This is a genomic window from Shewanella putrefaciens, from assembly GCF_016406305.1.
Lineage (GTDB): Bacteria > Pseudomonadota > Gammaproteobacteria > Enterobacterales > Shewanellaceae > Shewanella > Shewanella putrefaciens_C.
Genome location: NZ_CP066369.1, coordinates 3,509,085 through 3,566,755, shown reverse-complemented (window position 1 = coordinate 3,566,755; position 57,671 = coordinate 3,509,085). Strand labels below are relative to the sequence as shown.

Annotated in this window: 48 protein-coding genes (1 of these 48 only partly in view); 27 read left to right on the top strand and 21 right to left on the bottom strand. The window is 47.1% G+C overall.

What is annotated here, in order from left to right:
* Positions 1 to 52: 52 nt before the first annotated feature.
* The 4 genes from JFT56_RS15565 (at position 53) to JFT56_RS15545 (ending at position 4,984) form a co-directional block, all read left to right on the top strand.
* The gene (locus tag JFT56_RS15565) at positions 53 to 1,024 is read left to right on the top strand and encodes a sensor domain-containing diguanylate cyclase (protein ID WP_198780924.1); all 972 of its coding nucleotides are present in this window, start codon (positions 53 to 55) and stop codon (positions 1,022 to 1,024) included.
* Positions 1,025 to 1,281: 257 nt separating this feature from the next.
* Positions 1,282 to 2,877 (top strand): EAL domain-containing protein, encoded by a 1,596-nt coding sequence (locus JFT56_RS15560; protein WP_198780923.1) that lies wholly within the window; start codon positions 1,282 to 1,284, stop codon positions 2,875 to 2,877.
* A gap of 370 nt (positions 2,878 to 3,247) precedes the next feature.
* Entirely contained in the window at positions 3,248 to 3,553 is a 306-nt protein-coding gene (locus tag JFT56_RS15555; RefSeq protein ID WP_198780922.1) for a hypothetical protein, read from the top strand.
* Between the two features lie 396 nt (positions 3,554 to 3,949).
* Entirely contained in the window at positions 3,950 to 4,984 is a 1,035-nt protein-coding gene (locus tag JFT56_RS15545; protein ID WP_198780921.1) for a transposase, read from the top strand.
* A 187-nt stretch (positions 4,985 to 5,171) separates the two neighbouring features.
* On the opposite strand, the gene zapE is transcribed toward JFT56_RS15545, so the two are convergent.
* From zapE to JFT56_RS15530, 3 genes are read right to left on the bottom strand one after another with little or no spacing between them, the layout of a single operon-like run.
* On the bottom strand, positions 5,172 to 6,386 hold the full coding sequence (zapE, locus tag JFT56_RS15540; RefSeq protein WP_198780920.1) for a cell division protein ZapE: 1,215 nt from the start codon (positions 6,384 to 6,386) through the stop codon (positions 5,172 to 5,174).
* A 10-nt stretch (positions 6,387 to 6,396) separates the two neighbouring features.
* Complete coding sequence (locus JFT56_RS15535; RefSeq protein WP_420136003.1) at positions 6,397 to 7,920, bottom strand: M16 family metallopeptidase; 1,524 nt, start codon at positions 7,918 to 7,920, stop codon at positions 6,397 to 6,399.
* A gap of 41 nt (positions 7,921 to 7,961) precedes the next feature.
* Entirely contained in the window at positions 7,962 to 9,377 is a 1,416-nt protein-coding gene (locus tag JFT56_RS15530; RefSeq protein ID WP_198780919.1) for a M16 family metallopeptidase, read from the bottom strand.
* 166 nt (positions 9,378 to 9,543) lie between these two features.
* On the opposite strand from JFT56_RS15530, the gene JFT56_RS15525 reads away from it, so the two are divergent.
* Entirely contained in the window at positions 9,544 to 10,371 is an 828-nt protein-coding gene (locus JFT56_RS15525) for a M14 family metallopeptidase (protein WP_198780918.1), read from the top strand.
* A gap of 63 nt (positions 10,372 to 10,434) precedes the next feature.
* On the opposite strand, the gene JFT56_RS15520 is transcribed toward JFT56_RS15525, so the two are convergent.
* The 3 genes from JFT56_RS15520 to JFT56_RS15510 form a co-directional block, all read right to left on the bottom strand.
* Entirely contained in the window at positions 10,435 to 11,349 is a 915-nt protein-coding gene (locus JFT56_RS15520) for a L,D-transpeptidase family protein (protein WP_198780917.1), read from the bottom strand.
* A 171-nt stretch (positions 11,350 to 11,520) separates the two neighbouring features.
* The gene (gene norR, locus JFT56_RS15515) at positions 11,521 to 13,077 is read right to left on the bottom strand and encodes a nitric oxide reductase transcriptional regulator NorR (RefSeq protein ID WP_198780916.1); all 1,557 of its coding nucleotides are present in this window, start codon (positions 13,075 to 13,077) and stop codon (positions 11,521 to 11,523) included.
* A 207-nt stretch (positions 13,078 to 13,284) separates the two neighbouring features.
* Positions 13,285 to 15,570 carry a nitric-oxide reductase large subunit gene (locus JFT56_RS15510; RefSeq protein ID WP_198780915.1) on the bottom strand — a complete coding sequence of 762 codons (2,286 nt, stop codon included), beginning with the start codon at positions 15,568 to 15,570 and terminating at the stop codon, positions 13,285 to 13,287.
* 620 nt (positions 15,571 to 16,190) lie between these two features.
* Here JFT56_RS15510 and JFT56_RS15505 point away from each other — a divergent pair.
* Positions 16,191 to 17,921, top strand: a complete 1,731-nt coding sequence (locus tag JFT56_RS15505; RefSeq protein WP_198780914.1) for a potassium/proton antiporter — start codon at positions 16,191 to 16,193, stop codon at positions 17,919 to 17,921.
* An 88-nt stretch (positions 17,922 to 18,009) separates the two neighbouring features.
* Here the strand turns inward: JFT56_RS15505 and JFT56_RS15500 are convergent, their stop codons facing one another.
* Positions 18,010 to 18,936, bottom strand: coding sequence for an LpxL/LpxP family Kdo(2)-lipid IV(A) lauroyl/palmitoleoyl acyltransferase (locus JFT56_RS15500; protein ID WP_198780913.1), 927 nt, complete (start codon positions 18,934 to 18,936; stop codon positions 18,010 to 18,012).
* A 102-nt stretch (positions 18,937 to 19,038) separates the two neighbouring features.
* Between JFT56_RS15500 and hldE the strand changes: the two genes are divergently transcribed.
* From hldE to JFT56_RS15485, 3 genes are all read left to right on the top strand, one after another.
* Positions 19,039 to 20,469, top strand: coding sequence for a bifunctional D-glycero-beta-D-manno-heptose-7-phosphate kinase/D-glycero-beta-D-manno-heptose 1-phosphate adenylyltransferase HldE (hldE, locus tag JFT56_RS15495; RefSeq protein ID WP_198780912.1), 1,431 nt, complete (start codon positions 19,039 to 19,041; stop codon positions 20,467 to 20,469).
* Positions 20,466 to 21,293 carry a hypothetical protein gene (locus JFT56_RS15490; RefSeq protein ID WP_198780911.1) on the top strand — a complete coding sequence of 276 codons (828 nt, stop codon included), beginning with the start codon at positions 20,466 to 20,468 and terminating at the stop codon, positions 21,291 to 21,293. The genes hldE and JFT56_RS15490 overlap by 4 nt, the downstream gene beginning before the upstream one ends.
* A gap of 154 nt (positions 21,294 to 21,447) precedes the next feature.
* Entirely contained in the window at positions 21,448 to 21,927 is a 480-nt protein-coding gene (locus tag JFT56_RS15485; RefSeq protein ID WP_198780910.1) for a TetR family transcriptional regulator, read from the top strand.
* Positions 21,928 to 21,981: 54 nt separating this feature from the next.
* On the opposite strand, the gene JFT56_RS15480 is transcribed toward JFT56_RS15485, so the two are convergent.
* From JFT56_RS15480 to JFT56_RS15470, 3 genes are all read right to left on the bottom strand, one after another.
* The gene (locus JFT56_RS15480; protein WP_198780909.1) at positions 21,982 to 22,371 is read right to left on the bottom strand and encodes a hypothetical protein; all 390 of its coding nucleotides are present in this window, start codon (positions 22,369 to 22,371) and stop codon (positions 21,982 to 21,984) included.
* 169 nt (positions 22,372 to 22,540) lie between these two features.
* A complete protein-coding gene (pntB, locus tag JFT56_RS15475) occupies positions 22,541 to 24,025 on the bottom strand; it encodes a Re/Si-specific NAD(P)(+) transhydrogenase subunit beta (protein ID WP_198780908.1) in 1,485 nt (494 codons plus the stop codon).
* An 11-nt stretch (positions 24,026 to 24,036) separates the two neighbouring features.
* The gene (locus JFT56_RS15470; protein ID WP_198780907.1) at positions 24,037 to 25,563 is read right to left on the bottom strand and encodes a Re/Si-specific NAD(P)(+) transhydrogenase subunit alpha; all 1,527 of its coding nucleotides are present in this window, start codon (positions 25,561 to 25,563) and stop codon (positions 24,037 to 24,039) included.
* Positions 25,564 to 25,983: 420 nt separating this feature from the next.
* Here JFT56_RS15470 and JFT56_RS15465 point away from each other — a divergent pair, with 420 nt between their 5' ends.
* The 5 genes from JFT56_RS15465 to JFT56_RS15445 all read left to right on the top strand — a co-directional run bounded on the left by JFT56_RS15465 (position 25,984) and on the right by JFT56_RS15445 (position 33,895).
* Positions 25,984 to 27,780 (top strand): assimilatory sulfite reductase (NADPH) flavoprotein subunit, encoded by a 1,797-nt coding sequence (locus tag JFT56_RS15465; RefSeq protein WP_198780906.1) that lies wholly within the window; start codon positions 25,984 to 25,986, stop codon positions 27,778 to 27,780.
* A 96-nt stretch (positions 27,781 to 27,876) separates the two neighbouring features.
* Positions 27,877 to 29,574 (top strand): assimilatory sulfite reductase (NADPH) hemoprotein subunit, encoded by a 1,698-nt coding sequence (gene cysI, locus JFT56_RS15460; RefSeq protein WP_198780905.1) that lies wholly within the window; start codon positions 27,877 to 27,879, stop codon positions 29,572 to 29,574.
* Complete coding sequence (locus tag JFT56_RS15455) at positions 29,567 to 30,349, top strand: phosphoadenylyl-sulfate reductase (protein WP_198780904.1); 783 nt, start codon at positions 29,567 to 29,569, stop codon at positions 30,347 to 30,349. The genes cysI and JFT56_RS15455 overlap by 8 nt, the downstream gene beginning before the upstream one ends.
* 702 nt (positions 30,350 to 31,051) lie before the next feature.
* A complete protein-coding gene (gene mtgA / locus JFT56_RS15450; RefSeq protein WP_198780903.1) occupies positions 31,052 to 31,837 on the top strand; it encodes a monofunctional biosynthetic peptidoglycan transglycosylase in 786 nt (261 codons plus the stop codon).
* Positions 31,838 to 32,158: 321 nt separating this feature from the next.
* The gene (locus JFT56_RS15445) at positions 32,159 to 33,895 is read left to right on the top strand and encodes a hypothetical protein (RefSeq protein WP_198780902.1); all 1,737 of its coding nucleotides are present in this window, start codon (positions 32,159 to 32,161) and stop codon (positions 33,893 to 33,895) included.
* A 41-nt stretch (positions 33,896 to 33,936) separates the two neighbouring features.
* Here the strand turns inward: JFT56_RS15445 and JFT56_RS15440 are convergent, their stop codons facing one another.
* Positions 33,937 to 35,487, bottom strand: coding sequence for a S41 family peptidase (locus JFT56_RS15440; protein ID WP_198783602.1), 1,551 nt, complete (start codon positions 35,485 to 35,487; stop codon positions 33,937 to 33,939).
* A gap of 62 nt (positions 35,488 to 35,549) precedes the next feature.
* Positions 35,550 to 36,434 carry a phospholipase A gene (locus tag JFT56_RS15435; protein ID WP_198780901.1) on the bottom strand — a complete coding sequence of 295 codons (885 nt, stop codon included), beginning with the start codon at positions 36,432 to 36,434 and terminating at the stop codon, positions 35,550 to 35,552.
* Positions 36,435 to 36,866: 432 nt separating this feature from the next.
* Here JFT56_RS15435 and cobA point away from each other — a divergent pair, with 432 nt between their 5' ends.
* From cobA to cysC, 5 genes are all read left to right on the top strand, one after another.
* A complete protein-coding gene (gene cobA, locus JFT56_RS15430; RefSeq protein WP_198780900.1) occupies positions 36,867 to 37,700 on the top strand; it encodes a uroporphyrinogen-III C-methyltransferase in 834 nt (277 codons plus the stop codon).
* Positions 37,701 to 37,769: 69 nt separating this feature from the next.
* On the top strand, positions 37,770 to 38,678 hold the full coding sequence (gene cysD / locus JFT56_RS15425) for a sulfate adenylyltransferase subunit CysD (RefSeq protein WP_007645629.1): 909 nt from the start codon (positions 37,770 to 37,772) through the stop codon (positions 38,676 to 38,678).
* A gap of 84 nt (positions 38,679 to 38,762) precedes the next feature.
* Positions 38,763 to 40,205 carry a sulfate adenylyltransferase subunit CysN gene (cysN, locus tag JFT56_RS15420; RefSeq protein WP_198780899.1) on the top strand — a complete coding sequence of 481 codons (1,443 nt, stop codon included), beginning with the start codon at positions 38,763 to 38,765 and terminating at the stop codon, positions 40,203 to 40,205.
* 3 nt (positions 40,206 to 40,208) lie between these two features.
* Positions 40,209 to 41,933 (top strand): SLC13 family permease, encoded by a 1,725-nt coding sequence (locus tag JFT56_RS15415; RefSeq protein WP_198780898.1) that lies wholly within the window; start codon positions 40,209 to 40,211, stop codon positions 41,931 to 41,933.
* 75 nt (positions 41,934 to 42,008) lie between these two features.
* A complete protein-coding gene (gene cysC / locus JFT56_RS15410; protein WP_198780897.1) occupies positions 42,009 to 42,623 on the top strand; it encodes an adenylyl-sulfate kinase in 615 nt (204 codons plus the stop codon).
* Positions 42,624 to 42,705: 82 nt separating this feature from the next.
* Here cysC and JFT56_RS15405 read toward each other — a convergent pair whose 3' ends face one another.
* Both JFT56_RS15405 and JFT56_RS15400 read right to left on the bottom strand, forming a co-directional pair.
* The gene (locus JFT56_RS15405) at positions 42,706 to 43,545 is read right to left on the bottom strand and encodes a TIGR03899 family protein (RefSeq protein ID WP_198780896.1); all 840 of its coding nucleotides are present in this window, start codon (positions 43,543 to 43,545) and stop codon (positions 42,706 to 42,708) included.
* Between the two features lie 101 nt (positions 43,546 to 43,646).
* Positions 43,647 to 44,855: an MFS transporter gene (locus JFT56_RS15400; RefSeq protein WP_198783601.1), complete on the bottom strand. Its 1,209-nt coding sequence runs from the start codon at positions 44,853 to 44,855 to the stop codon at positions 43,647 to 43,649.
* Between the two features lie 332 nt (positions 44,856 to 45,187).
* Between JFT56_RS15400 and hemG the strand changes: the two genes are divergently transcribed.
* The 3 genes from hemG (at position 45,188) to JFT56_RS15385 (ending at position 47,598) form a co-directional block, all read left to right on the top strand.
* Positions 45,188 to 45,712, top strand: coding sequence for a menaquinone-dependent protoporphyrinogen IX dehydrogenase (hemG, locus tag JFT56_RS15395; protein ID WP_198780895.1), 525 nt, complete (start codon positions 45,188 to 45,190; stop codon positions 45,710 to 45,712).
* Between the two features lie 9 nt (positions 45,713 to 45,721).
* Positions 45,722 to 46,258 carry a cytochrome b/b6 domain-containing protein gene (locus JFT56_RS15390; RefSeq protein WP_198780894.1) on the top strand — a complete coding sequence of 179 codons (537 nt, stop codon included), beginning with the start codon at positions 45,722 to 45,724 and terminating at the stop codon, positions 46,256 to 46,258.
* 332 nt (positions 46,259 to 46,590) lie between these two features.
* Positions 46,591 to 47,598: a DUF4382 domain-containing protein gene (locus JFT56_RS15385; RefSeq protein ID WP_198780893.1), complete on the top strand. Its 1,008-nt coding sequence runs from the start codon at positions 46,591 to 46,593 to the stop codon at positions 47,596 to 47,598.
* A 90-nt stretch (positions 47,599 to 47,688) separates the two neighbouring features.
* Here the strand turns inward: JFT56_RS15385 and JFT56_RS15380 are convergent, their stop codons facing one another.
* From JFT56_RS15380 to nfsB, 3 genes are all read right to left on the bottom strand, one after another.
* The gene (locus JFT56_RS15380) at positions 47,689 to 48,438 is read right to left on the bottom strand and encodes a DsbA family protein (RefSeq protein WP_198780892.1); all 750 of its coding nucleotides are present in this window, start codon (positions 48,436 to 48,438) and stop codon (positions 47,689 to 47,691) included.
* A 331-nt stretch (positions 48,439 to 48,769) separates the two neighbouring features.
* Positions 48,770 to 49,414, bottom strand: coding sequence for a DNA-J related domain-containing protein (locus tag JFT56_RS15375; protein ID WP_198780891.1), 645 nt, complete (start codon positions 49,412 to 49,414; stop codon positions 48,770 to 48,772).
* Positions 49,415 to 49,747: 333 nt separating this feature from the next.
* Entirely contained in the window at positions 49,748 to 50,401 is a 654-nt protein-coding gene (nfsB, locus tag JFT56_RS15370; protein ID WP_198780890.1) for an oxygen-insensitive NAD(P)H nitroreductase, read from the bottom strand.
* 568 nt (positions 50,402 to 50,969) lie between these two features.
* On the opposite strand from nfsB, the gene JFT56_RS15365 reads away from it, so the two are divergent.
* From JFT56_RS15365 to JFT56_RS15350, 4 genes are all read left to right on the top strand, one after another.
* The gene (locus JFT56_RS15365) at positions 50,970 to 51,266 is read left to right on the top strand and encodes a hypothetical protein (RefSeq protein WP_198783659.1); all 297 of its coding nucleotides are present in this window, start codon (positions 50,970 to 50,972) and stop codon (positions 51,264 to 51,266) included.
* A gap of 472 nt (positions 51,267 to 51,738) precedes the next feature.
* Positions 51,739 to 52,116 carry a DUF4304 domain-containing protein gene (locus tag JFT56_RS15360; protein ID WP_198780889.1) on the top strand — a complete coding sequence of 126 codons (378 nt, stop codon included), beginning with the start codon at positions 51,739 to 51,741 and terminating at the stop codon, positions 52,114 to 52,116.
* Between the two features lie 98 nt (positions 52,117 to 52,214).
* Positions 52,215 to 52,601: a DUF2059 domain-containing protein gene (locus JFT56_RS15355; protein ID WP_198780888.1), complete on the top strand. Its 387-nt coding sequence runs from the start codon at positions 52,215 to 52,217 to the stop codon at positions 52,599 to 52,601.
* Positions 52,602 to 52,717: 116 nt separating this feature from the next.
* A complete protein-coding gene (locus JFT56_RS15350) occupies positions 52,718 to 52,990 on the top strand; it encodes a hypothetical protein (RefSeq protein WP_198780887.1) in 273 nt (90 codons plus the stop codon).
* Between the two features lie 504 nt (positions 52,991 to 53,494).
* Here JFT56_RS15350 and JFT56_RS15345 read toward each other — a convergent pair.
* Genes JFT56_RS15345 through JFT56_RS15335 form a run of 3 tightly spaced genes read right to left on the bottom strand, consistent with a single transcriptional unit; the run spans position 53,495 to position 55,633 of the window.
* A complete protein-coding gene (locus JFT56_RS15345; RefSeq protein WP_198780886.1) occupies positions 53,495 to 54,220 on the bottom strand; it encodes an amino acid ABC transporter ATP-binding protein in 726 nt (241 codons plus the stop codon).
* Positions 54,213 to 54,893: an amino acid ABC transporter permease gene (locus JFT56_RS15340; protein ID WP_007645665.1), complete on the bottom strand. Its 681-nt coding sequence runs from the start codon at positions 54,891 to 54,893 to the stop codon at positions 54,213 to 54,215. Before JFT56_RS15340 ends, JFT56_RS15345 begins: the two co-directional genes overlap by 8 nt.
* Positions 54,894 to 54,898: 5 nt before the next feature.
* On the bottom strand, positions 54,899 to 55,633 hold the full coding sequence (locus JFT56_RS15335; protein ID WP_198780885.1) for a basic amino acid ABC transporter substrate-binding protein: 735 nt from the start codon (positions 55,631 to 55,633) through the stop codon (positions 54,899 to 54,901).
* A gap of 422 nt (positions 55,634 to 56,055) precedes the next feature.
* Between JFT56_RS15335 and JFT56_RS15330 the strand changes: the two genes are divergently transcribed.
* The gene (locus JFT56_RS15330) at positions 56,056 to 56,880 is read left to right on the top strand and encodes a hypothetical protein (RefSeq protein ID WP_198780884.1); all 825 of its coding nucleotides are present in this window, start codon (positions 56,056 to 56,058) and stop codon (positions 56,878 to 56,880) included.
* 167 nt (positions 56,881 to 57,047) lie between these two features.
* On the opposite strand, the gene JFT56_RS15325 is transcribed toward JFT56_RS15330, so the two are convergent.
* Positions 57,048 to 57,671, bottom strand: partial view of a LysR family transcriptional regulator gene (locus JFT56_RS15325; RefSeq protein ID WP_198780883.1) — the 3' portion only. Its footprint extends 267 nt past the window's final position; the window shows 624 of its 891 coding nt (coding positions 268–891); its start codon lies off the right edge, out of view; its stop codon occupies positions 57,048 to 57,050.

Genomic DNA, 57,671 nt, shown 5'->3' with positions numbered 1-57,671 from the left:
GTTCCTATTAACTTGGTCTAAAGTTTAATAAGAGCAGCTAGCAGAGAGCGCCATGCAATTACCGCCAATCCCTGATAATGAGCTACAACGTTTAGCCACATTACGTTCACTCAATGTGTTAGATACCGATGCCGAAGAACGCTTCGACCGTATTACTCGGCTCACTCGACGAATTTTTTCCCTGCCCTATTGTGTCATTACCCTTGTCGATGCACATCGTCAATGGTTTAAGTCCCGCCAAGGATTGGAAATCACTGAAACCCCAAGGGATGTTTCTTTTTGCGCCCATGCCATTAACTATGAAGAAATTTTTATTGTGAATGACACCCTAAAGGATGCACGCTTTAGTGATAATCCCCTGGTTGTACAGCCACCCTATATTCGGTTTTATGTTGGCTATCCTTTAACTCTTCACGGTCAATTTCGGGTGGGAACCCTATGTTTGATTGGGACTGAGCCGCGAACGTTTAGTGGTGAAGAGATTGAAACCTTAACGGATTTAGGCCAAATGGTGGAGGCTGAGTTACTCTCCATTGCCCAAAATACCTTAGATCCACTCACGGCAATTTCTAATCGTCGTGGTTTTGAATTGTTGGCGCATCAAGCCCTAGCGAGTTGTCGTCGCACCCAGGCCGAAGCGGCCTTGGTATTTTTCGATCTCGACTTTTTTAAGGAAGTGAACGACAACTTTGGCCACCTTAGGGGGGACCAAGTGCTATATGACTTTGCCCATATTTTGATGTCGGCCTTTAGGGAGTCGGATGTGATAGCAAGGCTTGGCGGTGATGAGTTTGTCGTGCTGTTAAGTTTTGTACACAGGGAGACGGTTAACCTCGCTATAAATCGTTTTAAATTGTTACTTGAGCAATATAATCAACAACATCCGCTAGAACATAAAATTGCCACCAGTATTGGCGTTGCTCACTGGACACCGGATTCCGCAGTGAGCTTAGAGGAGCTGTTCGACTCCGCCGATAAAGCTATGTACCAGGATAAAGCGACCCATCACGGCGATAAGCCCTAGGGGGATTTAGCCCCAATAGACAAAGATGACAATTCGTTGGCAGGGGATTTTTACGTCCGAGGGCATAGGTATGACAACAACGGAGTTAATTCCTCGAAGCCATCTTGGACCTTATCGCTACTGTTAAATATATGTTTCGGATTGTAGTTCTCTTTATTGGACGGTAATCTGTGATGGATCATAAACGGATCAATCATTTAGAAAGGGGCGGGCAGTGGGCTATTGCACGGACATAATGCGACAACAGGGAGAGGCCGTTGAGGAATAAAACCTTCGTCGCGATTGCGATCTTTATTGTGCTAGTGGCCGTTTCCACCCCGATTGCCATTTCATTGTACCTCGCGTGGAAGCAGAGTTTTGATGACCAGATGGATATCGCGGCCTTGCTCGCTGAGGATATTCTTCGACGAAATGATGAGTCCTCCGATCAGACTCTGGGTATTTTAACGACCCTTGCCGCCGAAGGGGCTGTGGACCCCTGTTCCGTGGAGAATATTCGCTTAATGGGGGCGCTGGACCTTGCATCGGAACATGTTCAGGCCGTTGGCTATGTTAAAGACGATCGGTTGTTGTGTTCTTCCTACGGCCACCACAACACGCCACTTGGGCCTGCAAATTACATCACTCCCTACGGCACTGCCGTGCGCACATTAGTCGAGTTTCCTGTTTTACCTGAAAAACGTTTTCTGATTTCTACCGATCTGAAGAGTGGCTATACCGTTGCTATCCACCATAACCGCCCGCTGGATGTTTTTGTGGACGAGCCCAGCATTTCTGTTGGTGTGCTCTCCAGCGTTACCAATAGCCCGATAGTGAGTCGCGGAGAATTTAAGCCTGCATGGATTGATTCGGTTGGCAAACAGACTGAATCCAGGTTTTCAGACGGCGAATATCTTGTCGTGGTCAAGCACTCATCAAAGTATGCCTTTGCAGCCTATGTGGCAGTTCCCGCGACTAAGGTCAGCGATGGCCTTCGTCGTCTTTCTCGTTTCTTAGTGCCATTTGGCCTCGTGGCAGGGGCTTTGCTCGCTTGGATGGTTCTCTGCCTTGCAAAGCGGCAACTCGCGCTGCCCGCGGTAATTAAAGTGGCGCTTAAGCGCAATGAGTTCTTCCTCCACTATCAGCCTATAGTTGACCTACAAACGGGGCAGTGGGTCGGAGCGGAGGCGTTGATCCGTTGGCAGCGGCCGAACGGTGAGATGATCCGTCCAGATCTCTTCATTGCCGTTGCCGAAGAGGTTGGCCTGATCCCGCGTATCACCGAGCGCGTTATCTCCTTGATAGGTGATGATATTCACGATCTATTTGCCCGTCACCCTAAGTTCCACATTGCCATCAACCTATCGGCGGTTGACCTTCAGTCTCGCCAGACAATTGAATACTTAGACGTATTGCACAAAAAGACGAAGGCAGGGCCAGGGAACTTGATTGTGGAGGCTACGGAACGCGGGTTTATGAACGTGGGCGTAGCAAAGGAAATACTTGATGAAGTTCGGGCTAGGGGCATAGAGGTGGCTATCGACGACTTTGGGACCGGCTATTCGAGCCTTTCCTATCTGGAGAGCTTTAATCTGGACTATCTCAAAATTGATAAGTCCTTTGTCGATACCTTAGGGAAAGACGCTGCGACCAGCCAAGTTGTACTGCATATTATCGATATGGCGAAATCACTGAATCTGAAGATGATCGCAGAAGGAGTGGAAACCGAGGCGCAGGCGCAGTTATTGCGCCAACGTGGCGTTCAGTTTGCGCAGGGCTGGCATTTTGGCAAACCAGTTCCCTTTAGCACTTTGCTAGAGCAGTTGGATAAAAGCACAGCATCGCTTGCTGTGACTCCTAGGGGTGATTTGTAATGCAGCCATATAGCACTTAACATCACCCAAACTTGAGTCAGAGCAACGGTTTATTAATATTTAGGTTTGTTTTTTTATCGACCTAAATGATTGGCGCCTATTATCGACAAGTTTGCTATATCTGTGTCACTTTAACACTCGAATTCCAGCATGCCACTAAGCTTGAAAATACAGCTCAGTGAGAATCGTCAGAATTTAATGAACTGAGTTTTCTGGCAGGTCATCCAGATTATTTCTGGCATAGTCGTAAAGAGCTTTTGCCCGGTAACAATTTAGAGTTGAAAGGTTAAGGCAACATTCTGAGTCTAGATTGACCTATTTTATCTAATGACTAAAACTTGATCTAGGAAAGCATACGAGGGATAACGGAATGACACCTACAGGTTCTGAGCGACATATATTTTCATTTGAGGACGGCGATAAGCTCACGACTATTGGCGCAACTTTCTTCGTTTCTTATCTTTACTATCAACATGTGGATTCAACCCACAAAAACTGGGCTTCAATCAAAACACAGCAATCACGCATAAGCACTATAAGTAGTTCAAAGCAATATCATCGCGTCTGGTTATCGCATATTCAAAATATGAGCAATTCGAACCTAAATCGCAATAGTCTTGGTTTGAAAGGACCTACTATCAAAAAAATGGCATTGGCAGTACAAGAAAAACTTTGAAATGGCTGAGGCGAGTGAACTAACTGAAGGTGAAGGCAAGAAGGCGAAAGAAGGCGAGGACAGCCATGTCTTTTTGTGTTTTTCAGCCCCTTTTACTAGGCTTTAAATTATCCTGATTTTGCCTGTGTGGAGTTTGTGATGGCCTCGGCCAGAAGACAGTTAATTGATGCCAGTGCGACGCCTTTCTATCATGTGATAAATCGCTGTGTTCGTAGGGCTTTTTTATGTGGCGAGGATAAACTCACTGGCCGTAGTTACGAGCATAGACGTGGCTGGATTGTGCATAAAAGGCAAAAAGGCAAGGACAAAAGGCAAGGACAGCCATGTCTTTTTGTGTTTTTCAGTCCCTTCTACTAGGCTTTAAGTTATCCTGATTTTGTCTGTGTGGAGTTTGCTATGACCTCGGCCAGAAGACAGTTAATTGATGCCAGTGCGACGCCTTTCTATCATGTGATAAATCGCTGTGTTCGTAGGGCTTTTTTGTGTGGTGAGGATAAACTCACGGGCCGTAGTTATGAGCATCGACGTGGCTGGATTGTCGATAAAATCAAGGCATTATCTGCTATTTTCTGTATCGATATTTGCGCCTATGCGGTGATGAGTAACCACTATCATTTAGTGCTTAAAATTGATGTCGACAAGGCAAAATCGTTAACACAGAAAGACATTATCAGCCGCTGGTGTCAAATCACTAAAGGCCATGCTGTCGCCTCTAAGTATATGAATGGTGATGCTTTAATCGACGGTGAAGTGATGTTACTCGATGGCTTACTTGCCGAGTGGCATGAGCGATTGAGCAGTATCTCTTGGTTTATGCGCTGCCTAAATGAAGGGATTGCCCGTAAAGCAAATCGAGAAGATGAGTGTAAAGGCGCCTTTTGGGAAGGTCGTTTCAAATCCCAAGCGTTACTAGATGAGCAAGCATTACTGGCGTGTATGATGTACGTAGATTTAAACCCCATTCGAGCAGGCATTGCCGACTCTTTGCAATCCTCTGATTTTACATCGATTCAAGAGCGAATTAATTCACTAAACCAGCAAGACAACACTTTTACTTCACTTAAAACACAAGTTAAATCCGCAAATAAACTACTGCAAACAACACACAAGTCCCTCGCCACATTTGATGGTTCAACACATCTAAGTCAGCAATCTGGCATTCCGTTTCATTTTGCCGATTATCTGGAACTGATTGATTGGACAGGCCGGGCCATCCGCCTTGATAAAAAAGGCTATATCGATAATCAACGACCCAAACTACTCAATGAACTAGGCATAGCGCCAGATGCGTGGCTCACATCAGCGAAAGAGTTTCGCCGTCAATACAGTGGCATAAGTGGTCGATGGGATAGCATGTGCGAGTTTAAAAAGCAGCACAACAGCGGGAAATGGTGTAAAGGCAAAGCCTCAAGTCAAACTTTGCACCCTTAAAAGCCAAGCATTACATCCTTAAGCTCATCACTGCTCACGATTCAGCGCTTGGGATTATTTTTGTTTATCCGAAATGAAGATAATTCCGCGAAAATTCAGCTCGTTTTTTGTCCAAAAGCACTTAAGGTCTCCCACTTCGTTTGCTGAATTTGACCAGGTTTTTGTCAGGGCGTTAACGACAAAAATGTTAAGTGCTTCGGCTCATTTCTATTAAACGGCTATAGGTGCGGCGAAATTCGAAGCTGAGGGCGCCGCCCTGATAGAGTTCTTTAAGTGGCACTTCACAGCTTAAATATAAGATTACGTTTTGATCGTATAACTCATCGATAAGGCTGATAAAACGCCGTGCTGGATCATCATTGGCAGCGTAGGAGAGTTTACGCTCCCCCGTGGTTTCGGCTTGGTTTTCACCTGTGCCATCTTCCGTGCCGCGGGCGCGGATCCAACCTTTCACTTCGCCTCCGAGTCTGGGCACATTACTTAGCATTAAGATATTAAATTTACTGGCAATTTCGATATAGTCCAATTGGGATCTTGGGCCATCACACAGGGCATTAAAATCAAACCAAGCGACCGACGGCTGCTCATTGCTAAGGGTTGCGCGGATAATGGGAATGTGACGCTGACAGATACGAATGTGGCTCTGGTCTATGCTGGGAGCATTTTTGGTTAATTTATTGAATATACTATCGAAATCAAGCACACCTATGGGGGCTATATTCTGGGACGTTGAGGCCAATGCCTCCTCTGATACCTCATCGGCTAAAGCGTGCATTCTATGATCTTGGCTACCATTGAGGTGAAGCATTTGCGTGTGCTTTTGTAGCAGTGCGATACAGGGCAAAAATTTGTGTCTAGCCAGCCCATTTTCGTATAGGCGGTCGATGGGAATATTAGAGGTGGCGACAAGTATCACACCTTGCTCGAATAGTTGTTCAAATAGGCCAGCAAGTATCATGGCATCGCCAATGTCCGATACAAAAAACTCATCGAAACACAGCACCTTACATTCTTTGGCGAGATTGTTGGCGATCAGTTTTAAGGGATCTCGTTGCCCTGAATGTTGCCGCAATGCCTGGTGGATACGTGCCATAAAACGATGAAAATGCAGCCTTAACTTACCTTCACTCGGCAAGCAATCGAAGAATAAATCCATCAGAAAGGTTTTGCCCCGACCGACATCGCCCCACAGATACAACCCTTTGAGCTGAGTGGCTCGTTTTAGGCTGGTTTGTTTAGGGCTGGAACTCAGTTGATGGAACAGTTCCTCTAGGGCTAAAACGGCCTGTTGCTGAGCGGGATCTTCCATCAAATCCACCCCCACTTTGGCTTGATAAATAGCCAGTGGCGATATGGGGGTGTTTTGAGCGATTAACTGATTAAAAAGCATAGTGTTAGCCATATAACTTGACCTAATTGACCTTGATCTTTTCCAACTGCCATTCCGGCAGTTTAGCGGCTAAGTCGGGGATAATGCTGTCGATATCCCCCCGTAAAATAATCAATGGTTCACCGCTAAACGCTCCGTTGGCTAATTGCTGCAGCTTTTTGGGCGTCAGAGCCTGTAACTCTGCGTTCAGTTGCTGCACTTGTGCCTGAGTTAAGCCTGTGGCGACTTGGTGGATATACTGGCTTTCACGCTGGATCTCGTTGTCTTGGCTGAGTAAATCCTCACCCATCAAATAGGTTTTTAGGGCATCGATTTCGCCTTGGCTGGCGCTTTGTGTTTTAACGAGCGCGAGGTGATCGATTATTCCCGCCACAAAGGCGCCCGTATGTTCTATGGCTGTGCTGCCATAAAATTTGATGCTGCTGGAGAGCGGGGCGTTAGCACATTGGCCGTAAATGCCGTAGGTGAGGCCGCGTTTTTCCCGTAAATCATAGTAGAGCCGGCCCGAAAAGCTGCGGCCCATCAATGCGGCCAAACTGCGGCAACTTAAGGCTGTGTCCTGTGGACTGAGTTCTTGCGGCCTAGCTACATGGTTCATCTCATTGATGCTAGGGCTTAGGGCATCATCCAGTGCATAGCCAATGCGGACTTGGGTTTGTACGCTGCCCGGCGCATCGATAAGGTAAATCCTCTTGGTTTGTTTAGGTTTTGCCATCTCGGGCTTCTCTGCCTGTGGCAACGATTTATCCCATATTGGCCATTGCTTTATGCTGGCTTGCAGGTCAAATTCGGCATTTTTGGTCTGTGCGCTGGGTAGAAACAGATGCCACTGCGCCTGCGTTGCCGCCTGGCGCTGGATTTGCTGCAGTAGTTTTAGGGTGAGTGAGTCGAACAGGGCATCATTATTAAGCACTCTATTGTAGGGATGCTCAGGCCCGAGCAGTTTATCGCGCCACACTTTGTCTATCTCGGCGCCACTAAAAGCATTTAAGTGCTTATTAAGCTTGAGTTGGCGACGAATATTATCAATGTCGACGGCAGCGGTTGTCGCGCCATCGAAGGTATCTGGTTGCCAAAATAGCAGTAGCGAGTCGTAGAGATGGTTGACCTCGCCGGGGCAGGCGAGGCTTAAATTAATGCTGTGTAAGGTGACGCGAATATTCAAGGTTTCAAGGCAGGGATCTGCGCGGCTAATGGCGAGTGAACGGGCTTTTTCTTGAAAGGCAATCTGCAAAATATCTGGATTATCAAAGGGAATGTGCGGACTTATTGCGGCTAAACTGACCCTGTGGTTCAGATGGGCTTGAGTCGCGACTTCCCTATGTAACCGATAGGGTAAATTCAATGATGCAGGGACTTCATCCGTAAACGCCTGCTCCGTAGCGGGTATGATAACACCACTCTTAGGTAAAGCAGGGGAAGCGAGCGTATCAAAACTCGCTAGACTTGGCGGCTTGCTCGGGGTAAAGACGATGTGTGTTTGCTGACAGGCGCCAAGTAATAACGCCGCAGCACAGCCTATTAGGCTTTGTAGCCGCTTTGACATTGTATGAGTCATCCCTGATTGATTTATCACTGATTGATTCATCACAGTACGGCCTCCTCTAGGCTATCGCTTGTCCCATCTGGCAACCATTCCAGCAGGGTTTTCCCCCAGCGAATATACCAAGGCGGTAATAGGTCGACCCGCACATAGTCTTGATTAAAATACTGTTTTGCAACTCTTTGGATATCATCGGCCGTGACAGCATTTATCCGCTGCCACTGTGCTGTAAAGGGGTGGTCTTTATCTTGCTCTGGGGTCGCCGACAGCTGAGTGGCTAAGGTTTGAGTGTCACCTAGTTGCTCTAATCGATTGTTTAACCACACTTGTTTGAGTGTGCACAGGCGTGTTTCATCTAGAGCCTGTTGCTGGGTTTGTGCGACAAGCCCCTGCACTTTTTGGGTTAAGTCATCGAGTGAGGCCCGCGCCCGCGGAACCAGCACAATATTGGCAATCCCATGATTTTCTAACTCAAAGGGCAGGGAATAGCTGAGCATTTGGTCAGGATTATGTTGGCTAATTTGGGCCAAGGCACTGGCGGTATTTTGGAATAAATGGGCCTCAAGTAAACGAATCGCTGCGGCATCCGGGTGGTCTTTGCCCACAGTATGCCAAGCGAGTAACAGACCAGGCCAAGGGCCACGTTCATCGACTAATTCGGCATGCACGGGTTTAGGCGTGATGTTCAGCGCACTAAAAGATGGAACCGCTTGAGTGGGCTGCGACCAAGCGCCAAAATGTTGTGCAATAAGGGTTTTAACCTCAGGGCTCAGTTGTCCCACGAGGGAGAGCTGCATGGTATCGGGGCGATAATAGGCTCGGTGAAAGGCGGTTAAGCTCTCGGGCGTGGATTGGGTGATATCTTCGCGACTGCCAATGACGCCGTGGCCATATGCGGTGCCTTCGACCTGCGCGAGTAAAAACTCCATCGCACTGCGGACATAGGGCTGATTATCTATGGTCTGGGCCATTTCCTGCAGCACAGTTTCCTGCTGATTTTTCACTGTGGTCGCATTCAAGCTTGGGCGAATAAAGCGGTCCGCTTCGAGGTACAAAGCCAGTTCTAACGCTTGGCTAGGCAGAGTCACAAAATAATTTGTGTAATCAAAATGGGTGCTGGCATTAAAACGCGCACCAAGGGCGCTAAATTGCTGGGCATAGGTGTCGCTGGGGGCGTTTTCGCTGCCCTTGAATAGCATATGTTCGAATAAGTGGGCGTAACCGCTTTGGCCCTTGGCTTCGTTTCTGGCGCCAACATTGAATTGGCTGGCGATGGTCAGGGTTTGTTTATCTTCTAATGGCAATAAACGGACTCTTAGTCCATTCGCTAAGGTATAGGTTTCGATGCGTGACTCTAGTTGGTACAGGGGCTGTGCACCAAGGATATGGCATTGGGCCTTAAGCGCTGGGCTGAAAATACTCGCGATAAAGGCAATATAGAAGCTGACTTGGGTTTTCATTTCATCTCCCGTCTCAATGGTGTAGCGACCGTTATCCTATGGGGCTGTGTTTTTGACGACAGCATTTGTGGCTCATCGGATTTTATCTAAATCAGTTGAATAGCATTCAGTTTTTGAAAAGAACTGCTATGATGGCACAGTTCTTTTTCTGGCATAAGTACAAGATATGGTTAGCAGATCCCCGTTCGAATCCTTTCAGTGGAAAAGTGATATTTTTAACTGTGAAAGCACTGATATTGACAATTTTTATCTGTTGCTTGAACAGGAAATGTCCCGTTTGGGCATGGTTGAGAAGAAATTGGGTGAAGTGAGTAAATACAGCGTCAGTTTGTATCAATCTCCCGCCGCTAAGTCAGGCTTACCGTCATTACTGATCAGCGCAGGTTTCCATGGCGAAGAGTCCGCAGGCCCTTGGGGATTACTGCACTTTTTAAGCGAAGCTTCCCCCGAATTATTCGAGCGAGTGAATTTAAGCTTATTACCCCTAGTTAATCCCACGGGATTTAGCCGTGGCCATAGATTCAATAAGTTTGGCGAGAACCCTAACCGTGGGTTTGTGTTTGAAAATGGTAAACCTAAGGCGAATGAAACCACCTCGGTTGAGGGTAAGTTGTTGTTAGAACATGCCCAGCTGTTGATTGCCGCGAGCCGCGACGGCATTTTAACCTGCCATGAAGATGTGTTGAGTCGTGAGGCCTATGTGTATTCATTCGAGCCAAGCCAAGTCCCCGGGCGTTTTAGCCTCGATTTACGGGACACCTTAGGCGGATACTTCCCGATTGCCGTAGACGGTGAAATTGACGGATGCCCAGTGAAAGATGGCTTGATCTTCAATCACTTCGACACATCCTTCGAGGCATGTTTAGTGCGTAGTGGCGCCCGTGTCGGTGCCTGTACTGAAACGCCAGCGCTGCAAAACTTCGACCAAAGGGTGCTGGCCAATAGTGCGGCGATGACGCACTTTTTGGCCCTTTGTGCGCCATTATGTGATTGAAAAGCCTGTTTATAGATAAAAAAATACCCGCCTATATGCGGGTATTTTTTTATCTGCGTCGTATTACTGATTGATAACCGTAGGCACGCCAGTACGCTCATCAAGCAGCTTTTTGATCACTGAAGAGTCGGTATCCGCCTTCGCGATAAATTTAGCCACATCCTTGGGTAAGGATATTGAGACCGGCTCAGTAGATTCAAATTCAGCCACAGTACGCGACAGCGGCTGATGTACTGCTAAGTAGCGCTTGCCGTCAGGCTCTTCGGTTACTTTAATCGGCTGGTTCACAAATTGTACGCGGGTTCCTACTGGTACATTCTTGAACAAATGCTCGATATCATCGTGGCGTAAACGCACGCAGCCTTGGCTGACCCGTAAACCTATGCCAAAACTCGCGTTAGTCCCGTGGATGGCATATAGGTTGCCGATATACAGCGCATATAATCCCATTGGGTTGTCTGGACCCGCTGGCCATACCGCAGGTAGGATTTCGCCCTTAGCGGCGTATTCTTTGCGGATGCGTGGTGTGGGAGTCCAAGTTGGGTTGGCGCGTTTGCGTTGTACGCTGGTCACCCAATTTTCGGGTGTGTCTTTACCGATTTGGCCTATGCCAATAGGTAAGACTTCAACGGTTTTCTTGCCCTTGGGATAGTAGTATAAGCGCATCTCAGCGACGTTGATCACTATACCTTCACGCGGCGCATTTGGCAGAATTAACTGCTGAGGAATTAATAGCTTACTGCCTGGTGTAGGCAGAAAAGGATCGACACCTGGGTTTGCTTCCAGCAAGTTACTCAAGCCGAGTTGGAATTTGGCGGCGATATCTTCGAGGGTGTGTTTGCCTTCAGGTACTGTGTAATACTGGTTTTCGCCAACTAACCGACTCTTTGGAGACGGCAGGGGATATTCCGTTGCTAAAGCGGAAAGACTTGGGAAAGCCAAAGTCAGTAATAAAGCTGTGGTGCGAAGCATACTCATAAGCGGATACTACGATTCCTGTTAATAAAAAAGCGTGTTTAGCGCAGCTTTCTCTATCGAAAATAGAGCGACAATTTGATGGACAAAATGCACTGGCGCGCGAAGCTCGCATCCTTCCTTATTTTGAACATTATTTCAACTGAAATATGGTTTATAAAGCGTATTTATGCCTTATTTTAGCTTTAAGCGTTTCGCTAGGCGATGAAGATTGCCTGGGTCGAGCCCTAGGGCTCTGGCCGTGGCGGCCCAATTGCTATTTTGTGCCTTAAATACCTGCTTGATGTAGTCACTCTGAAATGTATCAGTTGCTAGGGTTAGGTTAACAAACTCCCGCTGGGTGCCCGCGCCATTGCCCGCGGAATACATGGCCGATTGGCCCATTGCTAAGGGGCTGAGTTTAAGCGGTAAATCAAAATGTTGTGGCTCTATGGTGCAACAGCCGTCCTCTGCGGATACGCGGGCGAGGACTGTCGCCCTATGGATAGCGTGTTCTAACTCGCGCACATTGCCCGGCCAAGTATATTGATTGAGCAACATTAAGCTGCTGGGGCTGAAGTTAAGTTGTTTCATCCCGAGTTTTTGCCGATAGCGTTCGGCAAAGAATCCGCTTAATAGTGTGATGTCCTGTTCACGCTCCCGCAGTGGCGGTACCAGTAGGGGAAACACACTTAACCTATGGTAGAGATCCGCCCTAAAGCGGCCGGCGAGCACTTCCGTCTTAAGCTCTTTATTGGTTGCGGCAATGATGCGTACATCGACCTTTAGGCTGCGGTCATCGCCCACTTTTTGTAAGTCCCCATACTGTAGTACCCGCAGCAATTTGGCCTGTAGCGTGAGGGGCAACTCGCCAATCTCGTCTAGAAAGAGTGTCCCCTTGTCGGCCATTTCAAACTTGCCACTGCGATGGCTGATTGCCCCGGTAAAAGCGCCTTTGATATGGCCAAAGAGTTCACTCTCGGCAACCGACTCTGGGAGGGCGGCGCAATTTAGATAGACTAACGCTTTGTTTGATCTCGCGGATTTTTGATGTATAGCCTGCGCCACTAACTCCTTGCCAGTGCCTGTCTCACCTAAGATCAACACGTTAAGATCGCTATGGGCGACGACTTCAATCTCTCGATTTAAGCTTTGCATCAAGGGCGAGTGGCCGATAATTTCGGCATCGTGGCTCAGGCTAGGGCTATTTTCCTGCGCATTGGCCGAGTGGCTGTTCAGCGCCATACGCTCGAGTTTTTCAACGAGCAGGGCATTGCTTAAGGATGCGGCGGCGATGGCACTCAAACTACGCAGTTCGGCATTGCTGAATTGATCAAATTGCAGGGGATTAAGGGCATCGATAGTCACTGCGCCGATAAGACGTTCATCGGCAAATAATGGCAGCCCGATGCAGGCATGGACTTTTAGTGCCCCAGTTTGATTGGGGATCAAACCATCGTAGGGGTCGGCAAGCTCACTATCGGCGGGGAAACGCACTATATCCCCGGCTCTGGCTATGGCTTCAAGCCTTGGGTGCTCGTTGAGGATAAAACGTCTGCCGAGCACATCATCATTCAAGCCATCGATGGCAAGCGGCGTAAAATATTGACCGTGGAAGGTGAGTAGGGCTGCTGCATCACAGTGTAGGTTTTGCCTCACAGTGTTGAGTAAACGTGAAAAGCGATCCCTATGGGCTAAACCAGAGGTGATATCGAGGGCGATACGGGTAAGATCGGTTTGACTAAGGGTCATAAAAACTCCAGCAACGGCTAAGCTACCCTGATTTATACCATTAATTGTTATATTGACACATGTAGTTTAGACACTGTTAACAGTAAAAATGTACACACGTATGGGCAACACAGGCTGAATATTCATAAGTCTTGGTCCTATATTAGAAATCCAAGGTGCCAGTGACGACACCTTGGAAGGGGCTAGAATGGTTTTAGTCGAACGTATTTAGTTATTGGGTTGCAATACTTCTTCCTGAAGCTTGGGTGATTTATTTAGGGCTTTTTTGATCAAATCGACCAAGAAGGCTCCCATCAATAGGCCACCAACACTGAAGATCACATCCCCAAACATACGCATCCATACCAGTCGTTCAACCAGTGGGCTATGAATGACCTCAGGCGAACGGGCATACCAATAACCATGGTCGATGACGGCAAAAAATTGCGTAATACCAACGGGTAACAATGACATAAACACCATGGCAGCCAGTCCAATATTCAGACTCCAGAAGGCTCCTTTAAGCATTTTGTTATTCCACTGCATATTGCCCGTGAGACCGCGTAGGCAGAAGAGCATTAGGCCTATGCCTAGCATTCCATATACCCCCATAAATGCTGCATGAGCATGGGTTGCCGTGGTGTTTAAGCCTTGTATGTAATAAAGGGAGATAGGTGGATTGATAAGGAATCCTAGTACGCCAGCACCGACTAAGTTCCAAAATGCGGTGGCCACAAAGAACATAATGGCCCAATGGTATCTTTGCATCCATGGACTGGCTTTGCGTAAGCGGTAGGTTTCCATTGCCTCAAAACCTATGATGGCTAAAGGCACGACTTCTAAGGCTGAGAAAATTGCGCCCCAAGCGATAACCGAGGTTGGAGTGCCGGTAAAATAGAGGTGGTGTAAGGTGCCGATTAAGCCACCCGTTAAGAAGATCACTGTTGTAAACAATACCGCACCGTTGGCGCTGCGGCCGCGGATCAAGCCTAAGCGAACTAACATCAGTGCAATGACAGCTGTTGCAAAGGTTTCGAAGAAGCCTTCAACCCATAAGTGTACAACCCACCAACGCCAGTATTCGGCGATGGCTAAATTGGAGTGTTTGCCCATAAAGAGGCCTGCACCATAGAACAAACCAATGGCAACGCATGAAGCATACAGAACCCAGATGACGGGACGCATCTCGCCTTGCACCTTGAGGGCGGGTTTAATGGCGGCCGTGACTAAAGCGAGCCAGATCAGTAGGCCAGCGAGGAGCAGAATTTGCCATACTCGGCCTAGGTCTATGTATTCATACCCTTGATGACCAAAGAGGAAGTTCATATCGAGGTCAAAATACTGCTGCACCCCAATCCATTCGCCCGCCATTGAACCTAGCACTACGACCACTAAGGCAACCCAAAGTACGTTAACGCCTAGACGTTGGTATTTAGGTTCATAACCCGATAATGCGGGGGCAATATATAGACCCGTGCCCAACCAAGCCGTGGCGATCCAAAATACCGCTAATTGGGTGTGCCAGGTACGAGTCACCGAGTAGGGAAGTATCTCGGCAAGGGGAAAACCGTAAAACTCTTGGCCTTCCACTGCATAGTGAGCGGTAATGCCCCCGAGTAAAATTTGCAGTAAAAAGAGACCTATCGCTGTGATGAAGTATTTCCCGACGGCCTTTTGTGAAGCGGTAGGTTTAGTAAAAAACAGCGGATCTTGTTCCGACGGTTTAGGCAGACTTTCGTGCTTTCCGCTGGCATGGTGCCAGAGCAATCCACCAATACCCGCTATCAGGGTCACGATACTGAGGATCGACCAGACAATATTATCCGAAGTGGGAGTATTGCCCAGTTGAGGATCGAAGGGCCAGTTATTGGTGTAAGTGTAGGAAGCATCAGGGCGTTCAGTGATTGCAGCCCAAGCACCCCAAAAGAGGAAAGCATTAAGTTGTTCACGGCGGGCAAGATCGGGCACTGTGCCCTCTTTCATGGCGTATTGTTCGCGCAGTGAGCTGAGTTTAGGGTCATCACCAAACAAGGATAAATAATGTTGAGTAACCCTGTTGATCGCTTCTACCCGTGTGGAGGATAGTTTAATCAGGCTAGTGCCATCGGCCTGTTGTTCGACGCTGTTATGGCGTAAATCATCCCTTAATGCTTGCTCAAGCCCTGCTTTTTCTTGGGAGTTTAATTGGGCAAATGGCGTCTGGTATTGCTGCTCGGCGCGCAGATCGAGCCAAGCCTCGGCTTCCCTGTGTAACCAGTCTGCTGTCCAATCGGGGGCAACATAGGAGCCATGCCCCCAAACTGAACCGAGTTGATGGCCACCCATTGAGCGCCATACTAATTGGCCCTGTTCTATGTCATTTTCGCTAAAAACAACTTGGCCATTCACATCGATAAAGGCTGTGGGTATGGGTGGTTTTTCCCGATAAATTTCACTGCCTACACTCAGTAGTACAGTAAATGAAGCTATCAACACTAATAATAGTGCGATGGCGGTGAGTTTTTGTTTGCTCATAAGTCCCCTTAATGCAACGTCATTTTGATACCTTTTGTTGGATATTGCGCAAAACGTGCCAAGTTTTTTGTCGTTGAAAATAAAGGAATATTTTTATTTTGTGTCGAATGCAATTGTCTTTTTGATACTGTTATTCATTGTTTAAATGACATTGATTGTTTTTATGACAATGCTTGATAATTAAATGTCGATAAAACAATCAATCTAGCCAGTTGCCCCAGCACTTTGAAAATATTGCGGGGCATAACAGGCTTAAAGATGGCATTTAAGCCATAAAGCGCATTTTTAGATGGTTACTGTTGTTATTTTAGTTAAAAGCGCAGGGTTTATGTGGAGTGTTTTTTTGTAAGTTAATGATACTTTTGAGATTTACATTGATAATGCTACAAGTTGGCAGCCTTGATGGCTTTTAAGTTTTTTATGGTTTTTTATGTGAAAGTTAATCCAAGGTTGTGATTGATAGCGTTTAAGCGTAGATGATTGAAATTTAATATTTAACGCTCCAATATTTTGTATTGTTTGTGCTAATATAAAATCACAAAAATTGTCAGTTGAGTCATTTTTAACCTCGGTGATTTGTCTATCGGATAGCTAAACAAGCGGTATTTAAGGAGGCATGTGTGGATGCAAATTCCATCAATAGTTTTTTTCTGATCGGTGCCTTACTTACTGCAGTGAGTGTTTTGCTCAGCCCTATGTCTTCCCGTCTCGGCATCCCTATTTTATTGATTTTTCTCGCGGTAGGTATTCTGGCCGGTGAAGATGGCCCGGGTGGGATCTTGTTCGATGATTATTCGACCGCCTATCTTGTCAGTAACTTAGCCCTAGCAATTATTCTGCTCGACGGTGGTATGCGCACCCGTGTCGCCAGCTTTAGGGTGGCCCTGTGGCCCGCATTATCCCTAGCGACCTTTGGTGTTGCTATTACCACCAGTATCACTGGCATCATGGCCGCATGGCTGTTCGATTTACATTGGTTGCAAGGTTTGCTGGTGGGGGCCATCGTCGGCTCAACCGATGCCGCAGCGGTATTCTCCTTACTTAAGGGGCGCAGCCTCAACGAGCGGGTAGGTGCGACACTGGAAATCGAATCCGGTAGTAACGATCCCATGGCGGTGTTCTTAACTGTCACTCTGATTGCGATTCTCGCCAATGTGGATGCCGAATTGTCGTTCAGCTTTATGCTTATCAGCTTTATTAAGCAGTTTGGCTTGGGAATTTGTTTGGGCCTCGGTGGCGGCTGGTTGCTGTGGAAGTTGGTCAATTTAAGTAAGCTCGCCGAGGGGCTGTATTCGATTTTAGTCTTGAGTGGTGGACTGATTATTTATGCGGCTTCTAACAAACTGGGTGGGAGTGGCATTTTATCTATTTATCTCGTGGGTTTGTTTCTCGGTAATAAACCGACCCGTGGCCGCCATGCGATTTTGAACGTACTGGATGGTATGACCTGGGTCAGTCAAATCGGCATGTTCCTCGTGTTAGGGCTGTTACTCACTCCCTCTGATTTGTTTGATATTTTACTCCCTGGTTTTGCCTTAGCATTTGGGATGATCCTCTTTGCAAGACCGCTGGCCGTGTGGCTGAGTCTTTTGCCCTTTAAGAGCTTCAGCAGCCGCGACCGCTGGTTTATTTCTTGGGTGGGGCTACGCGGCGCTGTACCTATCATCTTAGCTGTATTCCCTATGATGGCGGGCCTGCCTGGGGCGCAGCTGTACTTCAACTTGGCCTTTTTTGTGGTACTAGTGTCCTTATTAGTTCAAGGGGCATCGCTTACCACTGCGGCGCGTTTAGCTAAGGTGGAACTGCCCCCAAAGCCGTTGCCCGTTTCGCGTTCGGGCGTTGAAATTTACCCGAGCAGCGAATGGGAAGTGTTTGTCTATCGTTTGAGTGAAAGTAAGTGGTGTATCGGTGAGCCCCTAAAACGCTTATCTATGCCCGATGGCACTCGAATTGCGGCGGTATTTAGGGATAACACGTTATTGCATCCCTCCGGGAGTACCAGATTAGAGGCGGGGGATATTCTCTGCGTGCTTGGGCAGGAGAAAAGTCTTGAGGCTCTGAGCACTCTCTTTAGTCAAGCGCCTGAAACTAAAGAAGTACAACGTTTCTTTGGTGACTTTTTTATTGAAACCGACGTTAAGCTTGCGGATCTCGCGCCCATTTATGGCTTGAGTTTAGATAATCTCGCCGAGGATATGACGGTCGCCGATCTTGTAGTATCACAGCTTGGTGCTAATCCTGTGCTGGGCGATCAGTTCCAATGGCAGTCGCTGCATTGGGTCGTGGCTGGGCTGTATGAAGGCAAAGTTACTAACGTGGGTATTCGTTTGCCGACTGAGAATTCGCTCTGATTGCTTGATGTTAGCTTGCTAATCGAAAGCCATCATAAAAAATGCCAGCGTATTTGCTGGCATTTTTGTCTTCAAAATCTGATTGAGCTTATTGATATAAAGATTTATCCGTTGGGTCTGGACGGGTTTTAAAGCGGCGATGTAACCACATATATTGGGCGCGGTTTTTATCTATGATGCTCTCAATGATTTTGTTACCGCGAATGGCGTCGCTTAATTCATCTTCCCCTGGGAAGTTCTCCAGTGGTGGCATGATTTCAATTCGATATCCCTCATCACCTTCAGTTCGCTCCACAAAAAAGGGCAGCACTTTGGCTTTACCGAGTTTGGCTAAGGTCGTCGCGCCCGTAATCGTTGCCGCATCTGGCATAGCATAAAAGGGGATAAATACCGCGCTAGAGCGGCCAAAGTCTTGATCGGCGGTGTACCAAATCACATCGGGATTACGCAGGCAACGCACCATCTGGCGCAGATCTCGTTTAGAGACTAAGCCTTTGTTGGAACGTAAGCGTCCCTTCACCTGTAGGTATTCCATCACGGGATTATTGTGTGGGCGGTAAACGCCAACGCCGGGCTGGAATTGACCAAAAATGCGGGCGCCCATTTCCAGCGGTAAACAATGCACGGCAAAGAGGATAACGCCGTGGCCAGCATCTAGGGTGTTTTGTACATGCTCTTTGCCTGTGATCTGCATATGCTGCTGCACTTTGGCATCGGACCACCACCAGGCATTAATGGTATCAAAAATGGCTTTGCCCGTTTCTTCAAAGTTACGGGTAAGCAGTTGTTCTCGCTCACTCTCTGGCATGTCAGGAAAACATAGCGTTAAATTGCGGCGGGCAGTATGGGTGCGACTCCCCGCAACCGTCATGACTAAACGGCCTAGCCACTTACCTAATTTCATCTGCCAAGACAGGGGCAAGAGTTGGGTTAAACGCATTAATAATACGCCAAACCACATGGGCCAATGTTTAGGATGGTATAACGAAGATGAAAACTCGGCTTTCTCGACCACGAAAATACTCACTACTTTTGAAAATTACTGCTTATTCTAACTCAATTTTTGCTGAAAATTAGGTACAATCACGGTTTAATTTCTGCAAAAGATAAGAGCACTATGAAGGTTTCTCTGCCAGCATTTGAAAAAGCCAAAGTGTTAGTCGTCGGCGATGTGATGTTAGACCGCTATTGGGTTGGCCCGACGGGACGCATTTCCCCCGAAGCGCCAGTGCCTGTGGTGAAGATTAATCAAGTCGAAGACAGACCCGGCGGCGCAGCCAACGTGGCGCTCAATATTGCGACCTTAGGCGGGCAAGTCCAGCTTGCTGGGCTGGTCGGTGAAGACGATACCGCTAATGCCTTAACACTCGGCGTGCAAGCCTTAGGGGTTGAACCCCAATGGTTAACCATTGCCGATAAACCGACCATCACTAAGTTGCGGGTGTTATCGCGTAATCAGCAGCTTATTCGACTCGACTTTGAAGAAGCCTTCGATAAAGCCGACAGTGTTCGACTCCTTAAGCAATCCGAAGCCTTACTCGACTCCGTCGATGTGGTGGTGTTGTCCGACTATGCCAAGGGCGCTATCGACCAGCCGCGGGACTTTATTGCTTTAGCGCGTGCTAAAGGTGTGATGGTGCTAGTCGATCCTAAGGGCAGTGACTTTGGCCGTTACCATGGCGCGTCATTAATTACCCCGAATATGAGCGAGTTTGAGGCGGTTGTGGGCACAGTGACCTCTGAAGCGGATCTGCTGGAAAAAGCCCGCGGCTTACTCAAGCAACATCATTTTGATGCCATCTTAGTCACCCGTTCTGAAAAGGGCATGACCTTAGTCACTGCCAATGCGCCTGAATTGCATATCCCCACCGTTGCCCGTGAAGTCTATGACGTGACAGGTGCCGGCGATACTGTGATTTCCGCATTAGCGACCTCCTTAGCCGCGGGCGCCGATTTACCGCAAGCTTGTGCAATTGCCAACACCGCCGCTGGCGTGGTCGTTGGTAAACTCGGCACTTCAACTGTGAGCCGCATTGAGCTTATCGAAGCCTTAGCATTACACCATGGAGAATCGGGTTTTGGTGTGGTGAGTGAAGATCAACTCGCCTATGCCCTAGAGCAGGCCAAACTGCGCGGTGAGCGTGTGGTAATGACCAATGGTTGCTTTGATATTTTGCATGCGGGCCACGTGAGTTACCTTAAACAGGCTAAAGCTTTGGGGGACCGCTTGATTGTGGCAGTAAACGATGATGCCTCGGTTAAACGCCTTAAAGGCGAGGGGCGTCCTGTCAATCAGGTTGATCGCCGTATGGCCGTGCTCGCTGGCTTAGCCTCGGTCGATTGGGTGGTGCCTTTCAGTGAAGATACCCCACAGCGGATCATTGCCAGATTGCTGCCGGATCTCTTGGTTAAAGGTGGCGATTATAGGATTGAGGATATTGCTGGCGGCGCAGAAGTGATGGCCGCAGGCGGTCAAGTACAAGTGCTGGGCTTTGAAGACGGTATTTCAACGACGGCGATTATTCAAAATATCATGGCGAATCAGTGAGCCTTATTGCACTGACCTTGATGACTAGCCTGTCTTGGGTGCCTATCGCCGATAAGCAGGCTTTAATCTGTCCTTTAGCCGAATTAAAGGAATGCCTCGAAACACTCCCCGCATCAGTACGGCTCCAATTGCCTAGCACTCCTGCACAATTTAAACATGAGTTGGGCCTGCGCAGCGCTATGGTTATGCCGGTAGCAGATAGTCATTTATCCGGTTTAATACTGATTAATGAGCGAGAAACACCAGAGGTTCAATTCGCCAATATTGATCGGGTGACCTATCAATTAGATTTGCAAGAACAGTTCCAACTGACCCTCTGGCACGAGCTGGGGCATCTTGAGAATCTTGCCCTACAGGGCAGTTTATTGCCTGAGAACTTAACCACTTACCAACATGAATGGTTAGCCGATATCTACTTGATTTGGCGTATAGCGAGGGAAAAGGGCAGTTATCATCTAGCATGGCAGCAATACCATAGGCGAAATCTTGCAGCGTTAACAAATGCGCAATACATGTCTCACTGGAGCGCGCCGATGATGATACAAGTGTTAAATAACTATCAAGTGTTGCAAGTCGCGCATTACAGCCAATATCGCGACTTTGTGGCTAATTTTTACCCAATGGTAACACAAATAGATCCTCGCACCCTGGGTGAATACTCGAGTTTAATGCAGCGCACCTTTGGGCAGAGTGTCTTACAACCCCTTCCTGAATATCTCTTTTGGCGAAAAACAGAACTTGGATATTATTTAAAGCCCACCTTTGATTTGTTAATGGGACGAGAAAAAGCCCGTGACTGGCTGCTGCAAAATGCAATGTTATAGGTATGTAAATAAAACAAGCAAAGTTCCCTGTTTAAAACTGAACCTTAGCTGAACAAAAGCGAAATACACTTGTTTGGCAGGCTTCAACAGCAGTAATCCCTGAGATGCTTTGGTAAGCTCTTTTCCCAGAAAAAGAAGAATGGGAGACTTTACTATGGCTAAGCGCTCGCGGATACAAACTGAGCAAACCATAAATCAGATTATGGATGAAGCGTTAAGACAAATTTTGACTATTGGCTTTGAGACTATGTCTTATACCACGCTGTCTGAAGCAACGGGTATTAGCCGTACAGGTATTAGTCATCATTTTCCACGCAAGAGCGATTTTCTGGTTCGTTTAGATAGCCGTATTGGCAATCTATTTGTTGCAGCACTCGATTTTTCGAGCCAAGAGGCATTAGAAACCTCGTGGATGCAGGCGATGCAAGAAGAACATTACCGTGCAGTATTGAGACTGTTTTTTAGTCTTTGCGGTGGTGCAAATAATGATATTACGCTCTTCAGAGCGGTGAGCACTGCACGTCAGCAAGCGATTGCTGAGTTAGGTCTAGTGGGCGATCGTACGGTCAATCACTTATTAGGCCGCACGGCGGTGATGTTGTTATCAAATTTTGATGTGGCTAAAGCCGCTTAACAGCAGATTGATAGCAAAAAGGAGCCTTAAGGCTCCTTTTTGCTTTTTAGGGCATTAATTAAGGAGCGAAGGGGAAGTGATATCTGCCTGCTTTAGCTTTTGCTGGGTCAGGTATACGCCGATAGCCATAAAGGTGAGAGCAGCAGCAATGAGTGCACTGAGTGCGTGATGGTATACCAAATGGCTGATTAAAAAGGCAGGAATATCCTCTAGGCTATCGATAAGAAAGAGTTTAACGATAAGGCCGAGATACAGCAGCAGATGTAATGTCGCTCCAGTGATAAAAAGTTGTTTAAACTTTTTGAGCAGTAGATCCGCAAGATTAATGTGGTAAAAGCGGCAAAAAAGATAACCGCCAAGACCGATGCCAATTGATATCCAACCCAGCCCTAATAGCGACGTTTTGATTAATATTGCCGACAGAATAAATAATCCAAGCAGCATCAAAGTATCCTTTTGATTGATTCAGTTTTACCTGAAGCGATAAATTGCACAGAGACTAGCTGAACCGGCTTAAAAATATGTGAAAACATAGCGCAATAAAGCTGCTCAAAACAAAGGGAGCCATTGGCTCCCTTTGTGATTTGATGTAGCAATTAAGCTAACAAACGCATTACAGCGCTTTTAAAATCGCTTCGACACTGGCCTTAGCATCCCCAAACAGCATTTGGGTATTTTCCTTGAAGAACAGCGGGTTTTGCACGCCGGCATAACCTGTGTTCATCGAGCGCTTAAAGCCGATGACGTTTTGCGCTTTCCACACTTCGAGCACTGGCATGCCCGCGATCGGGCTACCCGGATCTTCCATCGCCGCAGGGTTAACCGTATCGTTGGCGCCAATGACCAGCACTACGTCTGTGTCATTAAAGTCTTCGTTGATTTCGTCCATTTCCAGCACGATATCGTAGGGGACTTTCGCTTCCGCCAGCAGTACGTTCATATGGCCGGGTAAACGGCCCGCCACAGGGTGGATACCAAAACGCACTTTCACGCCGCGATCACGCAGCTTTTGAGTGATTTCCGCAACAGGATATTGTGCCTGCGCCACCGCCATACCGTAGCCTGGGGTGATGATGACAGACGTCGCGTTTTTCAGCATATCCGCCACATCTTCAGCGTTGGTCTCACGGTATTCGCCCATTTCTTCATCGCCGCTAGAGGCCACTCCATCTGTACCAAAGCCGCCCGCGATAACTGAAATAAACGAGCGATTCATCGCCTTACACATGATGTAAGACAGAATCGCACCCGATGAACCCACTAATGCGCCGACCACAATTAACAGGTCGTTCGACAGCATAAAGCCCGCCGCTGCTGCTGCCCAACCCGAGTAGGAGTTCAGCATAGACACGACCACTGGCATATCCGCGCCGCCAATGGATGCCACTAAATGCCAGCCAAAGGCGAAGGCAATTAAGGTCATCAACAGCAGTGCCGGCATAGTGCCACCCGTTTGTACGAAGTATACCAGCAGGGCGAAAGACACTAGCACTGCGACTAGGTTTAGCTTGTGGCGATGTGGCAACATCAAAGGTTTAGATGAAATCAGCCCGCGTAACTTACCAAAGGCCACGATAGAACCCGTAAAGGTCACCGCACCGATGAAAATCCCGAGGAAGACTTCGACCAAGTGAATGTTAAGCATAGCGCCAGTGAGATGGGCTTTGTCTGCGGCCTTAGCCGCTTCGCTTAAGGCATCCTGCACTGCGGCTAGGGTCGAATTAATATCCCCACCAACGGCCACCACCACTTGCGACACTTGCTCTGGATGTAAGTCGATAAAGCTGTTGAAACCCACCAATACCGCGGCCAAGCCCACAAAACTGTGAAGCACCGCGACCAGTTCGGGCATTTCAGTCATTTCAACTTTTAATGCTAAACGGACACCTATGGCACCCCCGATCACCATGGCGACTAAAATCCAAGCGACACCGCTAGTGTCCGGATTAAAAATCGTTGCCAGTAGGGCTATCGCCATACCTGTGATACCGAAAATATTGCCGTGTTTTGCCGTCTCTTGCTTCGACAGTCCCGCGAGACTGAAGATGAAGAGAATGGCGGCAACGATATAAGCTGCTGTTACCAGTCCTTGAGACACGTTAAACCCCCTTAATCCTTACGGAACATCTTCAGCATGCGCTGAGTGACGGTAAAGCCACCGAAGATGTTAATACTGGCGATCAGCACGGCGATAAACGCCAGTACAGTGACCAAAGTTGAACCTTGACCGATTTGCAGTAGCGCGCCGACCACGATAATGCCCGAAATCGCGTTAGTCACTGACATTAAAGGCGTATGCAGTGAGTGGGATACGTTCCACACCACGTAATAGCCGACGACGCAGGACAATAAGAATACCGTGAAATGGGACAGAAACTCTGGCGGTGCAACCGATGCCACGGCGGCAAATCCGGTGACGCCTAAGGCGGCGAGCACGTATTTGAGCTTAGATGGTGCCTTCGGGGTTGTGTCTTTAGGTGCGATTTTCGCGGCAGGTTTTGCCGGCGCCGCAGAAACCGAAATCGGTGGTGGCGGGAAGGTCACTTCGCCTTCTTTGATCACAGTCATATTGCGCATGACCACATCATCGAAGTTGATGCTGGCTGTACCGTCCTTTTCTTTACACATTAACTTCATCAGGTTGACTAAGTTAGTGCCATAAAGCTGTGACGATTGCGCGGGCAAGCGGCCAGGAAGGTCAGTATAACCAATCACTTTGACGCCGTTCGGGGTGACAAATAGCTCGCCCGATTGGGTGTATTCACAGTTACCGCCCGTTGCTGCGGCTAAGTCGACGATCACAGAGCCGCTCTTCATGCTATCGACCATTTCTTTGGTGATGAGCTTAGGTGCGGGACGGCCTGGGATCAGCGCCGTGGTGATGATTATATCAACTTCCTTGGCTTGCTCGGCAAATAGCGCCATTTCAGCGGCGATAAATTCATCCGACATGGTTTTAGCGTAACCGTCCGATGAGCTGCCATCTTCGTTGGTGAAGTCCAGTTTTAGGAACTGGCCGCCCATAGACTCAATTTGCTCGGCCACTTCTAAGCGGGTATCGAAGGCGCGCACTATGGCGCCAAGTGAACCTGCAGTACCAATGGCGGCAAGACCGGCAACACCGGCACCGATCACTAGCACTTTCGCGGGCGGGACTTTACCGGCAGCGGTAATTTGGCCAGTAAAGAAACGACCAAATTGATGCGCAGCTTCGACAACGGCGCGATATCCACCAATGTTTGCCATAGAGGAGAGGGCATCGAGTGACTGGGCGCGGGAGATGCGCGGCACCATGTCCATCGCCATCACGTTGATCTTGCGTTGAGATAGTTTCTCAACCAACTCAGGGTTTTGTGCGGGCCAAATAAAGCTGACTAAGGTAGTGCCCTCTTTAATCTGGTCAATTTCTGCATCGCTTGGGGCGTTGACCTTAAAAATCAGCTCCGCTTGCCAAACGTCAGTTGTCACCTTCGCGCCCGCCGCCTCAAAGGCTGCATCATCGAAGCTTGACAGTAGACCTGCATTGGCCTCAATAACAACTTCAAAGCCGAGTTTTCTAAGCTGCTCGACGGTGGCTGGGGTCGCGGCGACCCGAGTCTCACCGGCGAGACTCTCTCTCGGTATTCCAATTTGCATGATTACTCCCTGGTGGTTTGTATAATCGTTCCGCCTGAGCGCTTCCCCTGAGCTAAACCTAGGTAGGGCTAGGTCGCAGTAAGAATTAACTCGTCTATTCAATCGCGGTAAGTTAGCGCATTAAATCTAGGCATGAAATTTGTGCTTTAAAAACAAACTTCTCTGCGAGCAACAAAAGGTCACTGTACAGCAGGCTCTTCACCATTGTGGCAATACTTTGGTTTGACACAAGCGCATATTGCTCAAGCTGGTCGTTTCTATACTGGTCGGATCAAAAACTTTTAACCAGTGCACACTTTTGTAGCCTAAATTTTGCACTTTGTATATTCCAAAATGGAATTAAAAATCAAATTTTATTCTTTTTTGCTTTTCTTAAACCGCGATAAGCTTGTGGACATTACACTGTCATAGGGCCATCTCATGCTGTTAAAAGAACTTTCATCGCTGGCTTCGCCATTGTCTCAAGGACAAGTCGATAAGCTAAAACAACTCACTGCTGAGTTAAGTGCAGTACAGCTGGCTTGGGTGAGTGGCTATCTTGCTGCAACGGCTAATGCGGGCCAACTCGCGCCAGTGGCTGACGCTCAAGCCGCGCAGACTGTGACGATTCTCTATGGCAGCCAAACGGGTAATGGCCGTGGCATTGCCAAGGCGCTCGCCGATAAGGCGCAGGCTCAAGGTTATGCGGTCAATCTGGCCTCTATGGGCGAATACAATGTCCGCCAATTGAAGCAAGAAACCTTGCTCTTGCTGGTGGTCAGCACCCATGGTGAAGGTGAAGCGCCGGATGATGCGATTGAATTACATAAGTTTTTAGCATCGAAACGTGCCCCTAAGTTAGACAATCTACATTACTCAGTGCTGGCATTGGGGGATTCTAGTTATGAGTTCTTCTGCCAAACCGGTAAAGATTTCGATGCCCGCCTAGCGGCACTGGGGGCCAAATCATTATTGCCCCTGGTCGAGTGCGATGTGGACTATGAAGTTGCCGCTGGCCAGTGGCACGCCGATGTTTTAGAGGCCGTTAAACCCTTAATTCAGACATCTTCTGCGACTGTTGTATCTATAGGTACGGCCAAAGCACTGGGCGAAAGTGAGTTTACTAAACAAAACCCCTATAGCGCCGAAGTGTTAGTGAGCCAGAAAATTACCGGCCGCGGATCAGATCGAGATGTGCACCATGTTGAAATTGACTTAGGTGACTCAGGGTTAAGTTATCAAGCGGGTGATGCCCTCGGTGTGTGGTTTAGCAATGATGAAGCCTTAGTTGAAGAGATTTTAACTGCCCTGTCACTCTCAGGTGATGAGCAAGTGGTTGTTGGGACAGAGTCCTTGACCCTTAAGCAAGCCTTGGTCGATAAGAAAGAATTGACTCAGTTGTACCCTGGATTAGTCAAAGCCTGGGCTGAACTCAGCGGCAACGCTGACCTGTTGGCATTGAGCGAAGATAAAGAACAAGTGCGTCAGTTTATCCTTAAGCATCAATTGGCGGACTTAGTTGCCTTATATCCAGTAGCAAGCTCTGCGGCTTTGACTGCGGCAAAACTGCTTGAGTTACTGCGGCCGTTAACCCCAAGACTCTACTCTATCGCCTCAAGCCAAAACGAAGTCGAGACAGAAGTCCACTTAACTGTGGCCTTAGTGGAAGATGAGCGTCACGGCGCGGCCCGTTTTGGCGGTGCGTCACACTTCTTAGCCTCTGCGCAGGAAGGTACGCAGGTTAAGGTTTATGTTGAGCCGAACAAGCATTTCCGTTTACCCGAAAACCCAGAAACACCGGTGATCATGATTGGCCCTGGTACTGGTGTTGCGCCGTTCCGTGCCTTTATGCAGGAACGCGTGGCCCAAGGTATTCAAGGCGATAGCTGGTTATTCTTCGGCAATCCACACTTTGAGCAGGATTTCCTGTATCAAACCGAGTGGCAACAGTATTTGAAAAATGGCGATCTCAGCCGTATCGACGTGGCGTTCTCCCGCGACCAAGCCCATAAGATTTATGTGCAGCACCGCATTAAAGAGCAAGGTCAGGCCCTATGGCAATGGTTGCAAAATGGCGCGCATCTGTACATTTGCGGCGATGCCGAGCGGATGGCAAAGGATGTTCACCAAGCCTTGATTGAGGTGGCGGTTGAAGTTGGTGGTTTAAATAGCGAAGCGGCAGAAGCCTACTTTGAAACCCTGCGCAGCGATAAGCGTTACCAAAAAGACGTGTATTAATTTCAATCGGATACGCACATAAGAAACGCATAAGAATAGCCAAAGCTGCACACCATAGCCCGTGCAGTCGCAAAATGAATTTAAGAGGCCGTTGCCATGAGTGAGCAAAAGTTAGCATTAAACGAATACCTAAAGACCGACAGCGATTACCTGCGTGGCACCATTAAAGAAGGTTTGGATTCTTCGGTGACCGGCAGTTTTAGCGATGGCGATCAACAGTTGATCAAATTCCACGGCTTCTATCAGCAGGATGACCGCGACTTACGTAATGAACGTAAAGAGCAAAAACTCGAGCCTTTATATAGCTTTATGTTGCGTGCCCGCGTACCTGGTGGTATTTGTACGCCTAAGCAATGGTTAGGTGTGGACAAAATTGCCTCGACCTTAACCAGCTCAAACAGCATACGTTTGACGACCCGTCAAACCTTCCAATACCACGGTATTCCTAAGCGTAACTTGAAGACCATTATTCAAGACTTAGATCGTGAAGCGCTGGATTCGATTGCTGCCTGTGGTGATGTTAACCGTAACGTCATGTGTAACCCCAATCCGGTGGAGTCGAAACTGCACGAGCAAGCCTATGCGGTGGCAAAACAACTGTCAGATCATTTATTACCTCACACTCGCGCCTATGCCGAAATTTGGTTAGATGAAGAAAAGTTACTCACCACCGAAGATGAAACCGTTGAACCTGTGTATGGCAAAACCTATTTGCCACGTAAGTTTAAGATGGCGGTTGCGGTGCCTCCCGATAACGATGTTGACGTTTACACCAACGATTTAGGTTTTATCGCCGTGGCCGAAAATGGCGAGCTGGTTGGCTTTAACTTAACTGCGGGCGGCGGCATGGGCTCGACCCATGGCGAAGTGGAAACCTTTCCACGTCTGGCGGACGACTTTGGTTTTATCAAAACCGAAGATGTGATGAAGTTTGCCGAAGCTGTGATGACAGTGCAACGCGACTGGGGTAATCGCTCTAACCGTAAGCGCTCGCGCCTTAAATACACGATCGTCGACCATGGTTATGAGAAGTTTAAAGCTGAAGTCGAACTGCGTGCAGGGATGAAGTTTGAACCTAAGCGTGAGGTTGTGATCGGCGATCGCGGCGACCGTTATGGTTGGGTCGAAGGTGTTGACGGTAAGTGGCATTTAACCTTATTTATCGAAAGCGGTCGTATTAAAGATTTACCAGGCCAACCCCTGCAAACGGGGCTGCGTGAAATCGCTAAGATCCACAAGGGTGATTTCCGCATGACCTCGAATCAAAACATGATCATCGCAGGCGTCGCGGCAGAAGATAAAGCCACCATTGAAGGTTTAGCCCGTAAACATGGTCTGCTGGGCCAAGTGTTGACGCAAACCCGCGGTCACTCGATTGCCTGTGTGGCGTTGCCGACCTGTCCATTAGCGATGGCGGAAGCCGAACGTTATTTCCCTGAGTTTATCGATCATATCGATGCGCTGCAGGCAAAACACGGTATCAGCGAGCAAGCGATTGTGGTGCGGATGACGGGTTGCCCTAACGGTTGTGCCCGTCCCTTTGCCGCTGAAATTGGTCTTGTGGGTAAGGCGCCGGGTCGCTATAACTTGTACTTAGGCGCAAGTTTTGAAGGGACACGCCTGAATAAGATGCACAGAGAAAATATCCAAGAGGCGGAAATTCTCGCTGAATTGGATGCCCTGTTTGGCCGCTACGCCGTAGAGCGTGATGCTGGCGAAACCTTTGGTAACTTCACCGTCCGCGTGGGCGTAGTGAAGGCGGTGATCGATGCCGCTAAGGATTTTCATGGCTGATCTTGAGCAAAAAACCACTGATGCCGTGCCGACTGTGATCAGCGCTGCCGAACTTAAGGCGCTATTGAATGCGCCTAAGGCAGAGCAAGCGCTAGCGCTTGAGCGCATCAATCAGTTCTTAGCCGGATTGAGCGCGCAGGAGCGGGTGTTATGGGGCTTAACCTATTTGCCCGGTAATCATGCGCTATCCTCAAGCTTTGGGATCCAAGCCGCAGTGATGCTGCATATGGTGAGTCAGGCTCAGGCGAATATTCCGGTGATCCTCACGGATACGGGTTATTTGTTCCCTGAGACCTATCAGTTTATCGATGAGCTGACCGAGCGTTTATCGCTGAATTTAAAAGTGTATCAAGCAGTGATGACACAGGCATGGCAGGAGGCGCGCTTTGGCAAATTGTGGGAGCAAGGGTTAGACGGACTAGAGCAATACAACCGTTTAAACAAAGTTGAGCCTATGCAACGCGCCTTGGCTGAGCTTGAGGTCGGTACTTGGTTTGCGGGGCTGAGGCGCAGCCAAGCCAGCACCCGTGAGGCGCTGCCGATACTGGCGATTCATGGTACGCGCTTTAAGTTACTGCCGATTATCGAATGGTCGAATAAAGATGTGCACCTCTATCTGACTCAATTTAACCTGCCGTACCATCCACTTTGGGAGCAAGGCTATGTTTCTGTTGGTGATACCCATTCGAGTAAACCACTCGAATTAGGCATGACTGAGGAAGAAACCCGCTTTAATGGCCTAAAACGTGAGTGTGGCCTGCACTACGATATTTAGTTATCTTATTGATTTAAATATTAAACACCTCAATTTTGTTTGGGGTGTTTTTGTTAGTAGCCTAAACATTTAGCGACTGCTCGATTTTGAAGCGCGTCAATGGCTGCAAAATCTCAGCTGTCATTCTGCTGTCATTAAAATAAGATAAAGTTAATTTTCAGATGGTTATCTTATGAGTGACTGTTGCTTAAAAAAATATTGTACATTTTTACTCACAGAGTTATGCACATCAAACCTATTTGAGCTATATTTCGAAGTTCCCGTAGATAGTCTTGAGGGATTTTACTGCGCAAATTCGATTTAATCGGTGTTTTGCGATGTTAAGTTGTTGAATATTGTTATTTATGGGCTTAGTTTGCTGTGTAACGATATAACGAGACTGAAGGCAGTAAATGTTCCAAAGGACCTCGCTCGCACCTGCGAGTATCAAGCAGTTTGATTGACTTGCTAGCCCTCGTTAATCAGTCATCTTCACCTCGGTCAGCTGTCGTCAAAGCTGCCGAGGTCGAGTTAAGCCCGCTTTAATCATGTTTGTACCATCCCTTATTTAATCTTTTGTTCCTATTGCCGTTTTTTCTCGGTTTATGGCTTAATTTATGACAAAATACTGACCGCATACCTCGCTATAAATGGTTTAATAACTATCACAATGCATATGATTAATAAGAAAAATAATGAGCTTATTCCAATGGATAGATATGAATGAGCGCACCTCTGTATGCGATGCGCGATCATGTCAATCGTCCCCCTACTGGCAAGGTCAATCCTCCTGTGCCTAAATCGGGAAAGCGAGGCCTTAAGCGATTGTTCGCTTGGATAGGCAAAATCATATTCGGCTTATGGCTAAGCTCGATTCTGATCGTTGTGTTATTTCGTTTTGTCGATCCTCCAATATGGACCTGGCGCATTGAGCGCGCCTTATTTCCGCCCGCGCCTATAACCGAGGTGCGGCACCAGTGGCGTGGGCTTGAGCAAATTTCCCCCGAGTTACAATTAGCCGTGATAGCCGCCGAGGATCAGAAGTTTGCTAACCATAATGGCTTTGATCTTGCCGCAATAAGCTCAGCACTCGAATACAACCAAAAAGGAAATAAAGTGCGCGGCGCCAGCACTTTGAGCCAGCAGGCGGCAAAAAATCTATTTATGTGGTCGAGTCGCAGTTTTTTACGTAAGGGAATCGAGGCTTGGTTTACGCTGCTAATGGAGCTGTTCTGGGATAAGTCCCGCATCCTTGAGGTGTATTTAAATATTGTCGAATTTGGCCCTGGAATTTACGGGGCCGAAGCGGCATCTAAGCATTATTTCGCTAAGAGTGCGGCCAAACTTAACCGTTATGAGGCTTCGTTACTGGCGGCGGTATTACCTAACCCCTGGCGGTATAAGGTGTCACCGCCATCCCAATATGTCGAACGACGCTCCGTTTGGATCCGTAAGCAAATGCGCCAGCTCGGTGATATTACGCTTAAAAAAGTCCATGGGGCGGAATAAGGCGAGATTGAGTGAGGATTGATCTATTAAATGCCTTGTTACTCGCCGGCGACTGAGGGATATTTTATTACCGAGTTGGAATTAGATTGGCAATATGTTGAATAAAGGTTGGTTCTCATAGTTGCTAATGGTTTGAAAGTCTATCCTGTTCGCTTCTGTGTCGGTTTAATGTTAAATTGTCGGGCAAATTTTACACCTTAGTTTTCTGATTTTGCATTATCTGCGTAAGGGATATGTAAGAGCGGATAAATATTCAAATACCTAAGGTACTTTAGGTATTGTTTTCATTAAATTGAATTGTCATAAAATGGAGTTTTTTAGATGAAAAAGATGGTCATTGCTGCGGCGATAATTGCAGCGGGTGCGGGCGCGTATTGGTACACACAGCATGGAACAAGCTCGAGTGCCTCAGCAAATCCTTTACTAGATTATGTGCCTGCCGATACCCCCGTGTTTTCTGGTCAGTTGAAGCCATTTCCGTTAAAAGCGTATTTACAATCGATTTCTGGTAATTACCAGCAATACCCAACGGATGCCCTCGCTGAATTGAGCGAGCTCGATAGTCCGATGGGCAAGTTCTTTGTGAGTATTTATCAGCAATATATGGAAGGTATTAAAGAACCTGCTGTATTACTAAAAACCTTCGGTTTAGCCGATGAAGTAAAATCATATTTCTATACTCTCGGTGCTTTGCCTGTTTTAAAAATCGAGATGAATCAAGTGGCCGCATTTTGGGCTGTGCTGGATAAAGCCGAAAAGGACAGTGGGGTAACCCATGAAATGCGTCAAGTTGGCGGTGTAGATTATCGCGCTTACGCTTTATCCGATGCGGATTCTACTGAAAAAGCAGATCTTTTATTCGCCCATAAGGACGGTATTTTAACTGTGACTTTCAGCACTTCGGTGACTGAGCCTGAATTGTTAGAGATGGCGCTCGGCTTGAAGAAGGCGCCGCAATCACTCGCCTCTTCCGGCATACTGCAAGAGATCATCAAGACCCATGGTTTTATGGAAGATAGCGTCAGCTTTATCAACCATGTTGAAATTGTTAAGGCCTTGACCTCTCCCGATAGCAATATGCTGTCGAAGCAACTGACTAAGTTCCTCGCCGATGAGAATGAGGGAGTCGATCCCTTAGCCGAGATCAGAACGCCTGAATGCCGTAGTGAGTTGACTGCCATTGCCGCAAACTGGCCGCGTACAGTTGCCGGATTAACCGCCTTCTCTGCGACGGAAAAAGAGAGCCATATGGCGGCCTCTTTCGTGATTGAAACTAAAAATCAGCCAATCCTCACAGCATTGCAAAAAATGCGTGGGTTCATTCCGGCTCACTTAGCCAATATCGATAGCACTATCTTCTCTATGGGATTAGGCCTCGATGTTAACGAAGTCGCGCCTTCACTCACGGCGATTTGGGACGATCTGCAAAAGCCGCAGTTAACCTGTGCGCCACTGGCTGAATTGCAAGCCGAATTGAGTCAGCAGAGTCCTGCCATGCTTGGCATGTTTACGGGCATGGCAAATGGCGTGAAGGGCATGAGTGTCTCATTACTCGATTATAAGATGAGTTCGCAGGAGCAAGAGCCAAAGCTTGAAAGCTTAGATGCCTTAGTGAGCCTGAGTGCCGATAATCCATCGATGCTATTTAATATGGTGAAACCCTATGCGCCTATGCTTGCCGAAGTGCAATTGGCCGAAAATGGTGACGCAACGGATTTATCACCAATATTAATGTTGCCACCAGAGTTAGGTATCAAACCAATGTTGGCGATTAAAGGCCAACACTTAGTGGTTTACAGTGGTGATAAAGGTTTAGCCTTGGCCAATAAGTTAGCGGATGAAAAAATCGCGGCAAATGGCCTCTATAGTATGTCGGCGGATTACGGCAAAATGTTTACCCCAGTGCTGACACTGTTAGAAATGAGTGGCGAACCTATCCCCGAAGAATTGCAAATGTTGAAGGATTACAACATGCGCGTTCAAATGAGTTTCGACGTTAATAAGCAAGGATTAGTCTTCGGCTCAGTGATGAATTCAAAAGCTGGCGATAACAAATAAGCCCTTGTCTGTGATAAAAAAGCCCGCAATTGCGGGCTTTTTTATGGCGAACGGTTTTGGGCAAACCTAGGCTGTGACCTAAAAGAACTGACCGACTTAGGGGGCGCTGATTTAACTAAACTCACTAGGCCCTGCCATTCAATATCACTATTTTGAGGTAACAAAATATCGGGTTCTGTGCCATTTCCCGATAGCAGCTGTCCCTTGGCATCATAGGTGAGTGAGCTGCTAAAACTTATCTCTAAGCCACTATTGGGTAACGTAAAATGGTATTGTCTTGCAAAATCTCCCGAGGTTTTCTCCCCGATCAAATTTACCCTAGACCAGGCTTTAGTTCGGTAAGCTATCCATTCACATTCCTGCCGGCACCGCGGGCTTACCAGTAGTGCGAGGCGATTACTCCCCTCGGGGGCAACATCGGGTTTAGTGCGGACATACCAAGGGCTAAATTTGTTCTCATCTATATCAGGCAAGTGCCGAGTCAGCATTTTCAGCTTTGGTAAGCTAAAATCGAGTGCCGCTAAGGGTTTAAAATTGAGGGGCTGCAGGTAATCGTTTCTAAATTCTGGGGAGCGGCGGTAATGGGCAAATCCCATTATTTGGCGAAGCGGTCGACTATCTGAAGAAGCATCCTGATAGCGGGATAGCATACTGAGCAATTTAGGGCTAAAACCATGGGCTTCCCGTAGGTCGACCACCAGTAACGGCTGTTTCATGCCTTCAATCAGGGCTTGTTGTTGTGTCTTGTCCCGCTCGAAAGCATAGAGATCGTCGATCCTTAGTCTCACTGTGGTGTTGTTGATGGTTTCTAATGGGTAAGCCGTTTTTGGCAATATTGCAGATTTTAATTGGGAAAGTTGAGTTAAAAGTTCGCTAGCTGTAGGTTCCGAGGCCTCAGTATTGGTCGTCACCGCTGCGTGATTGCGTGGTGATTTTTGAGGTAAGGCTAGGGTCACCTGCTGGGTTTGCAACTCGTCATTAATTAAGGTGATCAGTACATAGGGTTTGAGACTGAGCCCTAAATCTTCCCGTAACAAATTGAGCTTTTTAAGCCAAGGTAATTGCATCTCTTGGCTCTCTTTTGCGGGTTCAGGCAGGTAGGCTTGGCTCGCCGTGACCCATTTACTTAAAGGCAGACCATCGATATGGGTAATAAAGGGGAAATCAGGATTAATAGGGCTATTTTTAGCATCTAATGCGAGCCATTGCTCGTTTATCGGCCTGAGAGTTAGGGGCAGGTTACCACCATTATCGTCAAAGTTGCTGACTTGGGAGCCAGGATCTTTCATGGTATTGAGTAGTTTAGTTACCTCAGCTGCGAACCTGCCATTGGGCGTAAGATCTTGGTATTGCTCGGCAATGAGCGTTGCCATATGGGTGAGTTGTTCGGTGTTTTTAGGTGGATTTAAGGCATAAAACGCCGAGTGTTGCTCAATTTGGTCGAGTAATGCAAAGAGATCTTGTCGTATATCCTGCGCACTTAATTCAGGGCTAAGTGTTTCGTCAGGCAGAGCAAAAAACGCGAGCTTAATTAAGCTCGCGAGGATAATGGCAGTGAGTAATGTGACTATGCTGCGGTAGCTAAAACTCATATTCATCTATAGTGCTGGTCGAGTCGGCATAGAATTATGGCTGATTTTTGTCCGCTGTCACCTTAAAGAATATCATTGAGTGACACTCCGATCCCGATGCGTTGGTTATGGTAGTTGTAGTCGATCAGGCTCTCACCATATCCATTAAAGTATTGAGTATAAAAGCGTAGATTACCTGCAATCGGATAGCTCCAGGTTAATTCTGCCGAACCTCTGTCGATATCCTTTAGATTACTTTTGAGGGTGAGAGTGAATCTATGTTCATCTATGCCATAGACACCGACAAATTCAGCCCTGCCTATGTACTCTTCGATATCTGGATTATCGTCGCCTTGGGGCTGAGTGGGATCGGTTTTTTCATCTTCCGGAATTCGCCACCACACTCTTGTTGAGAAAGCGAGCGGGCCGGCATCGAAAATCATAGTGGCATAGAGTCGATTCCAACTCCGGGAAAGATCCCCCGACTTACCATTAGATTGATGGACGGCACCAAAGCCCCAGAAAGAGTTAGTGACACTGCCGATTTTCCAATCGTTATTAAACAGCATAAAGACTTCGGGTTCGTGGTTAGTTTCACGGAAGGGGGATGAGATATCCTTGTTATACACTTGCCAATAGGATTGGTTGGTATAGGCAAAAAACAGATGACCATTGTCACCAAATACATTGTACCAAATAGGAAACTTGAAACTTATCTGGAACTTAGCTTCAACATTATCCAAAGTGTAATCATTTTCGGCCGCATCTTCGGTAAAGGGCTCCATATTAGGATCGGGACTGTAGGTGACAGGCAAGATGTAATTGACTTTATGCGGTGTGATAACAAAGGGAAGCTCTGCTGTTGCCAGTTCATCCTTTACTCTGTCTTTCACTAGGGACTCTTCGGCATGCAGCCCCGCACAAGTGAATAGCCCTACTAACGCGATAGCTCTATAAAATGGGAACATCCGCCCTCCTTGATGTGTTTGTCAGTCTTATGCTTTCTACAATCAACGTCCTAGCTTAACACTAGTTAATGTATTCACTGTTACTTATACCTAAGCTATGGTTGCACTTGACTCGGTTAAACGTAGATTTAGCTCAAACATTCAGGGAGATGAGTAGAATTTTTGGCAATAACATAGTGCCAGAATAGCAGTTCTTGTATGTCCCTATTGAGCAAAGATATTAGCATTTAGATTTAAAAGTTTAATAAATTTAATTGGTTATTATATTTTTGTCTTGGATTTATTGCATCTATTCGGCACTTTTTTATGTTGGTTTCTGTCACTAAATACTGCGTTATATCTAAAAGATATAAAAACTAATAATTATCTATTTATTATGGAATATAAGAGGCGCTATATTTCTACCAGACTAACGTGATCTTGGGGAATGTGATGGAAGTTTTATCTTTACCGGGCCAAAAGGCCAAAGGCAAAGTGTGGCTGGTTGGCGCAGGCCCCGGAGATGTTGAGCTGTTAACACTAAAGGCATGGCGGATTCTTAAGGTCGCCGATGTGGTGTTATACGATGCCTTAGTCAGCCAAGATATTCTCGAACTTATTCCCAAAGAAGCCGAGAAGATTGCCGTTGGTAAGCGTGCTGGCAAACACAGTGCCGCCCAAGATGATATTAATCAGCTACTTGTCACTAAAGCCTATACCCGTAAGAATGTGGTTCGCCTTAAAGGAGGTGATCCTTTTATCTTCGGTCGCGGCGGCGAAGAGCTGCAAACCTTAGTCGAAGCCGGGGTAGAATTTGAAGTCGTCCCCGGCATTACCGCCGCCAGTGGCACTTCGGCCTATGCGGGTATCCCGCTGACCCACAGAGATCACGCCCAAGGCGTCACTTTTATCACTGGCCATTGTCAGTTAGAAAGCCGCCCTATGGATTGGCAGGGTTATGCTAATTCTAACAATACCTTAGTCGTGTATATGGGGATACTTAACGCGGGCATTATTCGCCAAGGTCTCGTCGATGCGGGCCGAAGCCCGGAAACACCCGTGGCGATAGTCTCAAAGGCAACCACTAAAGAACAACGTCGTTTTATCGGCCGTTTAGGTGAGCTTGAACAGCTTGCCGCCGATCCCGAATTACAAATGCCAGCCCTGATAATCATAGGTGAAGTGGTTGCACTTTCAGCGACGCTTAATTGGTTCAATCCAGAAGCCATAGACAGTGCCCAGTGCCAGCATGAACTGACTCAGATAACAAAAGTCTCGACAAATTAACAAAATAAGTCACAAATTAAGTAATCATGCTGTGTCAATGCAGCAAATTTAAGGTAAACGGAGAATAGTATGGCCGGGCGTGAATTAAGCCACTTACAACAACTGGAAGCCGAGAGTATCCAGATCATTCGTGAAGTTGCAGCCGAATTCGACAATCCTGTGATGTTGTATTCCATCGGGAAAGATTCTTCCGTTATGTTGCACTTAGCGCGTAAAGCCTTTTATCCGGGCAAGATCCCATTCCCGCTGCTGCATGTTGATACGGGCTGGAAATTCAAAGAGATGATCGCGTTTCGTGATGCCCAGGCCAAGAAATTTGGCTTCGAGTTACTGACCCACATCAACCCAGAAGGTTTGGCCCAGGGGATTAACCCCTTCGACCATGGCAGTGCGAAACACACTGACATCATGAAAACCCAAGGTTTAAAGCAAGCACTGAACCAATACGGTTTTGATGCGGCCTTCGGTGGCGCTCGCCGCGATGAAGAAAAATCCCGCGCCAAAGAGCGGGTGTATTCCTTTCGCGACCGTCACCACAGATGGGACCCTAAAAACCAACGCCCAGAATTGTGGCGCACCTATAACGGCGCGGTAAACAAGGGCGAAAGTATTCGCGTGTTCCCGTTATCTAACTGGACAGAATTGGATATTTGGCAGTATATCTACCAAGAAAACATAGAGTTAGTGCCTTTGTACTTTGCCGCAAAACGACCCGTGGTTGAGCGCGGTGGTCAGCTGATTTTAGCCGATGACGAGCGGATGCAATTAGCCGAAGGCGAGCAGATTAAAGAAGAAGTGGTACGTTTTAGGACCTTAGGTTGTTACCCACTCACGGCGGCCATGCACTCCGAGGCCGATAGCCTAGAGAAGATTATTGAAGAAATGCTGTTAACCCGTTCAAGTGAACGCCAGGGCCGATTGATCGACTCAGATCAAAGTGCCTCCATGGAGCAGAAGAAGCGTCAAGGCTACTTCTAATCAAGCCTCAGGTTAACCCTATTTCGCGAAGGTGGCGCAAGTAAAGCGCGACCTTTAGCCAAGCAGATCAAGAGTGAGATAACGATGGATAAAGCAGTCAACAAAACCAATCGTATGGCGGCGGAAATTAGCCTCCATGGGGTGAAAGAATATTTAGCCCAGCAGCAACATAAAGGTCTGTTGCGCTTTTTAACCTGTGGCAGTGTCGATGATGGCAAAAGCACCTTAATCGGCCGACTGTTACACGACAGCGCGCAGATCTATGAAGATCAATTAGCGAGCCTAAAGAGCGACAGCGCTAAGATGGGCACCACAGGTGAAGCGATAGATTTGGCCTTGCTGGTGGATGGTTTGCAAGCCGAGCGCGAGCAGGGCATCACTATCGATGTGGCTTATCGTTATTTTTCAAGTGATAAGCGTAAGTTCATCATCGCCGATACGCCAGGGCATGAGCAGTACACCCGCAACATGGCCACGGGTGCATCAACCTGTGATTTAGCGGTGATCTTAGTCGATGCCCGCTACGGCGTGCAGACTCAAACTAAGCGCCATGCGTTTATTGCCTCATTACTGGGCATTCGTCACTTCGTGGTGGCCGTAAACAAGATGGATTTACTGGGGTTTGACGAGCAAGTATTCAACCGTATTCGCGCCGATTTTACGGATTTCGTGAAAGATTTCGGTAACCTTGATATCCACTTTGTGCCCTTATCGGCGCTTAATGGTGACAACGTGGTAGAGCGCAGCACTCAAAGCGACTGGTATCAAGGCGGTACACTGCTTGAACTGTTAGAAACCATTGATACTCAACGCGAACTCAGTGCATTGCCCGTGCGTTTCCCGGTGCAATATGTGTCGCGCCCTCACTTAGATTTTCGCGGTTTTGCAGGCACTTTAGCCTCAGGCATCATCAAGGTTGGCGACGAGTTAGTCGCTTTACCTTCGGGCAAACGCAGTAAGGTTGACCGTATTGTCACCTTCGATGGCGATCTTAAGGAAGCAGTTGCGGGCCAAGCTGTGACTATTACGCTCGAGGATGAAATTGATATTTCCCGTGGAGATTTATTGGCCAAGCCAGATTCTGCCCCTGCGGTGGCAAATCAGATCACTGCGGATATCGTCTGGATGGATGAAAAGCCATTACAACTCGGCCAGTTATACGACATTAAAGTCGCGGGTAAGAAGACACAAGCCTCTGTGACTGCTATCGATTATGTGGTTGACGTTAACACCTTAGCACGCAGCGCTGCGGATACGCTTAGCTTAAACGCCATTGCCCGTGTGACCTTAGAACTGACCGAAGACATAGTGTTCGATGCTTATTCGTTAGTGCGTGATACGGGCGGGATGATCTTAATCGACCGCTTGAGTAATGCGACGGTTGCCGCTGTGATGGTGGTATCGGGTCAACATGTGAGCAAGCAAGTGTCTTCACAATTTAGTGCCTTTGAGGTTGAGTTTAATGCTTTAGTGCGTAAACACTTCCCACATTGGCAAGCCATTGATATCACAAAGCTTGGAGCTTAATTAGTGACTGATTTGTGGCTATTAGCGCTTATTTTGTTTGGCTTAGTGGCCGGCTTAGTTAGCGGCCGAATCAACCCAGCAGCATTGTTTTTATTCGCTTTTTTACTCTGCTATCTGTTGGGTATGGTGGCGCTCGATACCGCATTAACAAGCTTTACAAATATTGGCTTAGTCACATTAGTATTATTGGTATTGGCGGCAACGGCCTTAGAAAAAACCTCTCTACTCGGTAAGTTGAGTCAAGTCATAGGCAATAGTTCTTTGCCTATGACACTTGCAAAGCTTGGGTTGTCGACGGCTTTGTTGTCGTCCTTTACCAATAACACTGCGGTCGTGGCGTCGCTCATTGGCGTTGTACGGCGCAATCAGGCCCACGCACCCGCTAAGTTGTTGTTACCACTAAATTATGCGGCAATTTTAGGTGGCACACTGACGCTGATCGGTACTTCGACCAACTTGATTGTGAACTCCTTTGTGGAAAACGCAGGCTTACCCGCCTTAGGTTTTTTCGAGTTTACACCGGTCGCTGTGGTGATAGTGATCGCAGGTATGCTGCTACTAATCCTACTGGCCAATACCTTGCCCGACAGACGGGAAGAGTCGGGGGATGAAACCTTGCCCTATCTACTCGAAGCCCATGTGGCCAAAGGTTCGTCCTTAGTCGGTCGCAGTGTGGTGGATAACAAGCTCAGGGCATTGAAGAAGTTATATCTAGTTGAATTAGAACGCAGCGGCATTTGTATTTGCCCTGTGCCGCCCCAGTTAGTGCTGCAAGCGGACGATGTGCTGCGCTTTAGCGGCGCGGTGGAGTCGGTGGAATTATTACATCAATTCGATGGTTTAGATTGGTTTGGTAAGCATCAGGCCAAGGGGCAAAATCTGGTTGAAGCCGTGCTTGCGCCATCATCCAGTTTAGTCGGCAGTTCGTTGAAAGAGTCGCGTTTTCGTGAACAGTTCGATGCGGCCGTGATGGCGATTCGCCGTGGGCATCATCCACTAAAGGGCGGGCTCGGTGACATTATTCTGCAACCCGGTGATGTGCTACTACTGACGCCTGGGGATGGTTTTCGTACCAGCACTAAGCTCAGCTCAGAGTTTGCCGCTATCAGTGGCCTAGATTTGAATGTGCGCTTAGATAGCCGCCGTAGCCAATTTGTATTGCTAGGTTTTGTGGCCACTATCGCCTTGAGTGTCACTGGCGTATTGCCATTGGCTAAAGGTTTAGTGCTCTTGCTGCTCAGTTATTTTGCCATCGGCGCTGTCACGCTTACTGAGCTTAAACGCCGTTTCCCATTGGAATTAGTGGTGATAGTGGGGAGCGCCTTAGGCCTCGCTAACTTGATGATGAGCACCGGCCTTGCGGACAGTTTAGCCCAAGGATTGCTCTCGGTTATCAATGGTTATGGGGCATTTGGCGCCTTTGTCGGTGTGTATTTGATGACCTTGTTGTTGACTGAACTGGTCACTAACAACGCGGCGGCGGCGCTGGCTTTCCCGATCGCCTATGCGATTGCGCTTAATTACGGTGTCGATGTAAGACCCTTTATTATGGCCGTAGTCTTTGGTGCCAGCGCGAGCTTTATTTCGCCCTATGGCTATCAGACCAATTTGATGGTGTTTAATGCGGGAAATTACCATTTCAGTGATTTCGTGCGTTTAGGGTTACCACTCTCAGTGCTGTATTCCCTGATAGTGATTTTTATGGTGCCTATTATCTTTCCGTTTTAGCCCTAGAGTGAATTGAGTGCCCTTGGACTTTTATATTGAAATCGCCAAGGATACCGAAGGAAGTGAGGATTATTTATGACCAATATCGTGTGGCATCAACATCTTGTCGATCAAGCAGCCAGGGCCGAACAAAAGGGCCAAAACCCAGTATTACTCTGGTTTACGGGACTTTCTGGGGCGGGCAAGTCGACCCTAGCAGGGGCGTTAGAGCGGGCATTATTTGAGGCGGGATTCCACACTTATTTGCTCGATGGCGATAATGTGCGCCATGGTCTGTGTAAAGACTTAGGGTTTACCGTAGAAGATCGGGACGAGAATCTACGCCGTGTGGGTGAAGTCGCCAAGTTAATGGTGGATGCGGGGCTTGTGGTGTTATCGGCCTTTATTTCCCCGACCCGTGAAGAGCGCGACAGCATTCGTGCCCGTTTCCCGGCGGGGCAGTTTATTGAGGTGCATGTGTCTACGCCATTAAGTGTGTGTGAGCAGCGGGATCCTAAGGGGTTGTACGTTAAAGCACGCAGTGGTGAGATAAGTAATTTCACAGGGATTTCATCACCCTATGAGGCGCCATTAGCGGCGGAATTAACCATAGATACCAGTAAAGGCGATTTGGCGAGCCAAGTGAGAGCGCTTATCGATTACTTAACCGCGATCAGCGTGATTAATGCTGATAAGGTAAAAGTATCTTAAAAACAATATGCTTTAAAATTAATAAAATAGGCGCCCAATGGCGCCTATTTTTATGGCAAAGATTGGCGCAAAGAGCTGACCATTATTCGATTTTAAAATCTTTGGCAAATAAAATCTGCAGTGCCTTTAGGTATTCTTGATCTGCCTTAGGCTGCACCAGCTGGGCGAGTTCATCACCAATCGGCGTTAAGCGATAATAGCTAAACAGTAAGTTACCGTTCTTGGGGGTTAACTTCATCTGTATCCCTGGCATAGTGAATTGGATAGGGGTTTTGCTGGTCAGTAGGCCTGTTTCAAATTCGCTACTGTGCAGTATGCCCGCATCGACTAAGGTCAAGATGCTGGAATAGGGCAGGCCAAACTGGGATAAGCCTAAATTGACCGAGGTCGTTTTTCTAAAGTATTGCCCAATCCCGCCGGATAGCCGATAACCACTGATGAGTTTTAGCCGCTGTTCGTTATTCACCTTAGCCGCCATACCGAGGGCTTTTTCCAGTATTTGGGCTTCCCTGTGGGTTAATTGCTTAAGGAGCGCAAGGGTTCGCAGGCTGAAATTCCCTGGATTAACAATTTCGCTCGATAAAATACGTGCCCACAGATCCTGCATCTTGCGGTTATGGATCTGCTCCGCCATCAGAAAGAACTGGTGGCTCCAGTCGGGATCAAGGTCGACACCCGTTACATCCGATGGGGTGTAGCTCAAAGCTAGGGCAAAGATAGTTTCCACATTGGCCTGATATTGGCTCGACAGCTTGCGTGCCCTATGTTGCGCTCGCTCTGCAATGGAAGCGTTTGCGGGGCGATAATCTTGCTCACTGGCTAAACCCAATTGGCGCCCGAGAAGCAGGGCCTTTTTACGGGCTGAGACCTCGGAGGTCGATTCGCCTTCTTCTGCCAACATTAAAATATCTGAATCCTTCATCGGGTGAATAATCCTTGAACCTGCATTATGGTGGAGGGCATGGCGTTCTCATACCTTAGATTACGCCTTTAGCTTATTCCCTATCCAATGATTATGCCGCTTTATTTGACAATATTGGCGATGGTTTTCGCATTTTTGCCTGACCAAGACCATAAGGTTTCATTACCGGGTTCAGGATGGCGCGGAACATTGAGCGCTAAAATAAAGGAACATACGGCAAAACCCGCACCTATATAAAAGACGAGGGCAGGGTCCGTTAACCATAATAAGCCTAGGAGTACGGGAATGATGACAGCGGCGATATGGTTAATGGTAAAACTGACTGACATAGTCGCTGCAATGTCTTTGCTGTCGGCGATTTTTTGGAAATAAGTCTTCATGGCAATCGCCATCGCAAATAACAAATGATCGATAACATAAAGCGCGGCAGCCATATGGGCTTGCTCGACTAATGCGTAACTGACGAAGACGAAAAAGAGCCCTACATACTCCACAGCAAGTGCATTACGTTCGCCAATGCGGCCAATAATACGACCGATAGCGGGGGCAAAGAGTAAATTCACTACATAGTTTATTAAAAATAAGGCCGTGATCTCACTGACGCTATAGCCGAATTTTTCGACCATCATAAAGCCCGCGAAGACCATAAAAATCTGCCTCCTAGCCCCGGAAAAGAAAGTTAGCAGGTAATACAGCCAGTAGCGTTTACGCAGAATAATCTTTTTATGTTGAACCTCTTTGGTTTCAAACTCTGGATAGTAGAGGCCCATACTCAGCACCATAATGAGACCTAAGATCCCAATAATCAGATACATATGCCAGTAGTCTAACTTAAGCCAGGTCATTACCAGCCAGATACTCGCGTAGCCTACAAGGGCCGCCGCCGAGCGCCAAGCCAGTGCTTTACCCATAAATCCTGCGGCATCTTTTTTATCGACCCATTGGAGCGTGAGGGATTGATTTATGGTTTCAAAATAGTGAAATCCAACCGACATCAATACCGTGGTGATATATAGCCCCATCACCTGCGGGAAAAAGCCAGTTATGGCCACACCAATACATAACAGTGCCAGTGACAGCAGGGCGAAGGCTTGCTCGCGGATCAGTAGTAGCACAAAGATAGCGGTAAAGGCGAGAAAGCCGGGGATTTCCCTTAGGCTTTGTAACATGCCGATTTCAGCACCGGTAAATTGGGCTTTTTCAATCACAAAATTATTGAGTAGGGCTTGCCACACCGCGAACACTAATGACATGACGAAGGTCATCCACAGCAATAATGTTTTGGGATCTTTAGTTGGAGAGTTTTGCATAGGATTAGGGTACTCAGGCGATAAGTGTTCAAATGCTAATGCTTTTTTCATTCATTAGCCATAACAGGCCATACTGATATATGCCGAATATGTAACAGTTTGAGTCCCAGCATTTTTAATATCTATTTTTGTGAGCAAGCTATAACTCCAGCATATCCCTTGGCTAGTTGGCGCTAAGCTCGTGATCTATTTCATGTAAATGACTGAGTAAATCACCTAGTATGCAATAGCGTAATAGGGAGTTTGCCTGTTGCGAGATAAATCTAAGCCGCCTCCTCCTATTATCTTTCGGGCCGCTTTTTCTTATTTTATTGAGATAAATCGAGACTAAAGTGAAAAAAATTCTGATCATTTTCTCTAGTGTCCACGGCCAGACCCGTAAAATCACTAATCAGCTGGCGCAGCAGCTTAAAGACTTAGGCAATTCGGTTGTTATTGCCGATATTAAGGCGGTGCCAGCCATGGAATCCTTCGATAAAATTATCATAGGTGCCAGTATTCGCCATGGTAAGCATAGCTCTGTTTTATATGAATTTATTCAGAAACATCAGTCTCTGTTAACCCAAAAAATGGGCGGATTTTTCTCCGTGAGTTTAGTCGCCCGTAAATCGGAGAAAAATACGCCGGAAACAAACCCTTATATGCAGGCATTTTTAAGTAAAACCACTTGGCGACCTAAGTTGTTACAGGTCTTTGGGGGGAACTTAAACTACCAAGGTTATAACGCCCTAGATAGAAATATTATTCGTTTTATTATGTGGTTAACTAAAGGTCCAACGGACCCTGTAACCAATGTTGAATATACGGATTGGCAGAAAGTGGCCGAGTTTGCCGAGCAAATTCACCAAGCCGAATAAGGAGATCTAATGCCGAGTCTGGTCGCTAAGCTCAAGCAAGTGTTGGCTATTTTTATTGCGCATCTGCATGTGTGGATTGTGCTTTGCTGCACTTTCTTAGTGGGCACTAGCCCATGGATTTTTATTGGCAGAAGCCTGAGAAGTCACGCCAGTATTTGGGATTATCTCCATGTTTACCTAGGGCTTTTTTGTGCCGTCCTCGGTGGGTTATTTCTGGTTCGCAATACCTTGCAGGGTAAGTGGCACTTGTATTTTGGCTGGCTGGTGGGTGATTGGGCACAGCTTAAGCAAGATATTGTTGGGATAACACGCGGTAAGCTCCCCGTGGCGGGGGGCAAGGGGCTATTTAGCACAGTGGAGGGCATTGGAATGCTATTACTCGTTGCAACTGGGCTGACGGGTGTTGCATGGTTTGCCTACCAAGATACCGCTACGGCAATGGAGTGGCGCGCTTATCATCAGATTTTTGCCCAAGCCTTTATCGCCTTTTTAATTATTCATCTCGTGTTGGCTGCAACTCATATCATTGAATTTATTCGTCAATAGATCCTAAGATTATTTATTTTTAGCATTTTGCTGGTCACACCGATATGGCGTCTCGCTCACTGTGGGACATTATGATTCGGAACCTTTATGTCGGTTTGTGGCCTAGCATTTATGCCTTGCCTGTCGCTGAGCGGGGTTAAACGTTCAGCCCATGTTCATCGACAAGATATACATTCACTCTTAGACTTAATTCTATCTACGTCCCTAAGTTTAGCTCTCTCTGCCTCTTCAGGATTTTTGACTAAAGATCTGGGTCTTTTGGCCGGCAGAAATGAGTTTAACTCTATAGAAGCGTTGAGAATTATTTTTGAAATCCTAAATGGAGGTATCCTATGAACATTCAAAAAAGTGCTCTTGCTGTTGTTTTAACTGGTTTATTGTTTGGTTGTGGTGGCTCAGATTCTGATGATCCCGCCCCCCAGATGGGGACCTTTAGTCTAGGCGTCTCCGACAATCCCGCCGATGCTAAATCAGTCACTATTGCATTTAAACAAGTGGTTTTAAAAAATGAGGCTGGCAGCCATTCATTTAATGTTATGCCCAATGGTGAACTCAAATTTGTTGATTTGCTTGAATTTCAAGGCAGCGCAGTCGAAACCTTAGTCAGTGGCCAATCCATCCCCGTTGGCGAATACCAAATGTGTCTCTATATGAAAAACAGCACAGTGGCGAATGCGGAGAGTTCATTTGTGCAGACTATGGACGATGCCACACATGGGTTAGTAACCAACAGTAATGGCTCCTGTGGTGGCGTTGGTGCGGAAGATAGCGATACGGGAAGACTGTTTTTTAATCAAAAATTCACTATCGCAGCGGGAGTTAATAACTTTGTCGCCGAATTTGATTTAAATAAAGGATTGCAGGGACCACATGGGAATAAGGACTATTGGACCTTGAAGCCAACTTCAGTTCAGTTGTTTAATCAATCCGAAGTCGGAGCGATTAAAGGGACTGTGGGTGCTACCGTCATGGAAGGATGTGAAGTGGCTGCTGGTGGTTCAGAATTTGCTCCTACGGTTTACTTATATCCGGCTAATACTGGGTTAGAGCAGATGAAGGATTTTCGTGCCGAGGCCGATACTGCCACTGAAATCGCTCCCATTGCCGCCGCAAGGGTTAATGATATTACGGATACTAACGGGCAAGTGATTGGGCATGGCTACGAGTTTGGTTTTGTGGTTACTGGGGATTACAGCCTAGGCTACACTTGTTTGGCGCAAAATGATGATCCCGATGTGAGCAATAATGCGGACGATGTGGACGCACCGTTTTTCATTCATGCCGATGAGCAGGGCATTACCGTTACGGCAAAATCGGTCACTGAGCGTAATTTCCCCTAGGCAAGCTAGCCTTGTGGGTTTATTCCAGTGTGGATGAGCTTAATCATAAAAAAACCAGCAGCGATGCTGGTTTTTTTATGACATCAATATTTAAAGACGCTGTTGACGACCTAGGCCTATCACTGCAGCAAAGACGAGGAACAACCAGCCTAAACTGCCACCAGAGCTTGCAGGCGCTTTGGCATCTTTTTCGATAGCAAGATAATTCACTAAGCCGATTAACTCATCTAAGGTTTTGATGTTACTTAAGTTAACCGCGTATTTATCATTCACAATAAAAGTGGGAACGCTTTCAACTCGGAACTGTTCCTGCTGTGCGCGCCACAGGGCTAGTTTTTTATCTGTGTCTTTGCTATCGGCCAGTTCATCATACTTGGCAGCATCTATGCCGAATTGGGCGAAGACTTTTTTAATATCATCGCGGCTGTTGATTTGCGGCTCATGTTGGTGACCTGGTGCGCTGTGATCATGGCCATTTGCGCCTGCTTCACCTTGGATAGCGGTGAACATGGCATGGGTAATCGCCTCTTTATTCTCAACGGTTTGAATGACCGCGAGCGAGCGCATCACCTCTGTGCCGATTGCGCTATTCATAAAATCGACATGCTTGCTATCAAAACTAATCTGCTTATTTAAATTAGCTTTAATATCAGGCAGATAATTTGTTTCCATATTGAAGCAGTTATGGCAGTAAAACGAGTAAAACTCAGTGAGTTTGGGCTCGCTGCTCGGGGCCTTATCGGACACTTGGGTGTAATGGGTGCCTTCGACAAAGTTGGCGGCAAACGCACTTAACGGTGTGACAATTAAGGCTACAGCCAAGGCTAATGGTTTGATCATATGTTCCTCAAAGTCGGTTAGATTGAATTTAGATCATCTGTTAACGGCTCGGCAAAGTAGGCGCTAGACAAACAGGGAATGTTTCTTCTTGAAGTGACGCTTGCCAAGATGCCAGTGTTCACAAAGGGGTCCAGAGTAAATTGAAAGGCTTAATTATCGCTGAATTGCCGAGGAGATATTGGACTAAATCTGTGATCCCAAGAGCTATTTCCCCTGAGATTTACAGTACTGCAAAGGGGATCACATTTCTTGCTGGATGATTTAGCAGCAATGAGTTAGCGGCAATGAATTAGCGATACGGCCTTAAGCAATATCTTTTAAGCAATGCGTTTTAAGCAATGTCCCTTAAGGATTGCCAAGCCTCACAGACTTCGCGGAACCGCGTGGCATCACCGTCTGGCCGATCGGGATGCCATTTTAGGGCTAAACGGCGCCATTGTTTGCGAATATCCCGCGCACTTGCACTCTCATCTAACTCAAAGACTCTGAGGGCATGACCCTTGTTCATTAAGTTCACATTGAGGCCAATATAACTCTTATAACTGCTCCAGAAGGCTTCCAATAACTCTCTAACTACATTTTCGCTGGCATCGTAATTATTCCAGTCAAGGTAGTAATCCCTCAGGGCAGAATCTTGCATGATCAACAGGTTAACATTGGATGGGACTAAGCGAAATATTTGGATTTCCATGGCTTTGACTTGCAGCCATTGCTTAGGCAGCAGTATGTCTTGTAATTCGAACAGGGCATTCATCAGCAGGAAATTGCGCTTAAAAAGATCGTTACCCGGATTGTCATCGAGGGGGTGAATAAGCCCTTTGCTTTGTAATTCTGTCGCAAGATGATGGATTTTCCAACTGTGGTTTGAGGCTTGCAATACCGACAGAAGGGGCCAAATGAGAGGGTTGTCACCTTTAGTGGTTGATAACTGCTCCGATTGGGCCTGAGCTGTGAGTGAGGAGTTAGCGAATAGCATACTGACTGTCCCATCCTATTGGTTTGCAAAGCTTAAGTAGTAAAAAATAGGCTTTATCTTATCGAACAAATTGTTGTGGCTAGCCGTGGGTTTTACAGCCCTACATTCGTCCATAAAACCGCAGTGAAAATAGACTATGCCATAGAGCAAAAGTGTAGGCAAAGATGGATTTTAGAGCAATCGATTCGCGAGTCACTCCATCTTTTTGTTGGTTTTAGGCATGATTTGGAGCGAGTGACGCGGCATTTTTATGCAAAAAACAAAATGCCCCGATTTAAACACAGTTAAATAAAGGGCATTCTATTTGTATTGTAGGCAGATTTGTAGGTCGATTTAGATTTCGGTGAAGATCACTTCCTGTGCTAAACGAGACTTAGGCAACAGAGCGTTGAAATCTTCTTCCGAGCGATAGCCGAGGGCAACGACGACGGAAGCACATAGGCCCTTTTCCCGTAGACCTAAAACTTGATTCAGTTTAGTGGCATCGAAGCCTTCAATCGGGCAGGCATCGATATCTAACACGCTCGCGCCTAGCATTAGGGTGCCGAGCGCTAAGTAGACCTGCTTTTCCATCCAATGTTGCACATCTTTCAGCTCATATTTGTGCATATTGGCAAAGAAGGAGCGGCCATTATGTTGGCCTTGTTTGGCTTCTTCATTGGCAAAACGACCATCCTTTGCTTCTTGCTCTAGCACTTGCAGTAAGTGTGTTTCATCCAATTGGGTGCGAGTGCAGAGTACGACCACATGGGAAGCATTGAGGATTTTTTGGGTATTAAATGCGAAGTTCTCGGTCGCCTGCGCCACTAAAGCTTTGCCTTCGGCGGTACTGGCCAGCACAAAGTGCCAAGGCTGCGAGTTAGTCGATGATGGGCTGAACTGCAATAAGGTTTTGATTTCTTCTATTTTATCCGCAGGAATTGTCTTAGTAGGATCAAACGCCTTAGTGGTGTAACGCTTTTTCGCGAGAAAACTTAAATCACTCATGTAACGGCTCCATATCATCGAGGAATACAAATTCAATGGCAGCATTTTAAGCAGGTTTAAGTAAAAAACAATGTGATCAAGACAGGTATTAGTTTCAAAAAATTTTTGAAACTGTATGCCATGCAACGCTAAAAAGGAGTAAACGCCAAGTCGTTTAATTGAGATTTTGGATAGGGAATCGTTGTATTTACCGTTGTAGCACTACCAAAGTTGCAGAGAAATAGCACCAACAGGTGCTGACAGTAAAGATTTGGGCAAAGCTTTAGCTGTCTTAGTTGAATGGCTATTAACCCTCTAAAGCCGAGGTAAAGGAACCTTTAGCAATCCTGAATTTATTGTCACTGTTTTGCACCAAAGCAAGACACTTGAGTCACGTGCATTACGCATTAATTGGCATTGCTTCCCCAGTGACACGCCGCCTATTTATTTCACAAGAAGTGTCCATATAGGCTCGACGGCAACATCTGCTGTATATGGCTTTTGATTACAAGAATCGAATGTTGCGATCACATGGTCAATGATGTACCCGACATCATAGTGACATTTCCCATATCCCTATGGGTCAGATGTGAAAGAGCGGCCATGCCGCCAACGGTTACTGGTACAACAATGCCAATCTTCACGACCCCTCTGGCAGTTCGTTCAGCTAAAAGCTATTGCCCCAAAGCAAGATAACTTTGTTGTCAGTTGTGCAGCATTCATTGTCATTGTTTCCCCTGTGACTCGCCATAAACTCGTCCCTGAGGGCTCGACGACGGCATCCATGCCGCCAACGGTCACAGTTGCAACAATGCCAATCTTAACTAACACTTCTGCTGTTCGTTTAGCTAAAAAGCTATTGCCCCAAAGTGTGTTTCAAAGTTAAAAATTCAAGTAGGGCGAATAAAGCCGTGGCTATAGAAAAGCTAATGTGATGAGGTTACTTTAAACCTAGAAGTCATGCCCGTCCGATATTTCAAAAGCCAGCCAGCCAGTACGTATGTCAGGATAACCACGCCCTCAAGACGTAGCGTAATGACCGATAGCGAAAAGCAGCCAGTCTTATGGGTTAAGCCAGTGAGAGGATAGGGTGTGAGTGTCAGCCTGAATCTGGGGCCAAAATGCTGTCAACCAAGGTCAACAATCAGTCGAAAGTGAGCGTAAAAGAATGAGAAAGCTAAAACGATATCAAGTGATTACCCATCAAACTGTATAAAAAATCGCTACCGCAAAAAAGCAAATTCCTATAGCATTATTCATACCCATTTACACGGATGTGGCAGCGGCCAAGTCCAACAAGCGATTTATGCCCTGCAAACAGCGCAGCGCATAAATACTAAGACGTTATGTGAAGAGAGATGGACGCTGAGTTGTACATTCAGGATATAGGCCCGCTGTTGAAGCAGAATGGCTTCAAGAAGAGCAACTTCACCTGGCGAAAAGACTATGGTGAGAGCATTGCTGTCTTCAATATTCAAAAATCCCAATGGGATAGAGGTACTTTCTACATAAATTTGGGGGTCTATTTCCGCGCTTATGGCGACGAAGCATCCCCCACGGAGAATAAGTGTCATGTTCGGATTCGTATTCCGGTAGCAGAGGCATCGGCAGTGGTCGTCGCTGCGGTTGAATGGTTCGAGGCAAGAGCGTCGCTACAGGATGCTGCGGTCTTAGCAGAAGCAGACTCCAAGAATGGGCTGGTAGTCAAGGAGCTTCGAAATGCAGCAGCCACATAACAAGGCTAGGCACGGCGACGGCTTTTCCGTTGCGGCTTCGCCTCCACTATAAAGCCGCGCGTGCTGGCAGCGTTAGCAGTACAAGGAGGTCAATTCACATGCGTAAGTTCATATTCCTTTTATTAATCATTTCTCAAAGCTCTGTTGCTGTTGATTCCGAGCAAGCAAAGTTGGCTGCCAAAAGCATATTTGAAAAGTCTTCTTCCTCTTATACACAGGAATCTCTAACCAAAGTGTTTACTTCTGGCGGTTATACAGTGAAAGAATCAAGTGAATATGCTACCAAATTATTAATACTTTTTAGTTCAGATGAATTTATCGATAAGATCCAAGGTATATACATTAAGCATTTCACCGCAGACGAACTTGTGCAAATTTCAGAAATATTAGACCACCCAGCTTACGCCAAGTTCTTAAAACTGAGGCCAGTAATACAGCAAGAGATGTCTGCTGAAATAAACAAAATAGCTAATAGCATCAAGTAAATACTGCTAACAAGAAAATTAACGCTCGGACTAATAAAGCTTGGTTCGCTGCGCTCACTAGTATAGCCAAGCATTATTAGCCAGTTATTTGTGCGTTATGCATCTAGGAGAAATATGTGCTTATTGAAATAGGGCTCTTCCTGGGTGACAAGCTTCTCGAAAAAGGTGCTATCCGAGTCACCGCGGAAGAAGCCGTAGATGAGAGCGAAATCATTTCACTTTACCATCATTTGGTCGATGACATTGCCAAAATAGAACTCAGAGTATTTGATAACGGTGTGCAGAAGTTGAAATCGAACCTTGAAATGCCAATTCACGAATCCGAAGATTGGGAGTCAATTGAACTTGCTGAGTACACGTTTGCATTTAAGTGCCGCCTAAATGCATAACAAGGCCAAGCAGCATCGCGCACTTCTTGCGCTGGACCTCCCTATGCTCGGCCGCTGTTTGCGGCGTTAAACCCATAGAAATTTTAATCCGAAACTGACGAGTTAGAGCAAAGGGTCTATGACGCTTTTGTCCCAAAAGCGTGCTGCATAAGGCTTTTAAATCTACAGGTTACGCTAATGCCAAAACGGTGAGCTAGGGTGATTTGCGAGACGACCGTCCGCCCCATGGACGGGGCGGTCGAGCATCCACGGATGGACTGGCTGCGAGTCGATGAGCGAATGCCATGGCTCGCCCATCCGTAGGAGCCAGCATTTAAGTTACCAAGTAACAAGTCATTTAGTCGTACTAACCTTCTATTTTTTACGTGCTTCTGTCTAAAAGTGGGTTACGTATCTCTTTTAAATCTACAGGTTACGCTAGTGCTAAAAAGGCAAGCCAGAGAGTTATGCAAGATGGCAATCCGCCCCTGCCTCGAATAATGGATTGAACTGAATCCGCTTAAGCTAGCGCAATACCTTGCTTAAAAACGCTTGGGTGCGGGCTTCTTTGGGGTGGGTAAATAACTCATCGGGTGGGCTAGATTCGACCACATAGCCGCCATCCATAAAGATCACTCGATCGGACACATCCCGTGCAAACCCCATTTCATGGGTGACAATCACCATAGTCATGCCCTTTAGCGCTAGGTCTTTCATTACATCTAGCACATCGCCGACCATTTCAGGATCGAGTGCCGATGTTGGCTCATCGAACAGCATCAAGTCTGGTTCCATCGCCAGTGCGCGGGCAATGGCGACCCTTTGCTTTTGGCCGCCCGATAAGCTGGCAGGATAGGCATTAGCTTTGTCACTTAAACCAACCTGTGCCAGTAGTGCCAAGGCTTTTTCCTCCGCCTGAGACTGTGTCATCAGTTTTAGGCTGATGGGAGCTAAGGTGATGTTTTGCAGGACTGTTTTATGGGGGAACAGGTTAAAGTTTTGAAATACCATGCCCACTTTCTGCCGCAGTTTATCGACACAGGCATCTTTGGCTGTTATCGACTGGCCTTCGATTACAATATCCCCTTGGCTCGGTTGCTCAAGCAGGTTGATGCAACGCAAAAAGGTACTCTTGCCGCTGCCGCTAGGGCCAATAACACTGACCACTTCGCCCTGGCGAATATGCTCGTTTATGCCTTTAAGCACATAGTTATCACCGAAATTTTTATGTAGGTTGGTAATCTTAATCACTTTGTTTCAACCTCTTTTCGAATTTCGACAGCATGAACGTGAAGCTGTACGTCAGGAACAGATAGATAAGGGCGCAGGTAAATAAAGGTACGCTGTCCTCGAAGGTGCGGCTACGGATGATCTCACCGGCGCGCATTAAATCGACGCCGCCGATAAAGCCAATGACCGCCGTTTCCTTGAGTAGCACAATAAATTCATTACCCAGTGCGGGCAGAATATTCTTAATCGCTTGGGGCAGAATAATCGACTTCATGGTCATTGCTTGGGACAAGCCAAGTGAACGCGCCGCTTCGGTTTGCCCTTTGTCGACGGCTTGAATCCCCGCGCGGATGATCTCCGAAATATAGGCGCCGCTATTGAGACCAAAGGCGATAATGGCGGCGGTGATCTTATCCACATCGAGGGCCGATAATACGATGAAGTAAAGGATCACTAACTGCACAACCACAGGTGTGCCGCGGATCACGCCGACATAAAGGTTGGCTGGGAAGCGGATATACCACTTAGATGACATTTTCATCAGCGTGGTGCCAACGCCCAGTACTGCACCTAATAACATGGCGAAGAAAGTGACGATTAACGTGACCTTCAAACCATTTAAAATCAGCAGTATGCCTATCATGCCATCGTCGCCTATTGGGCTAAATAGCGAGGTATTGATTGCATCTATCATAGGGATCACTTGATATGGGCAGAAACGAGCGTCTGATATTGGCCGTCGGCCTTCATGTTAGCCAGTGTTTTGTTGATGCTCGCCAGCAGTTCAGGCTGTTGTTTCGATACGGCAAAACCATAAAACTCAGCGGGAAAATCCAGTTTAATCATCTTTAATTCAGGATTTTTAGCCAGATAGTTAGCGGCGGGTTCGCTGTCGAATAGCACTAAATCCACCTTGGCATTCTTAAGCTCCATAATGGCTTCAAACCCCGTGTTAAAGGCGGTGACTTGCTCGGTATATTTTTTTGCCATCATATCGGCGGTTGAGCCGAGCTGCACTGCAAAGTGCTTACCCTTAATATCATCAAGATTATGAATAGTATCGTTATTTTTGTTAACGAGTATCACCTGGGTCGCCTCGTAGTAAGGCTCTGAAAAGTTAACGCTGGCTTGGCGTTCTGGGGTGATAGTCATGCCCGAGGCGATAAAGTCAATTTTGCCGGAATTGAGCGCAACGATAAGCGAGTCGAATTTCATGTTTTCGATTTTGAGCGTTTTGCCCGCATCTTTAGCGATTTGCTTTGCCAGATCGATATCAAAGCCTTTGATTTCATCGCCACTTTGGCCACCAACATATTCGAAGGGAGGGAAGGCGGCGTTAGTGCCCACCACTAATACCTCATCGCTTTTTCCACATCCAGCTAACAACAAGGTGGCAGTCAAGGTGAGGCCGCCTAATAACATGGATTTTTTCATTTTTGGCTCTCTTATCAATTTAATTGTGCTGACGGCGACTATAGGTAGATGAACGGATGGTGTCAATATTTATGCTTTAAAAATGATTACAAATTCATTTTGACGTTTAGATTTTACTGATGGTTTTTAAACCATTTTTTGCTATGGCTTTATTTGCTATTGAATTGTTTTTAAATGGTTAGCTTGTTGTGTGTTGGTGGATTTGGGCGATAAATTTCAGTTTTATGCTGCGATAATTTAAATCAGTTTCTAGTTATTCAATGAATAAAAATGTAATTTTGTGCGCCATTTACGATAAATGCTTGGCCAAATTAATTATTTTATTGGCATTTTAATCACACCTTTTAAGGGGTTATGGTTATTTTTCGCATAAATTAGGCTAATCTTTATGCAGGATTAAATAGCAACTATTGGAGCAGAATGTGAGATATCTTAGTTTAGTGCCGCTTGCTTTTTTATTAAATTTATCAACGTCGGTGAGTGCTGAAGAACAAACTCAATGGCATTACAGCTTAGGTATTCACGATTTTGTGGTGGATGAGGAAAACTCCCATACCTTTGGTGCGAATATGAGTCTGTATATCGCGCACCAAACTGCGTCGGATATTCAGCTTTCCGCTTTGCTCGACGTTTACCTCGATGTGGATGTGGACGATTTAGACCCTGACCATATTCCCGTCTGGTTTAAGTCTGATTATGCCGCGATAGGTGAACTTTATCGTGTTAATCCCGCTTTTTTCCTAGGGTGGCAGGTGGACTTACAGGGCAAACGTAATACGGTTAGCTCGGTCGAAAAACAAATTAAGTTATTTCCAGCATTGACTGCCAATTACCAAGGTCAGCGAATGCTGGCCCAGCTAAAGGCGGGCGCCGGATATTACTTCCTAGAGATTGACGACGACGTGCCAAGGACCCGAGGTTATGACAGGGGCGATTTTGGCAATGATGGGCTGGCCTACACTGCGATGGGTAGTTTTGGTTTGGATATCACGCCTAAGTTACATATGAACATTGCGGCGCAAACTTGGCATGATGGTGACGCATGGCTTGAGGACCAATATCGATTTGACCTGACCTACCAAACCAATTTCTGGGCTGAGCATAGCCAGTGGGTATTGGACATTGAACACACTCAATACAATCTTGACCACTACGCCAAGGTCGATGTGAATTCACCCGATTATCTGCCTATTTTACCTTGGGATAACGATACCTTAGTGCGTTTTAGCCTGGTTGTGCCTTGGTAGAACTGAGTCCCAGAGCCTCGAATTTGGAGCTTCAGGGCCCTGAATTAAAAGCTTCAGGGTTTCAGAGCTTCAAATATCAGAGCTTTAAGCTTCAGAGTCATGAGCGCCCCAGAGTCTGGGGTGCTCAGGTTGCAATTTACGCGGAAGAGCAACGCCAAAAGTGGACATTATTTATGGGCTAAGTGTTTCTCGACCAAGCTAATCATGGCCTTGGCCGCGAAGGATAACACTTGATCTCTACGCCAAAAGAGTGACAACTCCCAACGCAGTTCGTCACTCGCTAGCGGAATATTAACGACTCCGGCGACACTATAACGCCGTGCGATTGAGCGCGGCAGTATCATCACTCCCGTGCCCGCTGCCACTAAGGCGATACCAAAATCGGCTTGGCTGACACGGGTGATATTTTGGGGAGTAAATCCCGCAAGCTGGCAGGCCTTAAGCACTAATTGGTAGAGAGTATACTCGGTTTCAAACATGACCTGAGGCTGCTCCTTCAGATCGATAATCGACAGCATAGTTCTGGAAGCTAACGCATTTTCCCTTGGTAGTACGACAACCATAGGATCGTTAAATACCCGAATGCCATCGTAACCCTCGTCGAAGTTGATAATCCCTGTGGCGAGTTCAATTTCCCCCTTTTGAATGGCAATGGTTTGCTCAACGCCGCCACGAACGAGCAAGTGCATCTCTATTTGCGGGTATTGCTGACGATATTTGGCAATTATCGGGGCAAAAATTTCGGCGCTGCCCAGTGGAGCTAATCCGAGATTGAGTTCACCGGCGGTTAA

What these genes read in the sequence shown, in the direction of transcription:
- JFT56_RS15565 (WP_198780924.1), top strand. Translation starts at nt 53, where the DNA reads ATGCAATTACCGCCAATCCCTGATAATGAGCTACAACGTTTAGCCACA.
- JFT56_RS15555 (WP_198780922.1), top strand. Translation starts at nt 3,248, where the DNA reads ATGACACCTACAGGTTCTGAGCGACATATATTTTCATTTGAGGACGGC.
- JFT56_RS15545 (WP_198780921.1), top strand. Translation starts at nt 3,950, where the DNA reads ATGACCTCGGCCAGAAGACAGTTAATTGATGCCAGTGCGACGCCTTTC.
- zapE (WP_198780920.1), bottom strand. Translation starts at nt 6,386, where the DNA reads ATGGCTAACACTATGCTTTTTAATCAGTTAATCGCTCAAAACACCCCC.
- JFT56_RS15535 (WP_420136003.1), bottom strand. Translation starts at nt 7,920, where the DNA reads ATGTCAAAGCGGCTACAAAGCCTAATAGGCTGTGCTGCGGCGTTATTA.
- JFT56_RS15530 (WP_198780919.1), bottom strand. Translation starts at nt 9,377, where the DNA reads ATGAAAACCCAAGTCAGCTTCTATATTGCCTTTATCGCGAGTATTTTC.
- JFT56_RS15525 (WP_198780918.1), top strand. Translation starts at nt 9,544, where the DNA reads ATGGTTAGCAGATCCCCGTTCGAATCCTTTCAGTGGAAAAGTGATATT.
- JFT56_RS15520 (WP_198780917.1), bottom strand. Translation starts at nt 11,349, where the DNA reads ATGAGTATGCTTCGCACCACAGCTTTATTACTGACTTTGGCTTTCCCA.
- norR (WP_198780916.1), bottom strand. Translation starts at nt 13,077, where the DNA reads ATGACCCTTAGTCAAACCGATCTTACCCGTATCGCCCTCGATATCACC.
- JFT56_RS15510 (WP_198780915.1), bottom strand. Translation starts at nt 15,570, where the DNA reads ATGAGCAAACAAAAACTCACCGCCATCGCACTATTATTAGTGTTGATA.
- hldE (WP_198780912.1), top strand. Translation starts at nt 19,039, where the DNA reads ATGAAGGTTTCTCTGCCAGCATTTGAAAAAGCCAAAGTGTTAGTCGTC.
- JFT56_RS15485 (WP_198780910.1), top strand. Translation starts at nt 21,448, where the DNA reads ATGGCTAAGCGCTCGCGGATACAAACTGAGCAAACCATAAATCAGATT.
- JFT56_RS15480 (WP_198780909.1), bottom strand. Translation starts at nt 22,371, where the DNA reads ATGCTGCTTGGATTATTTATTCTGTCGGCAATATTAATCAAAACGTCG.
- JFT56_RS15470 (WP_198780907.1), bottom strand. Translation starts at nt 25,563, where the DNA reads ATGCAAATTGGAATACCGAGAGAGAGTCTCGCCGGTGAGACTCGGGTC.
- JFT56_RS15465 (WP_198780906.1), top strand. Translation starts at nt 25,984, where the DNA reads ATGCTGTTAAAAGAACTTTCATCGCTGGCTTCGCCATTGTCTCAAGGA.
- cysI (WP_198780905.1), top strand. Translation starts at nt 27,877, where the DNA reads ATGAGTGAGCAAAAGTTAGCATTAAACGAATACCTAAAGACCGACAGC.
- JFT56_RS15455 (WP_198780904.1), top strand. Translation starts at nt 29,567, where the DNA reads ATGGCTGATCTTGAGCAAAAAACCACTGATGCCGTGCCGACTGTGATC.
- mtgA (WP_198780903.1), top strand. Translation starts at nt 31,052, where the DNA reads ATGAGCGCACCTCTGTATGCGATGCGCGATCATGTCAATCGTCCCCCT.
- JFT56_RS15445 (WP_198780902.1), top strand. Translation starts at nt 32,159, where the DNA reads ATGAAAAAGATGGTCATTGCTGCGGCGATAATTGCAGCGGGTGCGGGC.
- JFT56_RS15440 (WP_198783602.1), bottom strand. Translation starts at nt 35,487, where the DNA reads ATGAGTTTTAGCTACCGCAGCATAGTCACATTACTCACTGCCATTATC.
- JFT56_RS15435 (WP_198780901.1), bottom strand. Translation starts at nt 36,434, where the DNA reads ATGTTCCCATTTTATAGAGCTATCGCGTTAGTAGGGCTATTCACTTGT.
- cobA (WP_198780900.1), top strand. Translation starts at nt 36,867, where the DNA reads ATGGAAGTTTTATCTTTACCGGGCCAAAAGGCCAAAGGCAAAGTGTGG.
- cysD (WP_007645629.1), top strand. Translation starts at nt 37,770, where the DNA reads ATGGCCGGGCGTGAATTAAGCCACTTACAACAACTGGAAGCCGAGAGT.
- cysN (WP_198780899.1), top strand. Translation starts at nt 38,763, where the DNA reads ATGGATAAAGCAGTCAACAAAACCAATCGTATGGCGGCGGAAATTAGC.
- cysC (WP_198780897.1), top strand. Translation starts at nt 42,009, where the DNA reads ATGACCAATATCGTGTGGCATCAACATCTTGTCGATCAAGCAGCCAGG.
- JFT56_RS15405 (WP_198780896.1), bottom strand. Translation starts at nt 43,545, where the DNA reads ATGAAGGATTCAGATATTTTAATGTTGGCAGAAGAAGGCGAATCGACC.
- JFT56_RS15400 (WP_198783601.1), bottom strand. Translation starts at nt 44,855, where the DNA reads ATGCAAAACTCTCCAACTAAAGATCCCAAAACATTATTGCTGTGGATG.
- JFT56_RS15390 (WP_198780894.1), top strand. Translation starts at nt 45,722, where the DNA reads ATGCCGAGTCTGGTCGCTAAGCTCAAGCAAGTGTTGGCTATTTTTATT.
- JFT56_RS15385 (WP_198780893.1), top strand. Translation starts at nt 46,591, where the DNA reads ATGAACATTCAAAAAAGTGCTCTTGCTGTTGTTTTAACTGGTTTATTG.
- JFT56_RS15380 (WP_198780892.1), bottom strand. Translation starts at nt 48,438, where the DNA reads ATGATCAAACCATTAGCCTTGGCTGTAGCCTTAATTGTCACACCGTTA.
- JFT56_RS15375 (WP_198780891.1), bottom strand. Translation starts at nt 49,414, where the DNA reads ATGCTATTCGCTAACTCCTCACTCACAGCTCAGGCCCAATCGGAGCAG.
- nfsB (WP_198780890.1), bottom strand. Translation starts at nt 50,401, where the DNA reads ATGAGTGATTTAAGTTTTCTCGCGAAAAAGCGTTACACCACTAAGGCG.
- JFT56_RS15360 (WP_198780889.1), top strand. Translation starts at nt 51,739, where the DNA reads ATGGACGCTGAGTTGTACATTCAGGATATAGGCCCGCTGTTGAAGCAG.
- JFT56_RS15355 (WP_198780888.1), top strand. Translation starts at nt 52,215, where the DNA reads ATGCGTAAGTTCATATTCCTTTTATTAATCATTTCTCAAAGCTCTGTT.
- JFT56_RS15340 (WP_007645665.1), bottom strand. Translation starts at nt 54,893, where the DNA reads ATGATAGATGCAATCAATACCTCGCTATTTAGCCCAATAGGCGACGAT.
- JFT56_RS15335 (WP_198780885.1), bottom strand. Translation starts at nt 55,633, where the DNA reads ATGAAAAAATCCATGTTATTAGGCGGCCTCACCTTGACTGCCACCTTG.